Below are 54494 nucleotides of genomic sequence, written 5' to 3'. Positions count from 1 at the left end.
CTGGCCCTGCGCTGACGCCCGCCCCGGGCCCGATCCCCAACCTCCCCGCCCCGGACTTGATCCGGGGCCTCGCGCCAACATCTGCCGCGCCGGGCGAGCGCCGGCCCGTGGGGAGGCGCCGCAACGGATATGGCGCGCACTTTATGGCGCCGCCCACATCCCACCTACAAACGTCACGCCACACCCGCCAAAGCGCCTGCCCGCCCGGACGGGCCGGCGCTCGCCCGGCGCCTTCGGCGCTATTCGGGCAGGTGAGTCCCCTCCCCGCCCTGATCAAATCCCCGGCCTTTCCCCACACTCACCACCCGCCCCGGGCTCGACCCGGGGCCTCGCACCACCACCACCCCCCCTTCCCGCAACATCCGGGTCGCCACGTTCCCGCAAGATCCGGTTCGCCCGCCCGCACGACCCACGCCATCATCCTCTCACACCACCCGAAAGGATCCCCAATGATCACCCTCCTCGCACGCCGCCGCCCACACCCCCCAACCCGCCGCCTCTCGCTCCGGGCCTACCTCTCCCTATACCGCCAACGCCGCGCCCTCGCCCGGCTCGATCCGCATATCCTCCGCGACGTGGGCCTCACCGAAGACGCCGCCCGCGCCGAGGCCGCCCGCCGCTTCTGGGACGCCCCCCACCACTGGTTCCGCTGATGCACCCCCCGCCCCGGGCCCGACCCGGGGCCTCGCACCCGAAGTCTTGAAAAGACTTCGTCCCGATATCTTTTCAAGATATCGCCCCCTAACGCACCGCCCGACACATTAACGGGGCCCGCCCACCGAAAAAACACCGACAAAATACCGACGTTTTACCGACGCGATACCGACACCGGCTTTCCCTGCAAAATCAGCTCGTTAACCCTGATTCGCCACGCTCGCCCGGAACCGCTCCACGAACCGCGCCCTGGCCTCCGGCAGCGGCTTGTGCCCCAGCTCCGGCGCCACCCGGTTCTGCAGGAAATACCCCGTCACCCCCAGCGCCTCGGCCACCTCCGCGTCCGGCGCCGGCCCGTGCCCCACCATGCAGGGCGGCAGCGGCAACAGCTTGTCCGCCCAGTCCCCGGCCCCCGCCTTCGACACCGCCCGCCCTGTCCGGGGCGAGATGTAGCTGAGGTCGTTCGCCTGCCGCCCCATCACCGCGCAGGCCTGTAAATCAAGGCCGAACCCGAGGTCATCGAGCAGCACCATCTCCCACTGCATGTAGGCCAGCGGCCAGATCTCCCCCTGCCCCAGCAGGTCCAGCAGCGCCTCGGTCCGCCGGTAAAGCCGCTCATGCGCCTCCCGCTCCGGCAGGCAGAACAGCAACAGGCTCACCACCGCGTTCAGCCCCGCCAGCGCCAGCCGATCCCCCATCGAGGCCGCCGCCCGCGACCGCACCGGCTCCACCGAAAACGTCCCGATATGATCCTCGAGCCTTGCCCGCCAAGTCACGTCCAGCTGCGCCCCCGGCTGCAACACCGGCGCCATCCGCCGCGACGCACCGCCCCGCACAACCCCCGCGTGCCGGCCCCTCCCGGGCGTAAAAACCTCAATGATTGCAGAGGTTTCGCCATGCGCGCGGCTGGAAAGCAATATTCCCTGGTCTCGCCACTCCATGCCCGTCCCCTGCCTCGATCGCCCCGATTGGACACCAGATCGCCGCCAATGCCAAGCGGATGGAACCGACTCGCGTTATGTGCTTATCTCCCCGGAAATCAGATTTTTTCGAGGGGGATAGTCATGTCATCATTTTACCGGAAAGCCGTTCTTGCCACGGGTCTCGCGTTCGCCGCCACCACCGCCACGGCCCAGGAGAATGTCATGGTCGTGTTCGACGGCTCCAACTCCATGTGGGGCCAGATCGACGGCACCGCCAAGATCGAGATCGCCCGCGACGTGATGGACACCCTTCTCGGCGAGTGGACCGAAGAGCGCGAGGTCGGCCTGATGGCCTATGGCCACCGCCGCCGCGGCGATTGCGGCGACATCGAAACCCTCGTCCAGCCTGGCGCACAAACCCGCGCCACCATCCTCGAACAGGTGGGCGGCATCACCCCCACCGGCAAGACCCCCCTCACCGACGCCGTCGAACGCGCGGCGACAGAGCTTGCCTATACCGACCGCCCCGCCACCGTGGTGCTCATCTCCGACGGGCTCGAAAGCTGCGAACGCGACCCCTGCGAACTGGCCCGCGCCCTCGAACAGGGCGGCGTCGGCTTCACCGCCCATGTCGTGGGCTTCGGCCTCGGCGCCGACCAGGACGACACCTCCCTCTCCTGCATCGCCGAGGAGACCGGCGGCACCTATATCCAGGCTTCCAACGCCGAGGAGCTCAAGGCCGCCATGTCGAGCGTCAGCACCGCCGTCGCCGACACCACCCCCGATCCGGAGCCCGCCCTGCCCGAGGTCACCGTCACCGGCCCCGGCACCGCCATCGGCGGCTCGATCATCGAGGTCACCTGGGATCCCACCGCCGAAACCGGCGATTTCCTCACCATCGTCCCCGCCGGCACCGCCGCCACCGAGCATGGTGAAACCCAAAGCGTCAACGAGGACAAGACCGTCAATTTCACCGTCCCCGCAGACCAGGGCATGTACGAGATCCGCTACATCCACGCCGACGGCGAGGAGGTGCTCGGCACCGACGCGCTCGAGATCACCAGGCCCGAGGTCGTCCTGACCGGCCCCGAAATGGTCCTGACGGGCGAGGATTTCACCGCCGGCTGGTCGCCCACGATCAACCCGAACGACTATGTCACCATCGTGCCGACCGGCGCCGAAACCGGCGCCTCCGCCAGCTACGTCACCGTGCGCGACAAATCCGAAGGCGAGCTCAGCGCCCCCGCCGATCCGGGCTTTTACGAGCTGCGCTACGTGCTCAGCGTCGACAAGCGCACCGTCGCCACCCGTGCCATCGAGGTGGCTGCCCCCGAGGTCACGCTCGACATCCCCGAGACCGCGCTGGCCGGCTCGAAATTCCCGGTACGCTGGACCGGAACGGTCAACGCACAGGACTACATCACCGTCGTCCCCGCCGGCACCAAGGAAGGCGAGTTCGGCAACTATTTCGTGGTCCGCGACGCGTCCGAGAACCAGCTTCAGGCCGCCGCCGAAACCGGCCTTTACGAGGTCCGCTACGTCCTGCGCGAAGGCAACAAGACACTGGCCTCCGCCCCCATCGAGATCACCGCGCCCGAGGTCACCGTCACCGGGCCGGAAACGGCCCAGACCGGCTCGAAATTCCCGGTCTCCTGGACCGGCGCGGTCAGCGGTAACGACTATGTCACTATCGTCCCCACGGGCACCGACGAAGGCGAATTCGGCAATTACATCGTCGTCCGCGACAAGACCGAGAACCAGCTTCAGGCCCCGGCCGAAACCGGCATGTACGAAATCCGCTACGTCCTGCGCGAGGGCAACAAGACGCTGGCCACCACGCCCATCGAGATCACCGCGCCCGCGGTCACGGTCACCGCGCCCGAAACCGCCGCCACCGGCTCGAAATTCCCGGTGTCCTGGACAGGCACGGTAAGTTCCAACGACTACATCACCATCGTGCCCACCGGCACCGACGAGGGCGAATTCGGCAACTACATCCCCGTCCGCGACCGGACCGAGAACCAGCTTCAGGCCCCCGCCGAAACCGGCATGTACGAGATCCGCTACGTCCTGCGAGAGGGCAACAAGACCCTTGCCACCACGCCCATCGAGATTACCGCGCCCGAGGTCACGGTCGACGCGCCGGACACGGCCCTGACCGGTGAGAAGTTCATGGTTTCCTGGACCGGCACCGTGAACAACCAGGACTACGTCACCATCGTGCCCGCCGGCACGGCCGAAGGCGAGTTCGGCAACTACATCACCGTCCGCGACCGGACCGAGAACCAGCTTCAGGCCCCCGCCGAAACCGGCATGTACGAGGTCCGTTATGTCCTGCGCGAAGGCGGCAAGACGCTGGCCACCGACATGATCGAGATCACCGCGCCAGAGGTCACGGTCACGGCGCCCGAGACCGCCCTGGCAGGCTCGGCCGTCCGCGTCAGCTGGGCCGGCACGGTTTCGAACCAGGACTATATCGCCATCGTGCCCGCCGGCGCCGACGAGGGCGAATTCGGCAACTACATCACCGTCCGCGACCGCTCCGAGAACGATGTGCGCGCACCCTCCAGCCCCGGCCTCTACGAGATCCGCTACATCCTCCGCGAGGGCGGCAAGACCCTGGCCACCCGCCCCATCGAGATCACCGAGCCCGAGGTCACCGTCTCCGGCCCTTCCGAGGTGCGCGCCACCGACACGCTCAAGGTTTCGTGGACCGGCACGGTCGATCCCGGCGATTACGTGGCGCTCGCGCCCATGGGCAGCGGGGATGACGATTTCTCCAACTACTTCTCCGTCCGCGACCAGACCGAGCGCGACATGAAAGCGCCCGAGACCCCCGGCATGTACGAGCTGCGCTACATCCTGCGCGAGGGCGGCCGCGTGCTGGCCCGCCAGCCGGTCGAGGTGCTCGACGCCGACGCCGCGCTCAACTCCGGCGCGGAACTCACCGCCCCCGACACCGCCGCCCCCGGCAGCACGATCGACGTGGGCTGGACGGTCGAGGCGGAAAGCGCCGACCAGCGCATCACCATCGCCGCCGCCGACCAGGCCATCTTCACGTGGATCGAGGCGGTCAAGATCACCGGCGACCCGCCGGTCAGCCTGACCCTGCCCGACGATCCCGGCATCTACGAACTGCGCTTCCTCGATGTCAGCAACCAGCAGGTGCTGGCGCGCAAGGTCATTGCCGTGGAATAACACCCGCCGGTGGCGCGGTCGCCGGGGCCGGTCCGGCCCTCAGTCCGCCAGCCCCGGCTCGTCCAGCAGGTGTCGGCCGGCGCGATCCTCGACCTCGATCACCCACAGGTCGGGGTCGAACCCCCGCTGCTTGGCAATCGCCTCGTCCACCGCCCGCTCCTCGCCCTCGTCCAGCACGACCCAGGCGCGCTCCCCGCTCATCAAGTCGAAACTGCGCTGAAACGCCCGCGCCTGCCCGTCGAGCGTGTTGAGCTTCACCAGCACCGCCCCCGCGGTGTCATCGCCATGCGACGTCACGAAGGCCGGAATATCCTGCAACCGCAGCCGTGCCAAATAGGCCTGCACCCAGAATTCCGCCGTCAGCCGCGCCATTCTACCCGCCCCGGACCCGATCCGGGGCCTCCGACCGCCGCATATGCGGTAGGGTGGCTGCCACCCGGCACTCCCCGCCCCGGGCCTGACCCGGGGCCTCGCCCCAATACCGAAGGTCCCGGGTCAAGCCCGGGACGGGATACCCTGAAACCCGCGCCCCGCAGGGTGGGTGCCAACCCACCATCCCAATTGCCGGGCCCGCAACCCTCACCCGTTCCCGTCCTTGAATTCCAGCCCCATCTCCGAATACCGCTCGGCCTCGTCCAGCCACCCGGGCCGCACCTTCACCTGAAGGAACAGGTGCACCTTCCGCCCGAGGAACTCCTCCAGCTCCTCCCGCGAGGCCTGGCTCACGGCCTTGATCGTCTCACCCTTTCGGCCGAGGATGATGCCCTTGTGCCCGTCCCGCGCCACGTAAACCACCTGGTCGATCCGGGCCGAGCCGTCTTTCCGCTCCTCCCAGCTCTCGGTCTCCACCGTCAATTGATACGGCAATTCCTGGTGCAGCCGCAGCGTCAGCTTCTCGCGCGTCATCTCGGCGGCGATCATCCGCATCGGCAGGTCGGCGATCTGGTCCTCGGGGTAAAGCCACGGCCCCTCCGGCACCTCGCCCGCCAGCCACTCGCGCAGATCGTCCACCCCGTGCCCCCGCTCGGCCGAGATCATGAAGGTCCGCTCGAACGGAAACCGCGCGTTCAGCTCCTCCGTCAGCCCAAGCAGCGCCTCCGATTTCACCCGGTCGATCTTGTTGATCGCCAGCGCCACCTTGCGGCCCTTCGTGGCCTCGCCCAGCGCGTCGAGGATATGGCCCACCCCCTCGGTGATCCCGCGATGCGCCTCGACCAGCAGCACCACGACGTCGGCATCCGCCGCCCCGCCCCACGCCGCGGCCACCATCGCCCGGTCCAGCCGCCGGCGCGGCTTGAAGAGGCCCGGCGTATCGACGAACACCAGCTGCGCCTCGCCCTCCATCGCCACGCCGCGAATGCGGGCGCGGGTGGTCTGCACCTTGTGGGTCACGATGCTCACCTTCGCCCCCACCATGCGGTTCAGAAGCGTGGACTTGCCCGCATTGGGCTCTCCGATCAGGGCGATGAAACCGGCGCGCTGGGTCATTCTCTCTTCCTTGGCTCAGTTTATGCGCCTTAGCCCATCACGCGCCGCTTTGCCAGAACTCGTGCTATTCCCCCCGGCGCGAAACTTGGCTAGCGTCGGGCGCAGAGACTTGCAACCATTGGCCGGGCCGGGATGACGCGCGCGCTCATCAACACCACAGACCTGATGGCGCCCGGCTGGCGGTTCATGGCCGGCCACATGCCCGACGCCGCGCTCGACTGGTCCAGCTTCACCTCGCAGGCCTATGGCGGGCCCGCCCGCCTGCGCCGCCTGCGCGCGGTCTCCGCCGCTGCGCTGGCCGCCCGCCGCGCCGGCAAGGCCGGGCAGGAACCGATCCTCGTCTCGCACCTGCCCAACATGGCGGCGCTCACCAATTTCGCCCGGCGCAGCCTCTGCCCCTCGGTGCCCCAGATCGCCTTTTCCTTCAATTTCACCGCCCTGCCTCGCGGCGCCCGCCGAAGGGCCTACCGCAACGGCCTGCGTGGCATCGACGAATTCGTTGTCTTCTCCGCCCACGAAAAACAGCTCTACGCCCGCGAACTCGGCCTGCCGCCCGAGCGTATCCGCGTGCTCAAATGGGCGATGGACCCGCCCGAGATTGCCCCGGCCGCCGACACGCCTGACACGCCCTACCTCTGCTCCATCGGCGGCGAGGCGCGCGATTACCGCCTGCTCGCCGCCGCCATGCGCCGCCTGCCCGACCGCCGCGCCGTCATCGTCGCCCGCCCCTACAGCGTGCAGGGCATCGACTTCCCCGACAATGTCGATATCCGCCTCAACCTGCCCGGCCCGGACACCTGGCGGCTGGCCACCGGTTCGGTCGGCCTTGCCCTGCCGCTGCTCAGCCACCAGACCGCCTGCGGCCACATCACCCTCGTCGCGGCCAAGCTGCTGGGCGTGCCGGTGGTGGCGACCGAATGCCTCGGGCTGGCGGAATACCTCTCCGACGGCACGGTCTACAGCCGCGTCGCCCCCGGCGACACCGATGCCATGGCCGAGGCGATCGAGGGACTTTTCACCGACACCGACGCCGCCCAGGCCATCGCCCAGACAGCGCAGATACAGGCCCGCGCCGACCACGCGCCGTCGAACTGGGTCAGGTACCTGGAAGATGCCTTGACGCGGCTGTAGCCCATGGAAGCGCGGCGGCGTGCCCTTTGCACGCCTTGTCCCGCGCCAGACGCCTACCCCGCCTCGACCCGCGCCAGCAACGCCTGCGCGGCCGCCTGCTCGGCCTGCCGCTTCGATCCGGCCGTGGCGCTTTCCGCCTGCCCGTCGGCCAGCCGCGCCTCTATGGTGAACTGCGGCGCATGGTCCGGCCCCGAGCGCGCCGTCTCCACGTAATCCGGCGGCGTCAGCCCGCGCGCCTGCGCCCATTCCTGCAGGGCCGTCTTGGCATCGCGCGCGTCCTCCTTGACGCTCTCGATCCGCTTGCCCCACAGCCGCAGCACGACCTCGCGCGCCGCCTCGAACCCGGCATCGCGGTAGACGGCGGCGATCACCGCCTCCATCCCGTCGCCCAGCAAGGCTTGTTTACGCCGCCCGCCCGACATCATCTCCGACCGGCCGAGCTTCAGCACCTTGCCAAGGTCGATCTGCCTTGCCACGTCGGCGCAGGTTTCCTTGCGCACCAGCGCGTTGAACCTCGGCGCCAACTGGCCCTCCTGCGCCGCCAGGTCCCGCTCCAGCAGCGCCTCGGCCATCACCAGCCCCAGAACCCGGTCGCCCAGAAATTCCAGCCGCTGGTTGTCATCCCGGTTGGGCGAGGACATCGAGGAATGCGTCACCGCCCGCACCAGCAGCTCCGGCGCGGCAAAGCGATGCCCAAGCCGGCCCTCGAAGGCCTTCAACTCCGCCGAAAGCTTCATTCAAGCTTCTCGAAGAACCGGTCGCCCCGCCATGTCCAGAAGAACAGCATCGACCGCCCGGCGGAGGAGAAGATCACCCGCCCCGCGCGCCCGATCAGGTTCTCATAGGGCACGAACCCCACGCCGCCCGCCGCCAGCGGCACCCGGCTGTCGGTCGAGTTGTCGCGGTTGTCGCCCATGAAGAAGTAATGCCCCTCCGGCACGGTGAAGACGCCGGTATCGTCCAGCGACTGGCGCGCGATGTTGAGGATCGCGTGGCTCCGCCCGCCCGGCAGCGTCTCGATCTGGCGCGACTTGCGGCACTCGGCGCCCATGCCCACCGGCCCGTTCTCGCAGCGCGGCGTGACCTGAAGCGGGCCCTGCCGCTCCTTGACCTCTGTGAACGTGCCCGCATCCTCGAGCCCGACCGCCTCGTCATTGATATGCAGCACGCCATCGCGCATCTGCACCCGGTCGCCGGGCAGGCCCACCACCCGCTTGATGAAATCGGTCCCGTTCACCGGGTGGCGGAAGACTATGATGTCGCCCCGCTCCGGCTCGCCGCCGAAAAGCCGCGTGTTGTCACCGTCGAGGAAGCCGCAGATATCCTTGGCGTCGATATTGATCCCGAACCGCTGGATCCGGATCGACGGGCAGGAGGCGTAGGAATATCCATAGGCCATCTTGTTCACGAACAGGAAATCGCCGATCAGCAGCGTATCCTTCATCGACCCGGAGGGAATCCAGAACGGCTGGAAGAAGATGGTGCGGAAGATCCCCGCGATCACCAGCGCCCAGAACACCGTCTTGACGGTCTCCCACAGCGAGCTCGATTTCTTGCCCTCTTCGGCCATGCCTGTCTCCGCGCCTCGGTTTCCGGGTAGTCGCGGGTTTCATGGGCGTCACGCGAGATAGTGTCAAGTCACGCCTTCGGGGCCCCTTCGATTGGCCGCGCCTCGATCACCACAAAGGCCTGCGCCCAGGGGTGATCGTCGGTCAGCGTGACATGGATGATCGCCTCGTGCCCCTCCGGCGTCATCTCCGCCAGCCGCTCGGCGGCCCAGCCGGTCACGTGCATCACCGGCTGCCCGGTGCGCAGGTTGCTGACCGCCATGTCCTTCCACGCGATCCCCATCCGAAGCCCGGTGCCCAGCGCCTTGGAACAGGCCTCCTTCGCCGCCCAGCGCTTGGCATAGGTGCCCGGCGTATCGGCCCGGCGCTCGGCCTTGCGCTGTTCGACCTCGGTGAAGACCCGGTTGCGGAACCGGTCGCCGAACCGCTGCAGCGTGCCGGCGATCCGGTCGATATTGGCCAGGTCGGTGCCGATGCCGAGGATCATGGCAGAAGCTGTGCCCCGATGGCCCCGGTCGCCTGGTTCAGCGTGAAGCGCAGCGTGCGTGGCTGGAAATCCGCCCCGTCATAGACCTTCACCGCCATGGTGAATACCAATCCCTCCGCTGGGACATACTCCGCCTCGAGACTGCCGAAATCCGCCCCGCCGAACCCCATGCCGTTCAAGCCCACCGTCCGGCATTGCCGCAGGCCCAGTTCGTCATAGGGCGGCGACATCACGAGGATGTAAAACGGCGCCCCCGCCGGCTCGACCGTATCGAGCAGCGCCAGCCGCACGTCACCATTGGCGAAGGTGCGCGTGTTCTCCTCCCACGGCTCGACGATGTTGTCGGCCCGCGCGGGCCAGTCGCAGGGCACCGCCTCCTGCGCCGTGGCCGGCAGGCCGGCCAACAGCCCCAGCCCGATGGCCGCCGCCTTCACCGCGACCCTCATTCGATCTCCCCCCGCCCGCGCATCAGGCTCACCTGGTTGCCCGCCGCGATACCAAGGAAGAAGCGGTTGCAGATCAGGTAGCCCCCGGCATAAAGCCCCAGCAGTATCAGGAACTGCCTTGACCCCGGCGCCGTCACCGCCAGCTTGCCGAACTCCGGCAGCCACCGCCCCGCGCCATAGGCCAGCGCCACGTTCAGCACCACCGCGATCACCGTCGCGATCCAGGCAAAATTCCACGCCTCCGCCCCCTTGGGCTTGCGCTTCTCGCGCCGGGCGAATTGCTGCCCCTCGATCACCGCGGCGATCATCGCCGGCACCATCAATTGCGCCGACGAGCCCAGCGCGGAATCGACCTGCGTGTTCAGGAACCCCACCAGCAGCGCCACCCCGACGGCCACGGCCAAAAACACCAGCGCATAGCGGATCAGGCTGACGGCGCTCATCCGGCCGACCGCGCCTCTGTCCCGCGGGCCTCGTCCATCAGCCGCCGCATCTCGGCGATGGCCGGTTGCAGCCCGCGGAAAATCGCCTCCCCGATGATGAAATGCCCGATATTGAGCTCCATCACCTCCGGAAACGCCGCCACGGGCTGAACCGTGTCATAGGTCAGCCCGTGGCCCGCATGCACCTCCAGCCCCAGCGAATGGGCATAGGCCGACATCTCGCGCAACGCGGCCAGTTCCCGGTCGCGGTCCCCGGTCCGCCCCTCGGCATGGGCGTCGCAATAGGCGCCGGTGTGCAGCTCGATCACCTGCGCCCCGATCCGGTGCGCGGCCTCGATCTGGCGTTTGTCGGCGGCGATGAAGATCGACACCCGACAGCCCGCGTCGCGCAAAGGCGCGATGAAATGCGCCAGCCGGTTTTCCTCGCGCGCCACTTCCAGCCCGCCCTCGGTGGTCTTCTCCTCGCGCTTCTCGGGCACGATGCAGACGGCATGCGGGCGGTGGCGCAGCGCGATCTTCTGCATCTCCTCCGTCGCCGCCATCTCGAAATTGAGCGGCACCGACAGGGCCGCCATCAGCCCGTCGATATCGCCGTCAGAGATGTGCCGCCGGTCCTCGCGCAGATGCGCGGTGATGCCGTCGGCCCCCGCCTCCTCGGCCAGCTTCGCGGCGCGCACCGGGTCGGGGTATTCGCCGCCGCGCGCGTTCCGCACGGTCGCCACGTGGTCGATGTTCACGCCAAGGCGCAGGTTTCCCGCAGACGTCATGCCGCCCTCCTCTACATGCCCGGCCCCCATGGGGCCCGCCGCCACCCTAATCCTGATTCTGCTTGGCGTCAGCCTTGCCCGACGCTTTTTCTTTCAGCGCGAGCAACTTGTCCTTGATCCGCCCCTTGCGGCCCTTCTGATAGGCCTGGATCACCGGCAGGCTGACGTAATAGCCGATCATCCCGCAGATCAGGCCGGGGATGATGCCGCCGATCATGTAGGGAAAGAACACCTCGTCATAGAAGACGTAAAGGTTGTGCCAGTCCGCCTTGCCGTCGCCGAACAGGGTGAAGAAATTGTCCTTCAGGTCCTTCCACGCATCGACGAACTTGCCGCCCAGCGACCGGTGCGCGCCGGTCTCGTGGTCGAAGGTCCGGCCCAGAAGGAAGTTGCCCGTCTGGAACGAGATCGCCCCGATCGGCACGAAGGTCAGCGGGTTGCCCACGAAGGTCGACAGCAGCGAGGCGATGACATTGCCCCGGATGATCAGTGCCAGCCCGGCGGCGGCAAAGAAATGCATCCCGAAGAACGGGCTGAAGGTCACGAAGATCCCGGCAAAGATCCCCCGCGCGATCCGGTGCGGCGGATCGGGCAGGCGGCGCACCCGGTGCTTGATGTAATAGAACGCACGTTTCCAGCCGCCCTTAGGCCAGACCGTCTCGTAAACGATCTTCCACCATGGTCGTCTGTCTCGGCGCTTGAAGACCACCTTGCGCGGCTCCCCGGTTCACTTGTTCTCCCCGCCACCGGCCCGGCCCGGATCGCGGAAACGCTCTATCGCGGCCACGTCGCTTTCCGCATCCAGTGCCGAGATCACGCTGTGAAGATGCTCGGCATCGCGCAGCTCGATATCGATCAGCAGGCGGTAAAAGTCCGGTTTGCGGTCGACGAATGTCAGGTCCGAGATATTTGCCTTCTGCTCTCCGATCAATGTGCAAATACGTCCCAACACGCCCGCGTCGTTGCTCATCGTCACATCGAGCGTCACCTCGTACTCGGCCGGATGCTTGCCCGCGTGCCAGTGCAGGTCAAGCCAGCGGCCGGGTTGGTCGTCGAACGCCGACAGCGCCTCGCAGTCGATCGTGTGCACCACGACACCCTTGCCACGATAGGTGATACCCACGATACGCTCGCCCGGCAGGGGCTGGCAACAGCGGGCGCGGTCGAAACTTTGGTTCCGGCCCAGCCCGATCACCGCGCGGTCGCGGCCGACCACGTTGCTCTCGTCCGGGGCAATGTCGGGATAGACCGCGTGCAGCACCTGCTGCGCGGTCAGCTCGGCACTGCCCAGCCGGGCCAGAACCTCGTCGGCATTCTTCAGCCGAAGCGTCTTGGCCGCGGCGGTCAGCGCCTTCTCGGTCGCCCGCTTGCGCACGTGCTCGAAGGCCGATCGCGCCAGTTCCCGGCCCAGCTTGATGTACCGGTCGCGGTCCAGCTCCCTCAGCGCCCGGCGAATGGCCGCCCGCGCCTTGCCGGTGGTGGCGATATCCAGCCATGTCGCCTGCGGCGTCTGCCCGTCGGCGGTGATCACCTCGACCGACTGGCCATTCTTGATCCGTGTCCACAGCGGCACCCGCATCCCGTCGATCTTGGCGCCGACACAGGCATGGCCGATCCGCGTGTGGATGGCATAGGCGAAATCGATCGGCGTCGCCCCCCGCGGCAGCTTCACCACGTCCCCCTTGGGCGTGAAGCAGAACACCTTGTCCGAATACATCTCCAGCTTCACGGCCTCGAGGAAATCCTCGTGATCCTCTTCCGAATCGAACTGCTCGGTCAGGCTGGAAATCCACTTGGCGGGATCGACGGCGAACGGGTTCTCGGCCCGCACCCCGTCGCGGTAGGACCAATGCGCCGCCACGCCGGTCTCGGCCACGTCGTGCATCTGGCGGGTGCGGATCTGCACCTCGACCCGCTTGCCGTCGCGCCCCGACACCGTGGTGTGGATCGACCGATAGCCGTTCGACTTGGGCTGGCTGATGTAATCCTTGAACCGCCCCGGCACGGCTCGCCACCGCTGGTGGATGGCGCCCAGCACGCGGTAACAGTCCTCTTCGCTCCGGGTGATGATGCGGAAGCCGTAGATGTCCGACAGGCGGGAAAAGCCCATCTCCTTTTCCTGCATCTTCCGCCAGATCGAATAGGGCTTCTTGGCGCGGCCCAGCACATCCGCCTCGATCCCCGCCTTGTCCAGCTCGTGCCGCATGTCCGAGGTGATCCGCTCGATCACGTCGCCGGCTTCCTTCTGCAGGGTGATGAACCGGCGGATGATCGACGCGCGCGCATCCGGGTTGATCACCCGGAACGCCAGGTCCTCCAGCTCCTCGCGCATCCACTGCATGCCCATCCGGCCCGCCAGCGGCGCGAAGATATCCATCGTCTCCCGCGCTTTCTTGAGCTGCTTCTCCGGCCGCATCGCCTTGATCGTGCGCATGTTGTGCAGCCGGTCGGCCAGCTTCACCAGGATCACCCGCATGTCCTTCGACATCGCCATGAACAGCTTGCGGAAATTCTCGGCCTGCTGGGTCTCGGTGCTGGAAAGCTGCAGGTTGGTCAACTTGGTCACGCCATCGACAAGGTCGGCCACCTCGGGCCCGAACTTCTCGGCCACGATCTTGTACGAGGCGCGCGTGTCCTCGATCGTGTCGTGCAGCAGGGCGGTGACGATGGTCGCATCGTCCAGCCGCTGCTCGGCCAGGATGGCGGCGACGGCGGCGGGATGCGTGAAATAGGGCTCGCCCGAGTGGCGGAACTGCCCCTCGTGCATCTCGCGGCCGAAATCGAAGGCCGCGGTGATCAGCTTTTCATCGGTGCGCGGGTTATAGGTGCGGACAAGCTCGATAAGGTCTTGTGCCGCGATCATGCCGTGCGAAACCCCTCAAGGCGGGGGACAGGTCAGCCCTGCCCCTGCGCCTCCATCAGCGCCCGCAGAAGGTTCTCTTCCGACATGTCGTCCTCGGCCGGCTTGTCCGGCTCGCCGCCGCCCATCAGCAGCGCCATGGAATCGTCTTCCGGCTCGTCCACCTCGATCTGGGTCTGGTTCGACTCGATCAGCCGCTCGCGCAGCTCGTCGGCCGATTGCGTCTCCTCGGCGATCTCGCGCAGGGCCACAACCGGGTTCTTGTCGTTGTCGCGGTCCACGGTGATCTGCGACCCGGCGGAAATCTCGCGCGCCCGGTGGGCGGCAAGCATCACCAGATCGAACCGGTTCGGAACCTTGTCGACGCAATCTTCGGTTGTCACGCGGGCCATGAGACCTCCAGAGGGGTGGCACAGAAATATGGAAGTGCCTTATCTAAATCCTCTCCGCCCGAGTTACAAGGAGATATTTGGCCGACTTCCCCCGGTTCCGGCGCCGGTTTCCACAAGAAAGATTGATTTATTCCGGCCGCCGCCTAACGATACGCCGCGCGGCGCAAAACCATTTCGGAACGCCCGCCATATACCGGAGATTTCCCTTATGTTCGCCTTCCCGATTCCCCGCCGCCTCGCCGCCCTTGCGGCGCCGCTGCTGCTGGCCCTCGCCACCCCCGCCTCGGCCTTCGACACCTCGGTCTTCTACAAGCTCTCCACCGATTTCCGCGGCGCGAACATGCAGCTCGACATCGCCAATGGCGGGGCGATGAACAACTTCAGCCACCTCGCGCCTGCCGGCAACTACTCGGGCCAGTACTGGCGGCTCGAACCGGCGGGCGCCAACCGCTACCGCCTGACGACCGAGTTCCGCGGCCGCGACATGTGCCTCGACGTGGTCAATGGCGGGGCACAGGACAACATGACCCATCTCGTGCCCTGCGGAAACTTTTCCGGCCAGTTCTGGACCATCAGGCCCGACAACAACCGCTATCGGCTGACCACCGATTTCCGCGGCCCGAACATGTGCCTCGATGTCTACAATGGCGGCGGGCTCGACAATTTCACCCACCTCACGCCCTGCGCCAACTCAGCGGCCAATACTGGGCGCTGATCCCCACGGGCCGCCCGGCCTACTGACGGGCTCAGAGCGGCTCGACCTCGTCCCGCGCCGCCCGCGGCAGATCATCCACCATCTGCCGGACCGTCCGCCCCAGCACCGGGTGGCGCCACTCCGGCGCCACTTCGGCCAGCGGGACCAGCACGAAGGGCCGGTCCTGCATCCGCGGATGCGGCAGGATCAACCGGTCGGGCGCCTGCTGCTTCTGCTCTTCCAGCGGCAGATCCAGCCACGCCCGATACCCCGCCTCGTCCGGCAGCACGCGGTCCCCTGCCGCGATCAGGTCGAGGTCCAGCACCCGCTGTCCCCAGCGCTGCACCCTCTCCCGCCCGAACTCGGCCTCGATCCGGTGCAGCAGCGCCAGCAGCGCCTCCGCCCCGCCCTCGAACTCCAGCCGTGCGGCGGCGTTCACGTAATCCGGCCCGGCCCCAGCCGGAAAGCACGGCGTGGCGAAAAACCGGCTCGCCACCACCTCCCTCGCCCCCGCCTCCGACAGCCTCCGCAGGGCGGAACGCAACGTCACATCCGGCGCCCCCTCCGCCGACGGCAGGTTCGCGCCGAGCGCGATCAGATAAAATTGATCTTTTGACACAGCGTCTTGTCCGGTCTACCGCTCAAAGTTGAATTTTGGCCTCATGAAACGCCCTTGTGCATCCCCGGAACAAACCCTATTCTTCTTGGCCAGCCCACTCCGGGAATTGCACATACACCACTCACACCACTCGGAACCGGACCGGGCTTTACATTTGAAAGGACATTTCGATGTTTTACAAGGACGAACGGCTTGCGCTGTTCATCGATGGTTCCAATCTGTATGCGGCGGCCAAATCCCTGGGATTCGACATCGATTACAAGCTGCTTCGCGCGGAATTCATGCGCCGGGGCAAGCTCCTGAGGGCGTTCTACTACACCGCGCTCCTCGAGAATGACGAGTATTCGCCCATCCGCCCGCTGGTCGATTGGCTGAACTACAACGGCTTTTCCATGGTCACCAAGCCGGCCAAGGAATACACCGACAGCCAGGGCCGCCGGAAGGTCAAGGGCAACATGGATATCGAGCTTGCGGTCGATGCCATGGAACTCGCCCCGCGCGTGGACCATATCGTGCTCTTCTCCGGCGACGGCGATTTCCGCCCGCTCGTGGAAAGCCTGCAGCGCCAGGGCGTGCGCGTTTCGGTCGTGTCGACCATCCGCAGCCAGCCGCCGATGATCTCCGACGACCTGCGTCGCCAGGCCGACAATTTCATCGAGCTGGAAGACCTCAAGGACGTGATCGGCCGCCCGCCGCGCGACAACCAGAACTCCGAGCGCGAGACGGCCGACGCCCAGCAAGACTGAACCCGCGGGCCCCGGCGCCGTGACCTGTCACCCTCCGGCCCGGGCGCCCGCCGCCCGGGCCTTCGCATGTCCGCCCCCTCTGGACGCGGACCGCCACAGGCCTTACCTCTGGCCCACGATGCAGGAGGCCCGATGACCAAACCGCCCCTCACCCTCTACCTCGCCGCCCCGCGCGGCTTCTGCGCCGGCGTCGACCGGGCGATCAAGATCGTCGAGATGGCGCTGCAGAAATGGGGCGCCCCGGTCTACGTGCGCCACGAGATCGTGCACAACAAGTACGTGGTCGACGACCTGCGCGCCAAGGGCGCCGTCTTCGTCGAGGAGCTTGAGGACTGTCCCGCCGACCGGCCCGTGATCTTCTCCGCCCACGGCGTGCCGAAGGCCGTCCCGGCCGAGGCCGCGCGCCGCGAGATGGTCTATGTCGACGCCACCTGCCCGCTGGTCTCCAAGGTCCATATCGAGGCCGAACGCCACGCCGCCAACGGCCTCCAGATCATCATGATCGGCCATGCCGGCCACCCCGAGACCATCGGCACCATGGGCCAGCTGCCCGAGGGCGACGTGCTGCTCGTCGAAACCGTCGACGACGTGGCCAATGTCACCGTGCGCGACCCCGAAAAGCTGGCTTTCGTCACCCAGACCACCCTCTCGGTCGACGACACCACCGATATCGTCGCGGCGCTGAACGCCCGCTTCCCGGCCATCAAGGGCCCGCACAAGGAAGACATCTGCTACGCCACCACCAACCGTCAGGAAGCGGTCAAGGCGATGGCGGCGCAGGCCGACGCCATGCTCGTGGTGGGGGCGCCCAACTCCTCGAACTCCCGCCGGCTGGTCGAGGTCGGCGCCCGCGCCGGCTGCCACTATTCCCAGCTCGTCCAGCGCGCCGCCGATATCGACTGGCGCGCCCTCGAGGGCATCACCTCCATCGGCATCACCGCCGGCGCGTCTGCTCCGGAAGTGCTCGTGGACGAGGTGATCGAGGCCTTCCGCGCCCGCTACGACGTGACCACCCAGCAGGTGGAAACCGCGCAGGAAAACGTCGAATTCAAGGTCCCCCGCGTCCTCCGCGAACCCGCCTGATCTACGTGCGCCGCCATTTCCCGCGCGGAAAACGACCCGGAAATTGCGCATTTTCCGGGCGCGGAACCCGAACCGGCGCCTGCTGAACCTCCCCGCACCGCGCACATCCCTGCGCGCCTCGCATCACTGGCCCCCAAGAGGCCCCGGCTCAGAGGCCGGGGCGGGACGAGAAGGGGGGCTACGGAGCCTGAGCCTCGGAGATCCCACCCTCCGTGTCGGAACCCGCCCCGGGCATGACCCGGGGCCTCTCCCACCTCCACAACTACGCACACCCACCCCGCACTTGATCCCCCGCCTCCCCCGAGCCTAAGCTCTCGCCAACCCCAGCTGCGAGTCCCGCACATGACCCTCCAGTTCCTCATCACCGCCCTCGTCGTCGTCATCGCCCCCGGCACCGGCGTCATCTACACGCTGGCCATCGGCCTGGGCCAGGGCCGCCGCGCCTCGGCCTTCGCAGCCCTCGGCTGCACGCTCGGCATCGTCCCGCATATCCTTGCGGCCACGCTCGGCCTCGCCGCCGTCCTCCACGCCTCCGCGCTCCTCTTCCAGATCGTCAAGTTCGCGGGCGTTGCCTACCTGCTCTACCTCGCCTGGCAGGCGCTCAAATCCGACGGCGCCCTCTCCGTCCGCCCCGACGCGCGGGCCGAGCCGGGCCTGACCGTCGCCCGCCGCGGCGCGCTGATCAACGTCCTCAACCCCAAGCTCTCGATCTTCTTCCTCGCCCTCCTGCCGCCCTTCCTGTCGGGCAACCCGGCCACGGCATCGGTCGAGATGCTGGCGCTTGGCGGCGTCTTCATGGCCCTCACCCTCGCGGTCTTCCTGCTCTACGGGATGTTCGCGGCAGCGGCCCGCGACCGGCTCCTCGCCTCGGAACGTATCATGCGCTGGCTCGGCCGCGGCTTCGCGGCGATCTTCGCCGCCCTCGCAGGCCGCCTCGCCCTCGAACGCGCCTGACGCCGCCCCGGACTTGATCCGGGGCCTCGCGCCATCCACCCCCCGCCCCCGGCCTGACCCGGGGCCTCGCGCCGCCCAGGCCGCAAACCCGCCCCTTGAACCCGCCCCGCCCGCGCCTTACACCCTGCCCAGCACGCCACGGCCCGGATACCCCCTTGACCGACATCCCCCGCACGCCCCTCCTGCTCGGCTTCGCCGGCCTCGCCCCCTTCGTCTGGAGCGTGCTCACCGTGCTCCAGCCGGGGCTCGCGGAATGGGGCGCGCGCATGCTCGGCCCCCGCTTCGCCGGGGCCTATGTCATGCTGTTCTACGGCGCCATAATCCTCGCCTTCATGTCCGGCGTGCTCTGGGGCTTCGCCACGCGGCTCGACGGACCCCGCGCCACCACCGGCTACATCCTCTCGGTCCTGCCCGCGCTCTGGGCCTTCTTTACCACCGGCGGCGGCGTCGCCTCCGCCGGCCTCTCCCTCATCGCGGGCTTCATCGCCATCCTCGGCCTCGACTGGCATTTCTGGCGGCTGGGGGCGGCGCCCGAATGGTGGATGCAACTCCGCCTCCTGCTCACCATCGTCGTCGTCACATGCCTCGCGATCGGAGTGATCTTCTCATGACCGCCGACAAGCAAACCCTCGACGTCTACGCCGCCAAGCGCGACGACTACGTCCGCACCACGGAAGACCACGCCGACGACCCCCAGCTCACCGCCTTCATCGGCGCCCTGCCCTCGGGCGCCCACGCGCTCGACCTCGGCTGCGGGCCGGGCTGGGCGGCGGCGCAGATGGCCGGGGCGGGGCTGACCGTCACCGCCACCGACGCCTCGCCGGAGATGGTCGAGCTTGCCAGCCACATCGCCGGCGTCACCGCCCGGGTGGCCAGCTTCGACGACATCACCGAAACCGACGCCTATGACGGCATCTGGGCGCACTTCTCCCTCCTCCACGCCCCGCGCGCCGACATGCCCCGCCACCTCGCCGCCCTGCGCCGCGCGCTCAAGCCCGGCGGGCTCTTCCATATCGGCATGAAAACCGGGGAAGGCGCGCATCGCGACGCGCTCGGCCGCCACTACACCTACTACACCGCCGCGGAACTGCACACGCTGCTCACCGACGCGGGCTTCACCCCCTTCTCCTCGCACACCGGCACCGACAAGGGCCTTGCCGGCACGATGGACCCCTGGATCACGATCGCCGCCCATGGCTGAGCTCTTCGCCTATACCGACGGGGCCTGCTCCGGCAATCCCGGCCCGGGCGGCTGGGGCGTGCTGCTTCAGGCGATGGATGGCGACACCGTCGTCAGGGAACGCGAGTTGAAGGGCGGCGAGGCAGAGACCACCAACAACCGCATGGAACTCCTCGCCGCGATCCACGCGCTCGAGGCGCTCAAATCCCCCTCCCCCATCACCATCGTCACCGACTCGGCCTACGTGAAGAACGGCGTCACCGGCTGGATCTTCGGATGGAAGAAGAACGGCTGGAAAACCGCCGCGAAGAAGCCGGTGAAGAACGCCGAACTCTGGCAACGCCTCGACGCCGCCCAGGCGCGCCACAAAGTCACCTGGGAATGGGTCAAGGGCCACGCCGGCCACCCCGAGAACGAACGCGCCGACGCCCTGGCCCGCGCCGGCATGAAACCCTTCAAGCCGGCCAAAGGCTGAACCCGGGATTTCACTGTTCTCCAAATACTCAAATCGCTACGCCCAGACGCAGGCGCAGCGCATTGAGTATTTCTGGAACAATGAAACTGCAGGGGCGCGCCCGGCCTACCGCCGGCGCACCCAGTAGGTCCGGTAGAGCCAGATCAGCAGCAACGCCCCCAGCACGGCCCCGATCAGCCCGGCCAAGATGCCCAGCACCGCCAGCGCAAGCTGCAGCACCAGTCCGCCGATCAGCGCGCCCGCGATGCCGATGCCGATCGTGGGCAGAAGACCCGCCTCGACCCGCATGATCCGCGTCGCCAGGTACCCGGCGACCGCGCCGACGATGACGAGAAAGATGATGTTCATCGCCGCTTACCTCCCCTTGCGCCAATGCGTCGGCACGATAATCAGCGCGCCGATGGACGAGATGATCGCATCCACCCCCGGCGCACCGAACCGCAGCCCGAACATAATCCGGACGAAATAGAACAGGAACGCCCCGCCCATGCAGATAATGATCGACGGCAGGTATCCGTTCCGCGTGAAGCCCGACTTTTCGCTGACATAACCCACGATCCCGGCGATCACGACCGTGCCGAAAAGCTGCAGGAACATGCGCGCCCCCTCTCTACAACCGCGTGCCGCGCGGAAGCTTCGTGCCGCGCAGGAACTCTTCCGCATCCTGCGGCCCCCGGCCCGCCCGCTGCAAGCGCAAAACCTGCACCGCGCCCTCGCCACAGGCCACGGTCAGCGCATCGTCCAACACCTCGCCCGGCGCGCCGCCGCCATCGACCACGCGCGTGGCCAGCAGCTTGATCCGCTGCCCCTCCAACTCGATCCACGCGCCGGGGAAGGGCGACAGCCCCCTGATCTTGCCATCGACCTCCGCCGCGGGCGCGGCCCAATCCACCCGCGCCTCGGCCTTGTCGATCTTGTCTGCATAATTCACGCCGGCCTCGGGCTGCGCCTCCGGCTTCAGCTCCTCCAGCCGCGCCAGCGCCTCGACGATCAGCGCCGCGCCCATGGCCGACAGCCGATCATGCAAAGACCCGGTCGTGTCCTCCGCCTTGATCGGCGTCGCCTGCCGCAGAAGCACCGGCCCTGTATCGAGCCCCGCCTCCATCTGCATGATACAAACACCGGTTTCGGAATCGCCCGCCATGATCGCCCGGTGAATGGGCGCCGCCCCGCGCCAGCGCGGCAGAAGCGAGGCGTGGATGTTCAGGCACCCGTGCTTCGGCATATCCAGCACCGCCTGCGGCAGGATCAGCCCATAGGCCACCACCACCGCCACATCCGCCTGTAATGCCGCGAATTCCGCCTGCTCCGCCTCGCCCTTCAGCCTCTCCGGATGCCGCACCTCCAGCCCCAGCGCCTCGGCCCTGGCATGCACCGGCGTCGGGCGATCCTTCTTGCCCCGGCCCGCGGGGCGCGGCGGCTGGCAATAGACGGCCGCCACCTCGTGCCCGGCCTCCACCAGCGCCTCCAGCACCGGCACCGAGAAATCGGGCGTTCCCATGAAAACCACGCGCATCGGTGTCCCCTTTCCTTCGCCGTCAAACGGTTACGGCCCGTCGGGTGGGTGCCAACCCACCTCTCACCACCACCCGCCTTACCCGGCCTTCTTCGCCTTCCGCAACAGCATGTCCCGCTTCACCTTGCCCAGCCGGTCGAAATAGAGCCGCCCGTTCAGATGATCGATCTGGTGCTGCACCGAGGTCGCCCAGAGCCCGACGAAATCACGCTCCTCCACCTCTCCGGCCGCGTTCAGGAACCTGACCGTCACCGCCCGGGGCCGCTTCACCTTGGCCGACACGCCCGGCAGGTTCGGGCTCGCCTCCTCGTGCTCGCGCAGTTCGATACTGGCATGCAGCACTTCCGGATTCGCCATCCGCACGGCCTTCCCCCGCTCGGCGCTGGCATCCACCACCGCCAGCCGCAGCATCACGCCGATCTGCGTGGCCGCCAGCCCAACGCCCGGCATCGCCTCCATCGTGTCGATCATGTCGTCCCAGGTGGCGCGGATGTCGTCGGTAATCTCGTCGACCGGCTCGGCCTTGCGCCGCAACCGCCCGTCAGGCCATGGCAGGCAGCGCCGAACGCTCACGCCCGCGCCTTTTCCCGCTTCAGCTTCTGCATCCGGCGGGTGATCATCTGCCGCTTCATCGGCCCGAGGTAATCGATGAACAGCTTGCCGTTCAGATGGTCGATCTCGTGCTGCACACAGGTCGCCCACAGCCCGTCGAACGTCTCCTGCTGTTCCTTCCCGTCAAGGTCGATCCAGCGCACGTCCACCAGCTTGGGCCGCGTCACCTCGGCGAACTGCTCGGGGATCGACAGACAGCCCTCCTCGTAGACATTGGTCTCGTCCGAACTGGCCACGATCTCGGGATTGATCAGCACCATCGGCCGCGGCGTCTCGTTCTCGTCCTTGATGCAATCCATCACCAGCAGGCGGCTCATCACGCCCACCTGCGGCGCGGCCAGCCCGATGCCCGGCGCGTCATACATGGTTTCCAGCATGTCCTCGGCCAGCGCGCGCAGCTCGTCCGAGACGTCGCTCACCGGGTCGCACACCTTCTTCAGGCGCGGGTCGGGATGGATGAGAATGGGCCGTTTCATGCAGCTTCATGTAGGCGATGCCCGCACGAGGCGCAACGCCTCTTGCACTCGGGCTTCAGTGCGCTAGCTTGCCGCGACGGACCGGAAACCGGAGGCCCCATGAATTTCGACGACCCCATCGACCGCCGCGGCACCAACGCCACCAAGTGGGACAGGATGGAGGCCTATGCCGGCGTCTCCCCCGCGGACGGGATCGCGATGTGGGTGGCCGACATGGACTTCGCCGCCGCCCCCGTGCTGCAGGAGGCGGTGCAGGGCCTGCTGGACAAGGCCAATTACGGCTATTTCGCCTCCGACGCCAAGGCGATCGAGGCCGCCGCCTGGTGGATGAAAGAGCGCCACGGATGGTCCGTCGACCCCGACTGGATGTCCAGCACGCTGGGCCTCGGCCATGCCATTGCCCTGCTGCTGGAAACCTTCACCGATCCGGGCGACGAGGTGATCATCTTCACCCCGGTCTACCACGAATTCACCAACAAGATCAGCAATTCCGGCCGCGTGGTGCACGAGTCGCCGCTGGTCATCCGCGACGGGATCTACCACATGGATCTCGACGCGCTCGAAGCCGGCCTGACGGGCAAGGAAAAGGCCATCCTCATATCCTCCCCCCACAACCCGGCGGGCCGCATCTGGACCACGGAAGAGCTGCAACAGTTGGCCCAACTCTGCGAGCGTCACGACCTGCTGATGATCTCCGACGAGATCCACCACGATCTCACCTTCCCCGGCCACGGCTACACCCCTTTCATGGTCGCCGCGCCCGAGGCGGCCCATCGCACCATCGTGCTCACCGCCGCGTCGAAAACCTTCAACATCGCCGGCGCCCGACAGGCCGCGGTGACCATCCCCGACGCGGAAAAACGCAAGACTTTCCGCCGCGCGCTGCTCGTCCACCAGACCCAGCCCAACCTGCTGGGCGTCGAACTCACCGCCGCCGCCTACACGCCGCGCGGCGCCGAATGGGTCGATGAACTGGTCCCCTACATCGCCGGCAACGCCACGCTCTTCAACGACGGCGTGGCGCAGATCCCCGGCGCCGTGCCGATGCCGATGCAATCCACCTACCTCGCATGGGTCGACTTCGCCAATACCGGCCTCGCGATGGAGGACGTGCTCGCCCGGGTCCATGACGATGCCCGCCTCGCGCCTTCGGTCGGCGGCTTCGGCACCGGCGGCGAGACCTTCCTGCGCTTCAACCTCGGCACACAACGCGCCCGCGTGGAGGAGGCCGTCTCGCGCCTGCAAGACGCGTTCTCCGACCTGCAATGATCCGGCTCGCGCTGCGGGCGGCGGCGCTGGCCGCGCTCATCGCCGGCGGCGTCATCCTGTGGCAGCGCCTTGCCCCGCCACCGCCCGCGCCACCCCTGCCGCCGCTCACCGAACAGATCGACCGGATCGAGATCGACAAGGGCCAGCGCCTGCTGACGGTCTTCAAGGGCGGCGAGGCGCTCCGAACCTACCCCATCGGCCTCGGCCGCTCTCCCGAAGGCCCCAAGACCCAGCAGGGCGACGGCCGCACGCCCGAGGGCACTTTCCGCATCGACCGCCGCAACCCCAACAGCAAGTTCAACCTCTCCCTCGGCATCGACTATCCCCAGCCACAGCACGTGGCCCAGGCCCGCGCCAACGGCGTCTCCCCCGGCGGCGACATCTTCATCCACGGCCAGCCCAACGCCGTCAAAGGCCTGCGCACCCTGCCGGGCGACTGGACAGCCGGCTGCATCGCCGTCGCCGATAATGTCATAGAGGAACTCTGGCGCATCACGCCCATCGGAACCGAGGTGGTGATCCGCCCCTGACCTTTGCGGTCAGTCCTTCGCGATCAGCGCCACCGGCGCATTTTCCGGCTTCTCGAAATCCACCGGCTGTTCGCCCGTCGCCTCGGTCATGCGCTTGTACTCGAACCGCATCCGGTCGCCCTCCTCCTCGGACGCCACGATCAGGCATTGCGACAACAGCCGCTCGCCATCGTAAAGGTCGACCATCCCCCGCAGGTGATCGGCCACCGACAGTTCCAGCGCGAAGCCCTCGTCCCAGGCCTCCAGCACGCGGAAGGTCTCCTCCCCCGCCTGCACCCGCAGCCGCTGGCTCTTCTTCAGCGCCCGTTTGCGGGCCTCGTCGAGCCCCTGCTGAACCTCCGGCGGCAGATAGGTTGTCATGATGCACCCCAACGCGAAATTACCGAGTCATCATGTAAATCGTAACCGCCGATTCTCAAAAGATATTTCAGCGGTATCCGGGATTCTTCATCAAACTGTCGCTTTCGGCCTCAGCACATGCGGGATCGCCGGGTCGTACAGCGCGCTGTCCTTGAAATCCGAAATCTCGCCCAGAACCGGCCCCACGAGGATCAGCGCCGTGCGCGTGATCTTCTCGTCCCGCACCTTCTTGCGAATGTCCGACAGCGTCCCGCGAATGAACATCTGGTCGGGCCAGCCCACGCGATAGGCCACAACCACCGGGCAATCCGCCCCGTAATAGGGCACCAGCACCCGCTCGATCTCCCGCAGCGCCCGCACGCCCAGATGAATCGCCAGCGTCGTCCGTGTGCGCGCGAAATTCTCCAGCGTCTCGCCCTCGGGCATCGACGTCGATTTCATGCTCACCCGCGTCAGCACGATCGACTGCCCCACTTCCGGCACCGTCAGCTCCTGCCCCAGCGCGGCCGCCGCCGCCGCATAGGCCGGCACACCCGGAATGATCTGGTAATCGATCCCGTCCTTGCGCAGCCTCCGCACCTGCTCGGCAATCGCTCCGTAAAGCGACGGATCGCCCGAATGCACCCTTGCCACATCCTCGCCCCGCCGATGCGCCGCCACGATCTCGGCGTGCGTCTCGTCCAGCGTCATCGACGCGGTGTCCATCACCCGCGCCCCCTCCGGCGCACAGGCCACCACCTCTGCCGGCACGAGGCTCCCGGCATAAAGGCACACCGGGCATTCCCCGATCACCCGCTCCGCCTTCTTGGTCAGCAACTCCGGGTCGCCCGGCCCGGCCCCGATGAAATAAACCGTCATTGTCCCAGAAGCCCCTTCAACTGATCGTTCAGATAGTAACAGATGCACACCCTGCCGCCGCCGCCATGCGCGCCCATGAAGACGCCATCGGCGTCCGAGACATAGGCGCAGATCGCCATGTAATCCTTCAGCCGCTCGTCTTCCGTCGGCCCGCCCCGCGTCAGCAACTCCTCGATCTGCTGCCGCTCGCCCAGCTGCTGTACCGCCCAGGCCGCCTGCTGCATCGGCTCCACCACATCCGGATGCCCCCAGCCCCACATGAAGCTGCCATCGTCCGAATAGGTCCCGATCACCTGCGCATCCGCCGCCACCTCCGGCGCCCCGTCGAAGCTCCAGACAATCCGCCCCTTCTTCTGGTTCACCCGGAAATCGCTGGCCTCCTCCAGCCGCCTGGCAAACTCCGATCCGGCCATCCGCGTCTCCAGAAAGAACCGCGCATTCACCGCCATCTGCCTGAAACTCTCCGGCAATTGCGTCGCCCCGGCATCCGACATGCGCCCGGCAAATTCCAGCAGGATCCCGTTCATCCCGTGCCCTCCTTCTTCGCCAGATCCCCGTCGATCTTCCGCGCATAGCCCCGCGGCGTGAACATCCTCGGCCCCTCGCCCAGCATGGCCAGCCGCGAATTGCTCGACCCCACCAGCACCACGGTCAGCATATCCACCTCGTCCACCTCCAGCTCATCCAGCCGCCGATAGCGCACATGCTCCTCCGCCCGCCCCAGCGAGGTGGCCAGCATCACCGGCGTCTCCCCCGGCCGATGCTTAAGCAGGATCTCCCGCGCCTCCGCCAGCAACGTCCGCCGCGTCTTGCTCACCGGGTTGTAGAAGGCGATCACGAAATCCCCCTCCGCCGCCGCGTGCAATCGCCGGATGATATCGTCCCGCGGCGTCAAAAGATCACTGAGCGAGATCGTACAGAAATCATGCCCCAGCGGCGCCCCGGCACGTGCCGCCGCGCCCTGCAACGCACTCACCCCGGGCGAGCACACCACCTCGACCCGCCGCGCCGCATCGCTCACCCCCTGCGCCGCTTCGTCCCGATCCAGCAACTCGAACACCAGCGCCCCCATGGCATAAATCCCGGCATCGCCCGAGCACACCAGCGCGACATTCTTCCCATGCCCCGCCTGCTCCAGCGCATAACGGCACCGCGCCTCTTCGCCCCCCAGCGGGAAATCCGACCGCTCCTTGCCCGCCGCCAGCGGCCCCAGCAGGTCGATATACAAACCATAGCCCACCAGCTCATCCGCCTCGGCAATCAACTTGGAAACCTCCGGCGTCCGCCACGTCGCCTGCCCCGGCCCGATCCCCACGACCGACAGGCGCCCGCGCGCCCGCCCCGGCATCTCGGTCAGCGGCACGTCACACCGCCCCACCGCACAGGTCGCATTCGCCGTCTTCCGCTTCTCGACAACCAGCGCCCCGCCACAGGCCAGCGCCGCCCCTTCGGAAACGCCGTGACACCCCACCTCGGCAAACACCACCTCCGAAGGATTCGCCAGCTTCGGCCTCTCCGCCTCCAGCTCCGCCGCCGTGAACAACCGCAACGGCACCCCCAGCCGACGCGCCACCTCGTTCATCGCCGGCTCGTCCGCCTTCAAATCAATCGTCGCAACGCAGGCCACCGCCCCCGGCGCGATCCCGGCCTCCGTCAAGGCCGCCCCGACCAGATCCCAAAGCTCTTCCGGATCGGCATTCCGCGCACAGCCCACGCCGACAACATGCCGCTGCGGATGATAGACCAGCCGCCGCGCGTCCCCCTCGACAGGCGCCTCGCTGACAACAAGCTCCACAGCCCCGCCATCATCCTCGACACCAAAGATATTCTCGCCGACAACCGACACGCCCTCGCCCGACAGCATCGCCGCCATCGCGTCCTTCGCATCGCCCGGATTGGCCAGCCGATACCTGGCAGGCGGCGCATCCAGCGCCACGCCCATCGCCACGTCGCCGGCCGTCGTCACCGCCGCGATACCGCCCAGCCCCTCGGCAATCTCCGCCGCCAGCCGGTTCGCCCCCCGGTGCCCACCCAACAGCGGCACCACGACACCCCCGTCATCCGACACCGACACCACCGGCGGCTCCACCCGCTTGTCCGACAACATCGGCGCCACCGCCCGGATCAGGATGCCACTGGCACAGACCCCCACCACGGGTACCCCCGCCGCGAACAGGTCCCGCGCATGATCCAGCGCATTGCCGAAAAACGCATCCGCCTTGCCAACACGCCCCTCGCGCCCATGCACCTGCGCGCCCAGCAACTCCGCCACGCGATGCGCCACACCCTCTCCCGACCGGCTCAGCGCCAGAACTACCGGAGTCACAGCCATGGATCGGCCCCTTTCGTCAGCAAAATCATCGAAAAATACGGCGCCTTCTCCGGCGCCTCCGCCAAGGGGCAAACCACCTCGCCCGGCAGGCTCGCACGCTCCACGTAAACCGCCTGCCCGCCATACCCGAGGGCCTCGATCACCCCCCGGATCTTCGGCAGGTGCCGCCCCACCTTCATGATCACCACGCTCTCCGCCCCTTCAATGCGCGCCCGCAACTCCTCCTCGGGCAAGGGCCCCGGCAACACCGTCACCCGCTCGTTCCGTGCCGCCAGCGGCATCCCCGCCCTCGCCGCACAGGCGGTCACAGACGTCACCCCCGGCACCACCTCCACCTCGAACCGTTTGGAAAGCCGGGCAAACAGATACATGAACGAGCCATAGAAAAATGGGTCCCCCTCGCAGAGGCAAACCACGTCCTCCCCCGCCTCCAGCACCGCCGCAATCTCCTCGGCCCCGACATCATACGCCGCCTGCGCCGGCCCCCGCTCGGTGGTCATCGGCACGTCCATCACGATCTCCCGCACGCCCGGCGACATCGCCCCCGCCGCGATCGACCTCGCAAAACTCTCCGCCCCTGCCAGGGCCGGATAGGCCACGACTCTGGCCCCCGAAATCAACCGATGCGCCCGCATCGTCATCAACTCCGGATCCCCCGGCCCCAGCCCGACCCCGTACAAAACGCCGCTCACGAAGTGCCCCCCGCAGCTTCTTCTGGCCCCAAATATCCCCGCCGGAGGCATCCCGCACTCTCGCCAATCGCCTCCAGCTGAAGAAGATGCTCCATCATCACCGCTTCACCAGGCTCCACTGCGTCACCGGCATCAACGGCCGCCACCCCGTCAACCTGCCCACAGGCTCCGCCCTTGCCACGCCGATCTTCACCAGCTCCCCGCCAAACTCCTTGTGCAATTCCAGCAACAACGCCTCGCTCTCCAGCGTCACCGCGTTGCACACCAGCCGCCCCAATGGCCGCAACGCATCCCACGCCGCCTCGAACACCTCGCGGCTCAACCCCCCGCCGATGAACACCGCATCCGGCGCCTCCAGCCCCTCCAGGGCCTCCGGCACCCGCCCGTCGATCAGCTCCAGCTTCGGCACGCCCAGCGCCAGCGCGTTCGCCGCCGCCATCGCCCGCCGGTCCGCCCTTGGCTCGATGCCGATGGCCCGCGCATAGCGAGCCCCGCGCATCCATTCCACCGCGACAGACCCGCACCCGGTCCCGATATCCCACAAGAGCGCCCCCCGCATCGGCATGAGCTTCGACAGCGTCACCGACCGCACCTCCTGCTTGGTCATCGTCCCGTCATGCTCGAAGAGCGCACCCGCCAGCCCCGGCACCCGCGGCAACAGCGCCGCATCCGGCGCCGCCACGCAGTCCACCGCCAGCGTGTTGAAGGCCGGCACCTCATGCGCCCAGCTCTCCGCCACCCCGTCGAACCGCCGCTCATCCTTGCCGCCCATCGCCGCCAGCACGGTCATCCGCGACTTGCCGAACCCCCGCTCGGTCAGGAAGGCGGCGATCTTCGCCGGCGTCTCCGCCCCGGTGGTCAGGATCAGCAGTCGCGCCTGCGGCTGGATAAAGGCGATCATCTGCTCCACGGGCCGCCCATGCACCGTCAGCGTCTCCACATCCGCCAGGCTCCACCCCATCCGGGCCGAGGCCAGCTGAAACGCCGAGACCTGCGGATGATAGGTGATCTCGGAGGGATCAATCGCCCGCCCGATCCGTGCGCCGACCGAGAACCACAACGGATCCCCCGTCGCCAGCACCACCACCCGCCGCCCCTTGAAGGACAGCAGCAGATCAATCAGCGCATCGAACGGGCTCGGCCACGCCACCCGCTCCGCCGTCACCGCCTCCGACAGCCTGTGATGCCGGTCGCCGCCGACGATCACCTCCGCCGCCTCGACAACGGCCCGCGTCGCCGGAAGCAACCCGTCCATCCCGTCCTCGCCGATCCCGACGATATGCAGCCACGGCTCCGCCATGCTCATTCTCCCATTTCCACCGCGAGGCGCGCCTGCAAGGGCGCGACGAGCCGCGCCATCACGCGCGCCCCTCCGGTATCCCCGCCGCCAGTGCATTCACCGCCGCCGAGGCCATCGCCGACCCGCCCCGCCGCCCGCGCAGCGCCACGAATTCACACCCCCGCGGATTGCCCGCCAGCTCCGCCTTCGACTCCGCCGCCCCGACGAACCCCACCGGAAAGCCAAGGATCACCGCCGGCTTCGGCGCCCCCTCGTCGATCAGCTCCAGCAGATGAAACAACGCCGTCGGCGCGTTCCCCACCGCCACCACGGCCCCCTCCAGCCGCTCGGCCCACAGCTCCACCGCCGCCGCCGAGCGCGTGTTCCCGATCCCCGCCGCAATCCCCGGCACCTTCGGATCGTTCAGCGTCACGATCACCTCGTTGTCGCGCGGCAAATACCGCCGGATGATCCCCGCCCCCACCATCTCGCAATCGCAAAGCACCGGCTTGCCCGCCTGCAAAGCCGCCTGCCCTGCCTCGTAGGCCCCGTCCGAAAACGCCAGCCGATCCGCCACCTCGACCATGCCGCAGGCATGGATCAGCCGGATCGCCAAGGCCTCCATCCCCGGCCCGAACCGCTCCAGCCGCGCCTCCTTGCGGACGGTCGCGAAACTCTCGGCGTAAATCGCCTGCGGGTTCTTCTCGTATGGGCGCACTGGTCTGGCCTCGGCTCTCTCGAACACCGGACACCGCTCCGGCAACGCATCTCTCAAACGAACGAACCGCCCGCCTCAGGCCTTGGCCTTCCGCGCACTCTCCAGCCCCAGCGGGTGGTCGGCATGCGGATAGGGGGCGTGGTGGTGGTGGTGATGATCGTGCCCGTGATCGTGGGGATGGTTATGATCGTGGTGGTGATGGTGATCATGCCCATGGTCATGGTGGTGATCATGGTGGTGGTGATGGTGATGATGCCCCGCCATGTCCAGCCGGCACAGCCCGGTGCAGAACGTGCTGCACAGCTGGCAATCCTCCACGTTCGACCCCGGCGCCGACGCCCCCTGCCCCTCGACATGGTGGTGATGGCTCTCCTGCACCGCCCCCACCTCGGCCTCGAAACCCAGCACGGCGGTGCGATACTTGCACATCACGCAGGTCGGCGGCGGCGTGTCGCTGAACGCCGGATGCCCCCGCCGCTCCTCGGCCGAGATCTCCACGACCTCCTCGCCTTCCAGCGCCAGAACCTGTGTCCTGTAGGGGCATGTCCCGCAATTGGGCGGCGGCACCGCGCCCACCTGCTCCCGCACCCGCTCGGCGAATGTCTCCAGCACCTGCGGATGATCGCCCAGGTACCCCGCCTTCACGAACTGCGTGCCGGGATACTCCCCCGCCACCTGGTCGGTGAAGCCATAGATCCGGTCGATCAGGATCCCCGAGAACAGGAAATACGGAAACACCACGACCCGCTTGTAGCCAAGCTTCACCACGTGCTGCAGGCACGGCTCCACCAGCGGGAAGGTGACGCCCGAATAGCCCACCTCGCACCAGCCGAAGCCCATGCCTTCCTGCAACAGCCGCGCAATCTTCGACACGTTGGCATTGGCATCCGGGTCCGACGCGCCACGCCCGATCACCACGAGACAGGTGTCATGCCGGCTCACCGCGCCATGCTCGGCATCGGCGCGCTCCAGCGCCTCGCGCACCCGCGCCCCGGCGGCCGCCACCATCTTCGGGTCGACCCCAAGCTCGCGGCCATAGCTCACCTCGATCCCGTGCTTGGCGGCATAGGTATTCAGCACCGTCGGAATGTCGTTCTTCGAATGCATCGCCGCGAACAGCATCCCCGGCACCGCCAGGATGCGCTCGCACCCCTTTTCCCGCAACCGGTCCAGCCCGTCGCGGATCACCGGGTTGGCGAACTCGAGATAGCCGTATTCCATCTCCCACTCCGCCGGCAGAAGCGGCGGCAGCTTCTCGGCCAGCGTCGCGAACTCGTCCACCGCCGACTGGCTGCGCGAGCCGTGGCCGCAGATCATCACCCCGGTCTTGACCATCCGGTTCACGCCTCCCGCGGCTCGGCGTCGGCGGCGTCCTCGTCGTCGGCATCCTCGGCGGCCTCGGCCGCCTCTTCCGGCTTCCGCCGCTTCAGCGCGGCCCACAGCCCGATGGCAATGGCGGCCCCGACCGCGGCGGCGCCCAGCCAGTGATGGTGCCCGGCCGCCTCGGCCAGGTGCCCCGGATGCGCCTCGGCGGCGGCCCCGGCCATCAGGGCGGCCACGCTGGTGGCCATGAAACTGGAAATTCTCATGCGGCGTCTCCCTTGTTCAAACGTCACTTGCCGGCCCGGTCGAAAAGGAGAGCACTGACGACATGAAGCCTTGGCCCCCGGTTTGGGTCGGCCGCCCTTCACACACCTTTCCGGCCCGATCTCCGGGCATCGTCTTCCCGCCTCTATAGGCGCCGGGCGCGGCCCTTGCAAACCAAGAATCGGCACGCCCCGCGCCGGATACGACATGTGCAGCCGCGCACGGCCGCTGCGCGCCTCGCGCCCTGTGCAGGGAACCCGCACCGGCCTACCTCGTTGCCTAACCAAAGGAGGATCCCATGGGTTTGCTCGTCGACGGCGAATGGAAAGACAAGGGCTACGACACCGACAAGACGGGCGGTAAGTTCGTCCGCTCGGAAACCAAGTTCCGCAACTGGATCACGGCCGACGGCTCCGCCGGCCCCTCGGGCGAGGGCGGCTTCCCCGCCGCCTCGGGCCGCTACCACCTCTACGTCTCCTACGCCTGCCCGTGGGCCCACCGCACGCTTGTGTTCCACAAGCTGAAGGGGCTCGAGGACCATATCGGCGTCTCCGTCGTCCACCCCGACATGCTCTCGGAAGGCTGGGAACTGAGAGACGACTACCCCGGCGCCACCGGCGACAGGCTCTACGGCCTGCCCTACCTGCGCGAGCTCTACCTCAAGGCCGACCCGCAGATCTCCGGCCGCGTCACCGTGCCCGTGCTCTGGGACACCGAGCGCGAGACCATCGTCTCCAACGAAAGCGCCGAGATCATCCGGATGTTCAATTCCGCCTTCGACGAGATCACCGGCAATACCGACGATTACTGGCCCGAAGCGCTCCGCGACGATATCGAACCGGTGAACGACCGCATCTACGACACCGTCAACAACGGCGTCTACAAGGCCGGCTTCGCCACCTCGCAGGAGGCCTATGACGAGGCCGTCCATCCGCTTTTCGACAGCCTCGACTGGCTCGAGAACCGCCTGTCAGAGAACCGCTACCTGATGGGAGAAACCATCACCGAGGCCGACTGGCGCCTCTTCACCACGCTCGTCCGCTTCGACCTCGTCTACCACACGCACTTCAAGTGCAACCGCAACCGGATCATGGATTTCCCCAACCTCTGGGGCTACCTGCGCGAGCTCTACCAATGGCCCGGCGTGAAGGACACGGTGAACTTCGACCACATTACCCGCCACTACCACATGAGCCACCGCACGATTAACCCCTACGGCATCGTCCCGATCAATCCGAACCCCGACTTCGACGCGCCCCACGGCCGCGGCTGATCAGGCGGCACCCGCCGGATTGAGTATTTGGACCCAAGAAGAAGCAGGACGCCCCGGCTTCTTCTGGCCGGAAATATCCCGGGGAGCGTTGAAACCCCGCAAGGGTTTCAACGTGGGGCAGCGCCCCTTGAACCGGCCCCCAACTTACTCCGGCGCCCGCGCATAATCCGCGTCGCTCACCTGCTCCAGCCAGTCGGCCACCCGTCCCTCCTCTGCCTCCTGCATGGCAAGGTGGCACATCATCGAGTCGGGCGCCGCGCCGTGCCAATGCTCCTCGCCCGGCGCGAACCACACCGTGTCGCCCGGCCGGATCACCCGCGGCGCCTGCCCGCGCAGGCCCACCAGCCCCACGCCCGACAGCACGTGAATCGTCTGGCCCAGCGGATGGGTGTGCCACGCGGTCCGCGCGCCCGGCTCGAAGGTCACCTTCAGCGCCCTGACGCGCGCGGGCTCCGGCGCCTCGATCACCGGGTCCTGCCAGACCCGGCCGGTGAAATACTCGGCACTCGCCAGCCGGCTTTCCCGGTCCTCGGCTCTCATGATATCCATCTGCGTCTCCCTTCCGATGCGCTCCGCCCTCACCCTAGGCGCCCGGCCGACACATTCAACTCCCCGCCGCGCGCCGGCGAAATTCCCCGCCCGAATCCCTTGACGCCCCCCGTCTTTGGCCGTAAAGACCCCGAACGGATTTCGGGGCGCCGCCATTGGTGGTGCCCGTTTGTATTGAACGGGGCCACACCGCGCCCTGACCCAAGACGAGGATGACCCCATGTCGCGCGTGTGCGAACTGACCGGAAAGAAGCCGATGGTTGGCATGAACTCCAGCCACGCCAACAACAAGACCAAGCGCCGGTACCTGCCGAACCTGAACGATGTGACCCTGCATTCCGAAACGCTGGGCCGCGGCATCAAGCTGCGGATTACGGCCTCGGCCCTGCGCAGCGTTGACCATCGCGGCGGCCTGGACGCGTTTCTTGCCAAGGCCAAGGACGACACGCTGTCGGCCTCCGCGCTGAAGGTGAAGAAAGAGATCGCGAAGGCCCAGGCGGCCAACGCCTGAGGGGTTTGCCCCCTTCACGACGGCTCAAGCACGGCCCCGCCCAACCCGGCGGGGCTTTTCTTTTGTCCATATGTCCGGTCTCGAAGCCGTGCGGGCGCCTGCCCGTGGGGTGGCGCTGCCTACGTTGGTGACTGGCACTTTATGGTGGCCAAGCACATCCGACATTCCAGTGTGGCGTGAGGTCCGCAAAAGCGCCAGCCCGTGGGGACGGGCAGGCGCTCGCGCGGCGGGCTTCGCCCGCGATTCCGCGCGCGTCAGATCCTCACCCCGCAGCACCTCCTCCACCCAGGCCGGCACCACCTGGCTCGCCGGCCCGTGCCGCAGCTCGCTGAAATCCTCCGACGCCGCCGACCGCTCCAGGTTCAGCTCCACCGTCCGCGCCCCGTAGGCCCCCGCCAGCTGCCCGAAGGCCGCCGCCGGATAGACCTGCCCCGACGTGCCGATCGCGGCAAAGATATCCGCCTCCGCCAGCTCCCGGTCGATCCGGTCCATGTGATAGGGCATCTCCCCGAACCACACCACGTCCGGCCGCACGGCCCTTGCCCCGCACGCCTGGCACGCATCCTCCACCGCCATCACCAGCGGCGCCTCCCACCGGTGCCCGCACCCCCCGCACAGCGCCCGGTCCAACTGCCCATGCATGTGCAGCACATTGCGGCACCCGGCCTTCTCGTGCAGCCCGTCCACGTTCTGCGTCACGATCAGCACCTCGCCCTTGTGCTCCGCCTCCAACAGCGCCAGCGCCTTGTGCGCCGGGTTCGGCTCCGCCTCCGCCGCCTGTGCCCGCCGCGCATTGTAGAAATCATGCACCAGCACCGAATCGCGGGCGAACCCCTCGGGCGTCGCCACGTCCTCCAGCGCGTATTGCGTCCATATCCCGCCCTCGTCGCGGAACGTGCCCAGCCCGCTTTCCGCGGAAATGCCGGCCCCCGTCAGGATCACGATCTTTTCCATGCCCCCTGCTTGCCCTATCACTGACCCCATGACCACCCGGATTCTCTTCGTCTGCCTCGGCAACATCTGCCGCTCGCCCACCGCCGAAGGCGTGTTCCGCGCCCTCGCCCCCGAGGTCGAGACCGACAGCTGCGGCACCGGCGACTGGCACGTGGGCGAGCCGCCCTACGGCGAGATGCAGCGCGCCGCCCTCGCCCGCGGCTACGACCTCTCCGACCTCCGCGCCCGGCAACTCGCGCCCGAGGATTTCACCCGCTTCGACCTGCTCGTCGCCATGGACGCCTCCAACATCGAAAACATCGAGGCCCGCCGCCCCGCCGGCAACACCACGCCCCTCCGCCTCTTCACCGATTACGCCCCCGAGGCCGGGATGGACCACGTCCCCGACCCCTACTACACTCGCGATTTCGACGGCGCGCTCGACCTGATCGAAAAAGCGGCACGCGGGCTCAAGGCCAGCCTCTGAGCGCGCCATCCCGCCGCTCTTTTCAGGAAACCCGAAACCCCGTTTCAGCCGCCGGAAAAACACCGCCTCCGATCGGCCAAGCCCCTTGCCCCAACGCCATCCACCACGCAACTGATGGCGGGAAGGAGACGCGCATGGCCGAAATCCCCCTCAAATCCGCCCCCGGCGAACAGCCGCAGGCGACGCAAGCCATCTCCGACACCGTGCGCGAGATGCTGGCCACCCTCCGCACCGGCGGCGCCCGGGCGGCACAGGACTACGCACGCCGCCTCGACGGCTGGGAGGGAGAGATCATCACCTCCCCCGAGCGCATCGAACAGGCCATCGCCGAGACCCCGCAACCCCTCAAGGACAGCATCGGCTGGGCGCATGACAACATCTCCCGCTTCGCCGCCGCCCAGCGCGCAACCGCGCAGGATATGCAGGTCGAACTCCGCCCCGGCCTGATCGCCGGCCAGAAACAGATCCCCGTCCGCTCGGCCGGCTGCTACGTGCCCGGCGGGCGCTACAGCCACATCGCCTCGGCGCTGATGACCATCGCCACCGCACGCGAAGCTGGCGTCCCCGACATCACCGCCTGCACGCCGCCCAACGCGGCGGCCGGCGGCATCCCCTCGCCCATGCTCTACGCCATGCAGCTCGCCGGCGCCTCCCGCATCCTCACCCTCGGCGGGGTACAGGGCGTGGCGGCGCTGGCCTTCGGCCTCTTCGGCGGGCGCCCGGCCGATATCCTCGTGGGCCCCGGCAACGCCTACGTGGCCGAGGCCAAGCGCCAGCTCTTCGGCCCGGTGGGCATCGACATGTTCGCCGGCCCCACCGATATCCTCGTCCTCGCCGACGCCACCGCCGACCCCGAGACCGTCGCCAACGACCTCGTGGGCCAGGCCGAGCACGGGCCGACTTCCCCCGCCTGGCTCGCCACCACCGACCGGGCGCTGGCCGACACCGTCCTGTCGCGCGTGCCCCAACTCATCGCCACCCTGCCCCCGGCCAACCGCGAGGCCGCCACCGCCGCCTGGCGCGACTTCGGCGAGGTCGTCCTCTGCGCCGATGCCGAGGAGATGGCAGCCTACGCCGACCGAAAGGCGCCCGAACACCTCCACGTCCAGGCGGCCGACTTGCCCTGGTGGCGCGACCGCCTCCGCGCCTACGGCTCGCTCTTCCTCGGGGCGGCCACCACCGTGGCCTTCGGCGACAAGGCCGCCGGGCCCAACCACGTTCTGCCCACCTCGGGCGCCGCGCGCTATACCGGCGGGCTCTCGGTCCACAAGTTCCTGAAAACCGTCACCTGGCAGGAAGTCAGCCCCGATGCCCTCCCCGCACTCGCCACCGCCACCGCCGCCATCAGCCGCGCCGAAGGGATGGAGGCCCACGCCCGCACCGCCGACATCAGGCTCGCCGGGGCGAGCCGGGTGCAGGAACGCACGGCAAGCGAAACGGGCTAAGGCACAAGACGATGAACCGTCGGCTCAGCGCCGCCAGAGGGCCGTGACCTTCGCGGGGGCGCCGGTTTCCAGATAGCTCTTCAGGCTCGACAGGATCGCCACCCAGCCTTGACGCGCCATATCGTCTTCGGGAAGCGGCTCGTGCGTGACGGTCAGCTTCGTTGATCCGCCCATTTCCGACAACTCGAATGTGACGGTGGAGACCGCTCCGGTCGGGTCGCCCGCGTGGGTCCAAGTATAGGACAGGGCCTCCGGCGGTTCATGGCGAAGCACCTCGCCGGTCAACTCGGGCGCGTCACCCTCGCCGGCCACCACCTTCACGGCGTCGCCGACCTTCCAGTCGCTGATGATGCGCCGCCCCGCCCAGTAGCATTCCGTGAACTCCGGCGAAGTCAGCGCCTTGAACACCGTCTCGGGCGTGGCCTCGATAAACAGCGCGTATATGAACGTCTTGTCGGTCATGGGAGTCTCCAATCCTTTCTTCAGGGCCCACAGGGCGTCGATCCGAGGCCGTTCGAATTTCGCGATCCAGCGCTCGCTGATTTCTCCAAGCGGAACGGTGTTCAGGAAATGCAGTTTCTCGCGGCCCCGCCATTGCGCCACCACAAGCCCCGCCTCTTCCAGCAACGCCAGATGACGGCTGACAGCCTGCCGGGACATGGTTTGCCCCTCGCAAAGCTGCCCGAGGGTTTGCCCCCCTTGCCGGTAAAGCCGGTCGAGCAGGTCGCGACGCTTCGAGTCAGCCAGCGCCTTGAACACCTTTTCCATGATTCGAAATCATGCAACAATAATGTTGCATGTTCAAGCGGGGCTTTGAAACCAGCCCGTTGTACCCCCTTCGTAAGCAGGGTCTTGCAAACAAGGCTTGCCCCGCGGCCAGTCCCGCCTATTCTCCCCTGTCATCACGACGGTTGAAATCGACGTATATACATAGTATCGCAAAAAGCTATACCAACCAAGGTAAGGCAATCATCATGACAGACTCCAAAGACGTAAAGGGCGTAGGTCCCTCCATGGCCCGCGAACTCGCTTCGCGCGGCATCACCACGGCCAAGGATCTCGCCGAAACCCCGGCGGCCAAGCTCACCGACGTGCCCGGCATCGGCCCGGCCACGGCGCCCCGGCTGATCGAGAACGCCCGCCTCGCCATGGCATCGGATCGCGTCTCGCCCGCCAAATCCGCCACGGCCAAGGCCCCCGCCAAATCCACCACCACCCGGTCGCGCACCAAACCCGCACCGGGCAAGGCCGCCACCAAGACCGCCGGTGCAAGGTCGAAAGCCCCCACCGCACCGCGCAGCCCGGCCAAGACCCGGACCAAGCCCGCCGCAACCCCGGTCGAAACCGCCCACCACGCCGAGACCGCCGAGGCCGCGAAACCCGCGTCCAAGCCGGCCGCGAAGAAACCGAACAAGGCGAAAAAACCCGCCGCCAAACCCAAGGCGGCGAAAACGACCAAGCCGGCCAAAGCGGCCAAGCCCGCCGACAAGACCCAGGTCAAGGCCAAGGACGCCAAGAAGGCCGAGAAGAAAGCCGAGCAGAAGGCGAAAGACGCCCGCAAGGCCGAGAAGAAGGCCAAGGACGCCCGCAAGAAGGCCGAAACCAAGGTCGCCAAGGCTGCCGAAAAGGCCAAGAAGGCCGCCGACAAGGCAAAGAAAGCCGCCAAGAAGGCAGCCGAGAAAACCAAGCTGTCTAAGAATAAGAAGTAGCGCGCCCTACCCGGCCCGCCGCTCCAACTCGTTGCGCAGGCTTTCGGCCTCGTGCCGGGCCTCGCGCAACCCGTCCATCGTCGCCGACAGCTCCGCCTCGGTCTGGCTGAGCTGGTTGGTCAGTTCCGCCTCGCGCTGCTGCAGGTAGGTGATCGCCTGGTCGCGGGTCTCCTCGGCCTCGTGCAGCTCCTGCGCCAGCCGCTCCAGCTCGCCCACGTCCGATTGCGACACCCGGATGAACTTGTGCACCAGCCAGTTGGCGAACCAGCCCAGCGCGAAGGCGACGAACAGAATGATGGCCGTCGCGATTATGAATTCAATCCTGTTCATCCGCCGTGTCTTCCTGCGTCTCGCCGTCGCCACTTCCGGCAGCGTCCGCAGCCCCCTCTTCCGCCTCGCCGGCGCCGTCAGCCTCGCTGCCGGCACCGTCACTGTCCGACTGTTCTTCTGACGTTCCTTCCAGAGATTCAAGCGTTGTTTGCTCTTCGACGATCTCGACGGGCAGGATCACCCGGAATTCGATCCGCCGGTTGGCCTCGCGGCCCTCTTCGGTGTCGTTGTCGGCGATGGGCTGGGTCTCGCCATACCCCACGGCGGAAATCGACGCGGTGAGCACCCGGCGCATCCGCAATTCGTTCAGAACCGTCTGCGCCCGCTCCTGGCTGAGCTGCTGGTTCATCACCTCGCGGCCCTGGCTGTCGGTATGGCCGCCGATCTCCATGGTGATCTCGCCACAGGTCTTCAGGATCTCGGCGATATCGTCCATGATCTCCGACCCGGCCGCGTCGATATTGGCCGACCCCGGCTCGAAACTGATCTTCCGCGTCTCCTGGATCGTGGCGATGCGCGCCTCGCATTCCTCGGGCGTCGGCAGGCTGGCCACCGGGTCGAGCTCCTCGCGGTAATCCACGTCGATCGTGTATTGCGCCCCCTCGCCCAGCTTCTCCGAGAACATGCCCGATATCGCCGAACCGGCCCCGGATTGCCCGGTCAGCCCGCTGATATGCATCTCGTCGGGCGACACCCGCACCACCCCGTTGGTCAGGTAGGATAGCGCGTCGAGCGCGGTCAGCACCCGGTACGTCCACCCCTCGGGCAGCCCCTCGGCCACCCGCGCGCTCATGTGCACCCCGTCCGAGGTGAAACGCGCCCGCGCGAAACTGTCGACCAGCTTGCGCTCGGCGGCGGTGGCGATCCGGCCGCGAAGCTGCACCATCCCCTCGGGCGACAGCGTGGCGGTGAATTCCGGCGTCTCGGGCGTCGTCTCCTCCGGCGGGGCCGGCAGCACGGCATGCAGCGCGAACACCTCCGGCAGCGCGCTTTCAAGCGCCCCCACCACGTTGTCGAACTGCCCCTGCGGCGTGCCTTCCAGCGCCACCAGCGAGATATCGGCATCCGAGAACGTCACCACCCCGCCGCCAAGCTCGCCAACAGCGCCGATCGCCTGCTCGGCCGCCACGGCCCAGTTGGGCGTGGGCACGCCCATCCCCACAAGGCAATTGACCTTGCCGGTCAGCCCGGCCTCGCGCGCCGCCGCGACGATCCGGTCGCGCGCGGCCTCGGTATCGGCGGAACAGGCGTCGAACCGCGCCTCGCCGTCCTCGCTGACAAAGCGCAGGGTGAAGGGCGTGATCACCGGCCGCGGCGCCGAGATGTTCAGCGCCAGCTTCAGCCCCTCGGGCACCCGCCGGGCCAGCTTGTTCTCCATGTCCGCCTTGACCGCCGCGCTCTCGGTCATCGCCGTGACCGAGACCTGCCCGGCATCCAGCGATATCTTCGTCCGCTTCAGGTCCTTCAGCGAGCGCAGCGCGTAATCCGTCGCCGCCTCCCACGTCTCGGGGGCGGGATAATCTGCGGATTCAAGGAAATTCGCCACCGGCTCGCCCGACACCGCCGCCTCGACGGCGCCCACGAACGCCTCCCGGTCCATCGCCGCGGGCACCAGCCCGATCAGCGACACGCCGCTATCATTGCGCAGGATTTCCATGGAGAAACGCGGCGCCGCGATCTGGCCGGTATCCTGCACCAGCATCTGGTCGATCACCCGCGCGGCATCCACCACCGACCCGGCAATCGACAGCGCCTTGAACCGCCGCGCCTCCGTCGGCGCCGTACCGGCCAGGAACACATGCAGCCCGTTGGCGTCCACCTCGGTCCATGTCATGCCGTTCTCGTCAAGCGTGTTGCGCACCGAGTTGCGCGAGGTCTCCTCGACGACCGAGACCGCGAATCGCGCGCAGACAAGGCACAGGATGGCCGCTGTCAGGAACACGCCGCCGATAGCGAATACCGATGAAAGACGCATGGGCCTATACTGTTAATCCAACTGGTCGTGCGGTTTTAAGGCCAGCGGTTCGCAAGATCAATCAAAGGAACAGCGCTACGGCGAAAAACGGCAAGGGCAACAGCCCCGCATCCCGGTTCGACCGGAACAGTGTCAACTGCCTTTCCCCGTCATCCAGGTCGAACCGGCTGAGCTGCCAGTGCATGTGCCAGCCGAACGCCCACGTCCCCAACAGCGCCACCAACAGCGCGAAAGGCGCCGCCCCGACCGCCGCGCCGATCACCGCAAGCCCCTGCAAAATCACGGCCAGCACAAGGAACCGCCGCAGCCACCGGGGGCTCTCGTGGCCGAACAGCCGCGCCGTCGATTTCACCCCGATCAGCGCGTCATCTTCGGCATCCTGGTGCGCATAGATCGTGTCGTAGAACAGCGTCCAGCAGATCCCCGCGACATATAGTACCACCGCCGGCCACTCCAGCCGCCCGGTATGCGCCACCCATGCCAGCAGCGCCCCCCAGTTGAACGCCAGACCCAGGAAGATCTGCGGCCACCACGTGAACCGCTTGGCAAACGGGTAGATGCACACCGGCACCAGCGAGATCACCCCCATCAGGATCGCCGCCCAGTTGAAGGTCAGCAGGATGCACAGCGCCACCAGCGCTTGCGCCACCAGCCACGCCAGCGCCTGTGTCACGCTGACCGCCCCCGACGGGATCGGCCGCGACGCCGTCCGGGCGACCGAGCCGTCGATATGCCGGTCGGTGAAGTCGTTCCACGTACACCCCGCCCCCCGCATCAGGAACGCGCCAATGCCGCAGCCCGCGAAGATCCACAGGTCGTGCCAACTCGCCCGCCCGTCATGCAGCATCGCCAGCAGCAACCCCCACCAGCACGGCAACAGCAACAGCCACGTCCCGATCGGCCGGTCCGCCCGGGAAAGCCGCAGGTAGGGCCGCGCCCCCTCCGGCGCCAGCCGGTCCACCCAGTTGCCCTTCACCGCGTCGGCCACCGTGCCCAGTGACTCGCGGTCCGGCTCTGGCGTCTCGTTCGTCGGGGTCATATATCTGCCCTCATGGCGATTGCGAAGATCAGGCTTTTTGTAGAGCACCCTTTGGGGGAAGGGCAAACCATTCCCCTCACCCGCGACCAGGCGCATTACCTCTTCGGCGTCATGCGGCTCAACCCGGGCGACCCGGTCCTCCTCTTCAACGGCCATGACGGCGAATGGCGCGCCACCGTGGCCGAGGCGGGCAAGCGCGGCGGCCTGCTCGCGGCCGACGAGCAGACCGCCCCGCAACGCAACCCGCCCGACCTCTGGCTCCTCTTCGCCCCGATCAAGAAGGCCCGCACCGACTTCATCGTCGAGAAGGCCGCCGAGATGGGCGCCGCCCGCATCCTGCCCGTCCAGACCGATTTCACCAATGCCGAGCGCATCCGCCAGGACCGCCTCCAGGCCCACGCCCTTGAGGCGGCCGAGCAATGCGGCGGCACCTACGTGCCGGAGGTGACAGCCCTCCACAAGCTCTCCGACCTCCTCGCTGACTGGCCCTCCGACCGCCACCTGATGTTCTGCGACGAGGCGCTCGCCGGCGGCGCCGCCGCCCTGCCGTCCGATCTCTCCGGCCACCCCTGGGCCATCCTCCTCGGCCCCGAGGGCGGCTTCTCCGACGCCGAACGCACCCGCCTTGCCGCGCACGCCTCGGCCCACCCTATCGCCCTCGGCCCCCGCATCCTGCGCGCCGACACCGCCGCCGTCGCGGCTCTCACCGTCTGGCAACAGGCGCTCGGAGACTGGTCATGAGCTTCATCCGGCCCGAGGCCCGCGCCACCCTCCACCGCTTCCGCGAGGCCATCGCCGGCGCCGCCATCCTCCTCCTCGGCCTCTGGTGGCTCCTCGGCACCACCGGCCTGCTGCCCTACGTCGGCGGGGCGCTGGCCATCGCCGGCGCCGCCCTCACCCTCGCCGGCCTGCAACGCGCCCGCTTCCGCAGCGGCGCGGGCGGCCCCGGCGTGGTCCGCGTCGACGAGGGCCAGATCGCCTATTTCGGCCCCCTCACCGGCGGCGCCGTGGCGCTCTCCGAAATCACCGCCCTCTCCCTCGACCCCACCGCCAGGCCGCCCCACTGGGTGCTCTCCCAGCCTGGCCAGCCCGACCTCTTCATCCCGCTCACCGCCGAGGGCGCCGACACGCTCTTCGACGTCTTCGCCAGCCTTCCCGGCATCCGCACAGAGCGCATGCTGGCCCAGATGCGCGCCCCCGCCACGGCCCCCGTCACCGTCTGGCAGCGCCCCGACATGGCGCGCGCAAAGCTGGCCCGCCTGCATTGACACTCCCCGCGTTTGAAGCCACTTCTTCACTCTAACGACCGCACGCCGAAGCAGGAGCCAGCCCACCATGTCCATTCCCCAGTCCGGCGGCGGGCCGATCACATCCGAAAACCAGCTTGCCGAATACCTCGAATCCGGGTGCAAACCGCGCGAAGACTGGCGCATCGGCACCGAGCACGAGAAGTTCGGCTACTGCAAGGACAGCCTCAAACCCCTCCCCTATGCCGGCGAACGCTCGATCCTCGCCGTGCTCGAAGGGCTGCGCGACCTGCACGGCTGGGCCCCCGTCGAAGAAAACGGCAAGCTCATCGGGCTGGAAAAGGACGGCGCCAATGTCAGCCTCGAACCGGGCGGGCAACTGGAGCTCTCGGGCGCCCCGCTCGAGTCGATCCATGAAACCTGCGACGAGGTGAACGCCCACCTCGCCGACGTGAAATCCATCGCCGACAAGGTCGGCGTCGGCTTCATCGGCCTCGGCGCCGCGCCCGAATGGTCACACGACCAGATGCCGATGATGCCCAAGGGCCGTTACAAGCTGATGACCGAGTACATGGATCGCGTCGGCTCCATGGGCAAGTCGATGATGTACCGCACCTGCACCGTGCAGGTGAATCTCGACTTCTCGTCCGAGGCCGACATGGTCCAGAAGCTCCGCGTGGCCCTGGCGCTCCAGCCCGTCGCCACCGCCCTCTTCGCCAACTCCCCCTTCTTCGAGGGCAAGCCCAACGGCCACAAATCCTGGCGCTCCCGCGTCTGGCGCGACCTCGACCCCGACCGCACCGGCATGCTCCCCTTCGTCTTCGACGAGGGTTTCGGGTTCGAGGCCTGGGCGCAATACGCGCTCGACGTGCCCATGTACTTCGTCTACCGCGACGGCAAGTATATCGACGCGTTGGGCCAGTCCTTCCGCGATTTCCTCAAGGGCGAACTGCCCGCCCTGCCCGGCGAAACCCCCACGCTGTCCGACTGGGCCGACCACCTCACCACCATCTTCCCCGAGGCGCGGATCAAGAAATTCATGGAAATGCGCGGCGCCGATGGCGGCCCGTGGCGCCGGCTCTGCGCGCTGCCGGCCTTCTGGGTCGGGCTGATGTACGATCAAAGCTCGCTCGACGCGGCGTGGGACATGGTGAAAGACTGGGATGCCGACACCCGCGACGCCCTCCGCATCGCCGCCAGCGAACAGGCCCTGCAAGCGGAAGTGAACGGCCTCAGGATGCACGACCTCGCCCGCGAGGCGCTCGCCATCTCCGAGGCCGGCCTCAAGGCCCGCGCCCGCCCCGGCGCCGGCGGCATGATCGCCGACGAAACCCATTTCCTCAACGCGCTGAAGGAAAGCGTCGAAACCGGCCAGGTGCCGGCCGACGAGCTGCTGGCGAAATACAACGGCGAATGGAACGAAAGCCTCCGGCCCATCTACGCCGAATACAGCTACTGAACCGCTAACGCGCCCGCCTACTCCCGGAACGCCTTGGTGAAGTAATCCGTCAAAGGCTTCACAAGGTAGGCGATCGGCGTCCGATCCGCCGTCCGGATATAGGCCTCCACCGGCATCCCCGGGATAAGCGCCACCCCCTCCGGAAGCTTCGCCTGCTCCCCCTCGCTCAGCGCGATCTCCGCCCGGTAGAAGCTCCGACGCGTCTCCTGCTCCTGGAACGCATCGGCCGAGATCTGCGTCACCGTCCCGGTCAGCTCCGGCGTCGTCCGCTGGTCCAGCGCCGGAAACCGCAGCACCACCTCCTGCTCGAGATACAGCTTGTCGATATGGATGGGATCGACCTCTGCGTTGATGATCAGCGGCCGGTCCTGCGGCACGACATACAGCAGCGGGTCGGCCGGCCGCACCACGGCCCGCAGCGCGAACACCGTCAGCCCGTAGACCACCCCGCCGGCGGGCGCCCGGATATCCAGCCGGTCCAGCCGTTCCAGCAACGCGCGCCGCTCCTCCAGCAGTTCAAGCTCGCGATACTGGATGTCGCGCAGGTTGGTGATCGCCTCCTCCCGCCGGCGCGAGCCAAGGCGCAGGATTTCCACCTCGATCTCGGTGATCCGGCCCGCCGCCTGCGCCTTCGACGCGGCCAGCTCCCCCACCTGCCCGCTCAGCCGCGCCTCTTCGCGCTGCAGCCCCAGCACCCGCGCCGCCTGCGCCAGCCCCCGGTCCAGCAGCGATTGCTGATCCGCCAACTCGCTCTCGATCAGTTCCAGCTGCCGCTCCAGCGCCTTTTCCTGCGCGGTGATGCCCTCGATCTGGTTGGCGATCTGCCCCCGCCGCTTCTCGAGCTGGTCGGTCTCCTGCGAAACCGACTCCGCCCGCGCCTCCATCAGCCGCGTCTGGCCCTGCATCAGCCCCAGAACATCCGGCCGCTCCGCCGCCACCTCGACCAGCTGCGGGTCGAAAGCGATCTCCCCCGCCTCGTCGCGCTCGGCCTCCAGCCGGCCGCGCCGCGCCATGATCTCGAACAGCTCGTTCTCGATGATCGCCAGCTGCGAGGCCAGCGCCGTCTCGTCCAGCCGGATCAGCACGTCGCCGGCCTCCACCCGGTCGCCCTCGTCCACCTCGATCGCGGCCACGACCCCGCCATCGGGGTGCTGCACCACCTGCCGGTTCTGGTCCACCTCGATCCGCCCGGGCGCGATGATCGCGCCGGAAATCGTCGTGACGCCCGCCCATGTCCCGAACCCGCCCACCAGCAGGAACAGCCCCACCAGCCCCACGGTCATCGGCCCCCTGACCGACCAACTGCGGCTTTCGGCGGCGCTCATTGCACACCCCCCGCCCCGCGCGAGCGGGCAATCTCGGCGTGATTGTGCACCACCTGCTTGAGCACCTCCTCCTTCGGCCCGAAGGCGCGCACCAGCCCACCCTCCAGCATCAGGATGCGGTCGCATTCCTGGATCGCCGCCGGCCGGTGCGCCATCACCAGCACCGAGCGTTCCTGCGCCTTGAACCGCCTGATCGCGGCGTTCACCGCGGCGTTCCCCTCGTTGTCGAGGTTCGAATTCGGCTCGTCCAGCACAAGGATCACCGGATCGCCATACATCGCGCGGGCCAGCCCGATCCGCTGCATCTGCCCGCCCGACAGCCGCGCACTCGAGGCCGTGACCCGCGTGTCATACCCCTGCGGCAGCTTCAGGATCATGTCATGCGCATCGGCCATCTTCGCCGCCACCACCACTTGCGCCGCGTCCGGCTCCCCGGCCAGCCGCGCGATGTTCTCGGCGATCGTCCCGTCGAACAGCTGCACCCGCTGCGGCAGGTAGCCGACATGCTGGCCCAGCACCGCCGGCTCGTACTGGTCCAGCGCCGCGCCATCCAGCCGGATCGACCCGGCCGCCGGCCGCCAGACACCGGTGATCGCCCGCGCCAGCGACGACTTGCCCGCCCCCGACGGCCCGATCACCCCCACCGCCTGCCCCGGCTCGACGGTAAAGCTGACACCCCGCAGCGAGGCCTGGCTCTCGCCCGGCGGGGCCACGGTCATCCGCTGCACGTCCAGCCGCGCCATCGGCCGCGGCAGCGGCGTCTTCGGCGCCTCCGGCGGCACCGCCGACAGAAGCTCTTCCAGGCTCTGCCACCCCCGCACCGCCCGCTGCACCAGCGGCCACTGGGTGATCGCCTGCTCCACCGGCGCCAGAGCCCGGCCCAGAAGGATCGACCCCGCGATCATCGCCCCCGGCGTCAACTCGCCCAACAACACGAGGTAGGCGCCCAGCCCCAGCATCGCCGATTGCAGGAACAGCCGGAACGCCCGGGTCGAGGTGGTGAAGGTGCCGCCAAGGTCCGACGCCTCGATCTGCCCGCTCAGCGCCCGCGACCGCGCTTCCTGCCACCGGCCGAAGGCCGCGTCGCGCATGCCCATCGCCTGCACCATCTCCGATTCGGTGCGGATCTGCTCCGCCACCTGCTCCGCCCGCACGACCGAGGCATTGGCCTCCTGCAACGGATCGCGCGTCATCCGCTGGTTGAGCACGGTGATCAGCACAAGCACCGCCCCGCCGACGATGGCCAGCGTGCCCAGCCACGGGTGGAAGATGAAGATCCCGGCCAGGAAGAACGGCGTCCACGGAATGTCGAACACCGACATCAGCACCGACGACGACATCAGCCGCTGCACCGCCTCCAGGTCGCGCAGCCCGGTCGCGCTGTTGGCGTCCGGCGCCACCGCCGACTTGCGGATCACCGCGTCGAACACCCGCCGGTCCAGCCTTGCCTGGAACCGCGCCGCCACCCGCCCCATGATCCGCCCGCGCGCATAATCCAGCAGCGCCATCATGCAGTACAGGAACAGCACCAGCACCGACAGCGCGATCAGCGTCTCGACCGACCGGCTGCCCAGAACCCGATCATAGACCTGCAGCATGTAAAGCGGCCCGGTCAGCATCAGCAGGTTCACGAAGAAGCTGAACAGCCCGACGAACCAGTAAAGCCCCCGGCTCTCGTTCCGCGCGGCACGCAGTTCCGCCCGGCCGCGCCGCACATCCTGGGAATGACGGGTCATGAAATCATGGCTCTCCACTCGTCGGCCGATCTTGCAAATTACCTGCATCCTGCCATAGACCTGATGTCGCCCAAGTGCCACATCTGACTCGATCCGGGGGGCGACGTCTGGGCGGAATGATCCTATAGTTTATGTACCGTTCTATTAACACGGTGGCTGCCAGTTCTTGACCTATCAACTTTCCCTCTCGCCCTCCCGCATCCTGCGCGCCGCGCTGGCATGTCTGCTCGTCGCCGGCCTCGCGGCCTGTACGGCCCGCGACCCCGGCCATCCGCAGGGCGCGCCCTGGGACCCGTATGAAGAGCGTAACCGCAAGGTTCACCAGTTCAACAAGGGGCTCGACCGCTCGGTGCTCCGCCCGGTCAGCCGCGGCTACAGCGCCTTCATGCCCGACGACATCGAGACCGCCGTGTCGCGGTTCTCCTTCAACCTGTCGATCCCCCAGGCGGTGGTGAACAACATCCTCCAGGGCAACATGCGCGGCGCCACCGAGGACACCTACCGATTCGTCGTCAACACCACGATCGGGCTGGGCGGCTTCTTCGATCCGGCCACCGAACTGGGCATGCCCGAGGCGACCGACACCGATTTCGGCGAAACCCTGCACGTCTGGGGCGTGCCCGAGGGCGCCTATGTCGAAACCCCCGTCTTCGGCCCCTCGACCGAACGCGACTACGCCGGAAGCTGGGTCGACCTGTTCACCAACCCGTTCAGATACGTACTGGAATCGCCCGAATCCTACATCCCCCCCTCGGCGCGGGTCTCCTCCACCCTGTCCCAGCGCGGCCGCTACGGCGATTCGATCGACGCCATCCTCTACGACAGCGCCGACAGCTACGCGCAGGCCCGCTCACTTTATCTCCAGAATCGCCGGTTCAAGCTGGGCGGAACCTCGGGCGAGGCCTATGTTGACCCCTACGAAGACCCGTATGGCGCGACCTATGAGGATCCCTATGACGACCCGTATGCCGAGTGACTTCACCCGCCGCCGCCTGCTCGGCGCCGGCCTCGCCGCCACCGCGGCGCTCGCCCTGCCCGGGCCGGCCCTGGCGCTGAACGACGCCACCGCCCGCGCCCTCATCGACAAGGTCGTGGCCGAGATCAACAACGTCATCGCCTCGGGCAAGTCGCTCGGCGCCATGATCCAAGATTTCGAGCGCATCTTCGCCCGCTACGCCGACGTGAACATCATCGCCCAATCCACCTTGGGCGCCGACTCCCGCCGCGCCAGCGCCGCCCAGATGCGCGCCTTCACCGACGCCTTCCGCGGCTACATCGCCCGCAAGTACGGCAAGCAGTTCCGCCAGTTCGTCGCCGGCCGGATCGAGGTGACGGGCGTCCGCCAGGTGAAATCCTGGCACGAGGTCATTTCCACCGTCTACCTGCGCGGCGAGGCCCCGTTCGAGGTGCGCTTCCTCGTCTCCGACCGCTCCGGGCGCGACCTGTTCTTCGACATGCTGATCGAGGGCGTCAGCCTCCGCCTCAGCGATCGCACCGAGATCGGCGCCATGCTCGACGCCCGCCGCGGCAATATCGACGCCCTGATCCAGGACCTCCAGCGCGCCGGCTAGGCGGCCGGCGCCTCCGCGGAATCCAGGGCGAAGCCCGCCGCGCATCACCGAATCGCAAACGGCGGCCTGCATGCAGTGCATCGCCGCCACGCCCCTACCGGTTCCCCCCGCCCAGCAGGTCCCGCAGGATCCGCTCCACCGCGGTCTCGCCCCGGCCCCGCTGCGGCTGCTGCTGGGGTTGCTGCTGCGGGCGCGGGTCGATGTCGCGGTCCGTCGCCACCTGCTGCCCGCGCAGCATCGGCAAGGGCTTCGGCTCCAGCCCGTCATGCACCCGGATCATCACCTCGCGCCAGATCTCGGCCGGAAGCCCGCCGCCCGTCACCCCCTGCAGGGGCGAGTTGTCGTCATACCCCATCCAGACACCGGCCACGTAATCCGCCGAAAAGCCAAGGAACCACGCATCCCGCGCCGCCTGCGTCGTGCCGGTCTTGCCCGCCACCTCGCGGTCGGGAAGCTTCGCCCGCCCGCCGGTGCCGGTCATCACCACCTGGTTCATCATGAACATCAGCTCTTTCGCGGCCTCCTCGCGGATCACCCGCTCGCCGATGCCGCCGCCGGCGCCCATCATCGGCTCCTCCTCGCCCAGCAGGCTGAGTTCCACCAACCCGTAAGGCGTCACCGACGAGCCGCCGTTCAGGATGCCCGCATAGGCCCCCGTCATCTCCAGAAGCGTGCTCTCCGACGCCCCCAGCGCCAGCGCCGGGCCATCGGCCAGGCTGCTTTCGATCCCGAAATCCGAGGCGACCTTGCGCACCTGCTCGCGCCCCACCGCCTCCGACACCTTCACCGCCGGCACGTTGAGCGACCGTCGCAGCGCATCGGCCAGCGTCACCCGCCCGTAATGCTTGCGGGTATAGTTCTCCGGGCACCACCGGCCCGAGCCGGGGATATCAAGGCAATAGGGCTCGTCCACCACCGTCGAATTGAAGCTGTAGCCCAGCTCCAGCGCCGTGGCATAGACGAAGGGCTTGAAGGCCGAGCCGGTCTGCCGGTTGGCCATGGTCGCCCGGTTGAACGCGCCCGTCACCTTGGTCTTGCGCCCGCCCACCATGGCGCGCACCGCGCCATCGGCCGACATCACCACGATCGCCGCCTGCGCTTTCGAGCCGTCCTTCACCTTCTCGTCGAACACCGCCTGAAGCGCCTCCTCGGCGGCGCGCTGGATACGCTGGTCGAGCGTGGTGCTGATCAGCACGTCCTCGGTCGTGTCGCGGGTAAAGAAGTCGGGCCCCGATTCCATCACCCAGTCGGCGAAATACCCGCCGGTCTGGGCCTCCGCCGCCTCCGACAGCATGGCGGGGTTGTTCTGCGCCGCCTCCATCTCCTCTTCGCTCAGGTAGCCCTGCTGATACATCAGCCGCAGCACCGTCGCCGCCCGGTCATGCGACCGCTGCAGGTTCGTCGTCGGCGCCAGCCGCGTCGGCGCGGTCAGCAGCCCGGCCAGGATTGCCGATTGCTGCGGGTTGAGCTCGGCCGCGTGTCGCCCGAAATACCGCTGCGCCGCGGCCTCGGCCCCAAACGCGCCGCTGCCCATGTAGGCCCGGTTCAGGTAGATCGAGAGGATCTCGTTCTTGGTGTACTTGGCCTCCATCGCCAGCGCATAGATCGCCTCCTTGGCCTTCCGCCAAAGCGATCCGCGCCGGCAATCCTGCACGTAATCCTGCTCGCTCTCCCAGACGCTCTTGTCGTATTTCACCCCAAGGCACAGAAGCTTCGCGGTCTGCTGCGTGATGGTCGAGCCGCCATGCCCCGACAGCGGCCCCCGCCCCTCGCTCAGGTTGATCCTCACCGCGCCGGCCACGCCGCGCGGGCTGATCCCGAAATGGCGATAGAACCGCTTGTCCTCGGTCGCGACCACGGCGTTCTTCAGGTGCGGGCTCACCGTCTCGGCGGTCACCACGCCGCCGAACTGGTCGCCCCGCCACGCGAACACCTCGCCGTCGCGGTCCCGCAGCGTGACCGAGCCGCGCGCGCGCCCGTCCAGCACCTCGCGCACGTCCGGCAGGGTCGAGTAGGTGTACAGCACGGCCATCCCGACGATCAGCGCCACCACCGCCGTGATCCGCCATGTCGCGGCCCAGATCAGCCGGAAGATCCAGCCGAACAGCCCCCCGAACAGCCGAACCACCAGCGGCGCCTTCCGCCCGCTCTTCCGCTTCGGCGCGGTTTTGCGCCGGGTTGACTTGGTGGCCTGTGTCGCCTGCGGCTTCGCCGTCTTTTTCCTGCGCCGATCGTCCGCGACAAGACGCGGATTCTTCCGACCATTGTTACTCATGCTCGCCCCATTCGGATCTTGCCCGATGTCCGGATACTAAACCGCCTTCCGGACAAAGTTGACCCCTGCTTTGTCTTTTTGAACAGCCCATTTTCTAGGCATACAGATTTTTCCGCTCATTTTTTGAGCACGCCGCCCGTTTCTATCGCGCCTCACCGCCCGAGTCATCTTCCGCACCCCCGGCCAGACGGCTTTTCTGCAGGTGCAAAACTAACCCTTGCACTGAGAATCCGAAAGGGGTGTCCTGTGAAACTCATTGTAGCAACCATCAAGCCGTTCAAGCTTGAGGATGTTCGCGAAGCGCTGACCGAGATCGGCGTCCGCGGCATGATGGTGACCGAGATTAAGGGCTTCGGCGCCCAGTCCGGCCACACCGAAATCTACCGCGGCGCCGAATACGCCGTGAACTTTGTCCCGAAAATCAAGCTCGAGGTCGCCGTCTCCGCATCGATGGCCGACCAGGTGATCGAAACCATCGCCAAGACCGCCCGCACCGGCAAGATCGGCGACGGCAAGATTTTCGTGCTCGACATCGGACAGGCCATGCGCGTGCGCACCGGCGAAACCAACGAAGACGCGCTGTAAACACCGCGTGCAGGGAAAGGAGCTCTATCAAATGAAACGTCTTACCAAACTCGGGCTTGGGGCCGCGGCACTGACCGCGCTGCCGTCACTCGCCCTCGCCCAGGACGCCGCGGCGCCGGGCTTCGACGAATTCGGCCCGTACATCATGACCACCCTGCTGTTCTGCATGGCAGGCTTCCTGGTGTTCTTCATGGCCTGCGGCTTCGCCATGCTCGAGGGCGGGCTCGTCCGTTCCAAGAACGTCACCATGCAGATGACCAAGAACATCGCCCTCTACTCCTTCGCGGCGATCATGTACTGGCTCATCGGCTTCAACCTCATGTACCCGGGCGACGGCTGGATCATGGCCGGCTGGGTCGGTCCGTTCTTCTCGACCACCGTGCTCGACCCGGTGGGCGTGGCCGCCGCCGACGCGGCGCTCGACTATGCCTCGATCGGCTCGGACTTCTTCTTCCAGCTGGTCTTCGTCGCCGCCACCGCCTCGATCGTCTCGGGCGCGCTCGCCGAACGCATCAAGCTGTGGCCCTTCCTCGTCTTCGTCATCGTGCTGACCGGCGTGCTCTACCCGATCTCCGGCTCGTGGCAGTGGGGCGGCGGCTGGCTGTCCGAGATGGGCTTCTCCGACTTCGCAGGCTCCACCGTGGTCCACTCCGTGGGCGGCTGGGCCGCGCTGGCCGGCGCCATCGTGCTGGGCCCCCGCATCGGCAAGTACGCCAAGGACGGCAAGGTCATCCCGATCCCGGGCTCGAACCTCGCCCTCGCCACGCTGGGCACGTTCATCCTGTGGCTGGGCTGGTTCGGCTTCAACGGCGGCTCGCAGCTCGCCATGGGCACCGTGGGTGACGTGTCCGACGTCTCGCGCATCTTCGCCAACACCAACATGGCCGCAGCGGCCGGCGCCGTCACTGCGCTGATCCTGACGCAGGCCATGTACAAGAAGCCCGACCTCACCATGGTGCTCAACGGCGCCCTGGCGGGCCTCGTGTCGATCACGGCCGAACCCCTCGCACCGACGCTCTTCGGCGCGCTCTGGATCGGGGCCATCGGCGGTGTCATCGTGGTGCTGACCGTGCCGATGCTCGACAAGATGAAGATCGACGACGTCGTCGGCGCCATCCCGGTCCACCTCTTCGCAGGCATCTGGGGCACCATCGCCGTCGTCTTCTACAACGGTGAGGCCAGCATCGTGACACAGATCACGGGCATCATCGCCTACGGCGTGTTCACCTTCGTCGCCAGCCTCGTGCTCTGGGTCATCCTCAAGGCCGTCATGGGCCTCCGGGTGAGCGAAGAGGCCGAGATCGCCGGCCTAGACATGAGCGAGCTGGGCATGGAAGCCTACCCCGAGTTCTCCAACGCTTGATAAAGCGTCTTTCCTGGAGCAACTTCCCCCGGGCTTCGGCCCGGGGTTTTTTTATGTCTGGAAGAATGCTCCCCCGTCTCGAAGCCGCGCATCGACGGGCCGTGGTGCGGCGAGCCAACATTGGTGATGGGCACTTTATGCCTGCCAAGTACATCCATCCTGCGCGTGCCACTCCAACTGCCAAATCGCCGTGCCGTCCGGACGGCCCGTCGATGCGCGGCGGGCTAAATCCCGTGTTCCGCGCGGGGGGACGCGTTGGGGAGGTCCTGCGCACGAATATTCAGTTTTACAAAGGACTACAGACAACCGGCCCTTTTCTGGTCTTCAAGACTTGGGGGCCAATGT

At 67.6% G+C, this 54494-nt stretch carries 60 protein-coding genes and 1 pseudogene (1 of these 61 running past the window's edge); 25 read left to right on the top strand and 36 right to left on the bottom strand.

Going from position 1 to position 54494, the window contains the following annotated elements; translation table 11 throughout:
- A protein-coding gene (locus RLN94_RS17565) for a TetR/AcrR family transcriptional regulator (RefSeq protein ID WP_350130718.1) crosses the window boundary here: on the top strand, positions 1-15 show its 3' end. The gene continues 534 nt to the left of window position 1, outside the view; only the last 15 of its 549 coding nucleotides appear in the window; the start codon falls outside the window, past its left edge; the stop codon is at positions 13-15.
- A gap of 434 nt (positions 16-449) precedes the next feature.
- Positions 450-653: a YjiS-like domain-containing protein gene (locus tag RLN94_RS17560; protein ID WP_350130717.1), complete on the top strand. Its 204-nt coding sequence runs from the start codon at positions 450-452 to the stop codon at positions 651-653.
- Between the two features lie 201 nt (positions 654-854).
- On the opposite strand, the gene recO is transcribed toward RLN94_RS17560, so the two are convergent.
- On the bottom strand, positions 855-1595 hold the full coding sequence (gene recO / locus RLN94_RS17555) for a DNA repair protein RecO (RefSeq protein ID WP_350130716.1): 741 nt from the start codon (positions 1593-1595) through the stop codon (positions 855-857).
- Positions 1596-1718: 123 nt separating this feature from the next.
- On the opposite strand from recO, the gene RLN94_RS17550 reads away from it, so the two are divergent.
- On the top strand, positions 1719-4775 hold the full coding sequence (locus RLN94_RS17550) for a vWA domain-containing protein (protein WP_350169343.1): 3057 nt from the start codon (positions 1719-1721) through the stop codon (positions 4773-4775).
- Between the two features lie 39 nt (positions 4776-4814).
- Here RLN94_RS17550 and RLN94_RS17545 read toward each other — a convergent pair whose 3' ends face one another.
- Positions 4815-5147 carry a DUF1491 family protein gene (locus tag RLN94_RS17545; protein WP_350130714.1) on the bottom strand — a complete coding sequence of 111 codons (333 nt, stop codon included), beginning with the start codon at positions 5145-5147 and terminating at the stop codon, positions 4815-4817.
- A gap of 207 nt (positions 5148-5354) precedes the next feature.
- The gene (gene era / locus RLN94_RS17540; protein ID WP_350130713.1) at positions 5355-6263 is read right to left on the bottom strand and encodes a GTPase Era; all 909 of its coding nucleotides are present in this window, start codon (positions 6261-6263) and stop codon (positions 5355-5357) included.
- 132 nt (positions 6264-6395) lie between these two features.
- Here era and RLN94_RS17535 point away from each other — a divergent pair, with 132 nt between their 5' ends.
- Positions 6396-7394, top strand: coding sequence for a glycosyltransferase (locus tag RLN94_RS17535; protein WP_350130712.1), 999 nt, complete (start codon positions 6396-6398; stop codon positions 7392-7394).
- 53 nt (positions 7395-7447) lie between these two features.
- Here the strand turns inward: RLN94_RS17535 and rnc are convergent, their stop codons facing one another.
- The 9 genes from rnc to rpoZ all read right to left on the bottom strand — a co-directional run bounded on the left by rnc (position 7448) and on the right by rpoZ (position 14357).
- Entirely contained in the window at positions 7448-8131 is a 684-nt protein-coding gene (rnc, locus tag RLN94_RS17530; RefSeq protein WP_350130711.1) for a ribonuclease III, read from the bottom strand.
- Complete coding sequence (gene lepB, locus RLN94_RS17525) at positions 8128-8964, bottom strand: signal peptidase I (RefSeq protein ID WP_350130710.1); 837 nt, start codon at positions 8962-8964, stop codon at positions 8128-8130. The genes rnc and lepB overlap by 4 nt, the downstream gene beginning before the upstream one ends.
- A gap of 68 nt (positions 8965-9032) precedes the next feature.
- Positions 9033-9449, bottom strand: coding sequence for a holo-ACP synthase (acpS, locus tag RLN94_RS17520; RefSeq protein WP_350130709.1), 417 nt, complete (start codon positions 9447-9449; stop codon positions 9033-9035).
- Entirely contained in the window at positions 9446-9895 is a 450-nt protein-coding gene (locus RLN94_RS17515; protein WP_350130708.1) for a hypothetical protein, read from the bottom strand. Before RLN94_RS17515 ends, acpS begins: the two co-directional genes overlap by 4 nt.
- Positions 9892-10338, bottom strand: a complete 447-nt coding sequence (locus RLN94_RS17510) for an ABZJ_00895 family protein (protein WP_350130707.1) — start codon at positions 10336-10338, stop codon at positions 9892-9894. Before RLN94_RS17510 ends, RLN94_RS17515 begins: the two co-directional genes overlap by 4 nt.
- Positions 10335-11105, bottom strand: coding sequence for a pyridoxine 5'-phosphate synthase (locus RLN94_RS17505; RefSeq protein ID WP_350130706.1), 771 nt, complete (start codon positions 11103-11105; stop codon positions 10335-10337). Before RLN94_RS17505 ends, RLN94_RS17510 begins: the two co-directional genes overlap by 4 nt.
- 46 nt (positions 11106-11151) lie before the next feature.
- Positions 11152-11814: a DUF2062 domain-containing protein gene (locus RLN94_RS17500; protein ID WP_350130705.1), complete on the bottom strand. Its 663-nt coding sequence runs from the start codon at positions 11812-11814 to the stop codon at positions 11152-11154.
- 18 nt (positions 11815-11832) lie between these two features.
- A complete protein-coding gene (locus tag RLN94_RS17495) occupies positions 11833-13968 on the bottom strand; it encodes a RelA/SpoT family protein (protein ID WP_350130704.1) in 2136 nt (711 codons plus the stop codon).
- A 32-nt stretch (positions 13969-14000) separates the two neighbouring features.
- A complete protein-coding gene (gene rpoZ / locus RLN94_RS17490) occupies positions 14001-14357 on the bottom strand; it encodes a DNA-directed RNA polymerase subunit omega (protein ID WP_300896117.1) in 357 nt (118 codons plus the stop codon).
- A gap of 208 nt (positions 14358-14565) precedes the next feature.
- Here rpoZ and RLN94_RS17485 point away from each other — a divergent pair, with 208 nt between their 5' ends.
- On the top strand, positions 14566-15072 hold the full coding sequence (locus tag RLN94_RS17485; RefSeq protein ID WP_350130703.1) for an RICIN domain-containing protein: 507 nt from the start codon (positions 14566-14568) through the stop codon (positions 15070-15072).
- Between the two features lie 31 nt (positions 15073-15103).
- On the opposite strand, the gene folK is transcribed toward RLN94_RS17485, so the two are convergent.
- Complete coding sequence (gene folK / locus RLN94_RS17480) at positions 15104-15670, bottom strand: 2-amino-4-hydroxy-6-hydroxymethyldihydropteridine diphosphokinase (RefSeq protein ID WP_350130702.1); 567 nt, start codon at positions 15668-15670, stop codon at positions 15104-15106.
- Between the two features lie 170 nt (positions 15671-15840).
- Here folK and RLN94_RS17475 point away from each other — a divergent pair, with 170 nt between their 5' ends.
- The 6 genes from RLN94_RS17475 (at position 15841) to rnhA (ending at position 20108) form a co-directional block, all read left to right on the top strand.
- Positions 15841-16416 carry a LabA-like NYN domain-containing protein gene (locus RLN94_RS17475; RefSeq protein ID WP_350130701.1) on the top strand — a complete coding sequence of 192 codons (576 nt, stop codon included), beginning with the start codon at positions 15841-15843 and terminating at the stop codon, positions 16414-16416.
- A gap of 132 nt (positions 16417-16548) precedes the next feature.
- The gene (ispH, locus tag RLN94_RS17470; protein ID WP_350130700.1) at positions 16549-17499 is read left to right on the top strand and encodes a 4-hydroxy-3-methylbut-2-enyl diphosphate reductase; all 951 of its coding nucleotides are present in this window, start codon (positions 16549-16551) and stop codon (positions 17497-17499) included.
- 342 nt (positions 17500-17841) lie between these two features.
- Positions 17842-18453, top strand: a complete 612-nt coding sequence (locus tag RLN94_RS17465; protein ID WP_350130699.1) for a LysE family translocator — start codon at positions 17842-17844, stop codon at positions 18451-18453.
- 155 nt (positions 18454-18608) lie between these two features.
- On the top strand, positions 18609-19064 hold the full coding sequence (locus RLN94_RS17460) for a DUF3429 domain-containing protein (RefSeq protein WP_350130698.1): 456 nt from the start codon (positions 18609-18611) through the stop codon (positions 19062-19064).
- Entirely contained in the window at positions 19061-19654 is a 594-nt protein-coding gene (locus RLN94_RS17455; protein ID WP_350130697.1) for a class I SAM-dependent methyltransferase, read from the top strand. The genes RLN94_RS17460 and RLN94_RS17455 overlap by 4 nt, the downstream gene beginning before the upstream one ends.
- Positions 19647-20108: a ribonuclease HI gene (gene rnhA / locus RLN94_RS17450; protein ID WP_350130696.1), complete on the top strand. Its 462-nt coding sequence runs from the start codon at positions 19647-19649 to the stop codon at positions 20106-20108. Before RLN94_RS17455 ends, rnhA begins: the two co-directional genes overlap by 8 nt.
- Before the next feature lie 105 nt (positions 20109-20213).
- Here rnhA and RLN94_RS17445 read toward each other — a convergent pair whose 3' ends face one another.
- The 5 genes from RLN94_RS17445 to def (RLN94_RS17425) form a co-directional block, all read right to left on the bottom strand.
- Positions 20214-20456: a GlsB/YeaQ/YmgE family stress response membrane protein gene (locus tag RLN94_RS17445; RefSeq protein WP_350130695.1), complete on the bottom strand. Its 243-nt coding sequence runs from the start codon at positions 20454-20456 to the stop codon at positions 20214-20216.
- Positions 20457-20462: 6 nt separating this feature from the next.
- Positions 20463-20705, bottom strand: coding sequence for a hypothetical protein (locus RLN94_RS17440; RefSeq protein ID WP_350130694.1), 243 nt, complete (start codon positions 20703-20705; stop codon positions 20463-20465).
- Positions 20706-20718: 13 nt separating this feature from the next.
- Positions 20719-21624: a methionyl-tRNA formyltransferase gene (gene fmt, locus RLN94_RS17435; protein ID WP_350130693.1), complete on the bottom strand. Its 906-nt coding sequence runs from the start codon at positions 21622-21624 to the stop codon at positions 20719-20721.
- A 78-nt stretch (positions 21625-21702) separates the two neighbouring features.
- The gene (def, locus tag RLN94_RS17430; RefSeq protein WP_350130692.1) at positions 21703-22197 is read right to left on the bottom strand and encodes a peptide deformylase; all 495 of its coding nucleotides are present in this window, start codon (positions 22195-22197) and stop codon (positions 21703-21705) included.
- Positions 22194-22712: a peptide deformylase gene (def, locus tag RLN94_RS17425; protein WP_350130691.1), complete on the bottom strand. Its 519-nt coding sequence runs from the start codon at positions 22710-22712 to the stop codon at positions 22194-22196. Before def (RLN94_RS17425) ends, def (RLN94_RS17430) begins: the two co-directional genes overlap by 4 nt.
- Positions 22713-22811: 99 nt before the next feature.
- On the opposite strand from def (RLN94_RS17425), the gene RLN94_RS17420 reads away from it, so the two are divergent.
- Positions 22812-23981 (top strand): MalY/PatB family protein, encoded by a 1170-nt coding sequence (locus RLN94_RS17420; protein ID WP_350130690.1) that lies wholly within the window; start codon positions 22812-22814, stop codon positions 23979-23981.
- Positions 23978-24511 (top strand): L,D-transpeptidase family protein, encoded by a 534-nt coding sequence (locus RLN94_RS17415; RefSeq protein ID WP_350130689.1) that lies wholly within the window; start codon positions 23978-23980, stop codon positions 24509-24511. Before RLN94_RS17420 ends, RLN94_RS17415 begins: the two co-directional genes overlap by 4 nt.
- Positions 24512-24520: 9 nt before the next feature.
- On the opposite strand, the gene RLN94_RS17410 is transcribed toward RLN94_RS17415, so the two are convergent.
- From RLN94_RS17410 to RLN94_RS17370, 9 genes are all read right to left on the bottom strand, one after another.
- A complete protein-coding gene (locus RLN94_RS17410) occupies positions 24521-24871 on the bottom strand; it encodes a hypothetical protein (protein ID WP_350130688.1) in 351 nt (116 codons plus the stop codon).
- 90 nt (positions 24872-24961) lie between these two features.
- Positions 24962-25729, bottom strand: a complete 768-nt coding sequence (gene cobM / locus RLN94_RS17405) for a precorrin-4 C(11)-methyltransferase (protein WP_350130687.1) — start codon at positions 25727-25729, stop codon at positions 24962-24964.
- Positions 25726-26256: a DUF6882 domain-containing protein gene (locus tag RLN94_RS17400; RefSeq protein ID WP_350130686.1), complete on the bottom strand. Its 531-nt coding sequence runs from the start codon at positions 26254-26256 to the stop codon at positions 25726-25728. The genes cobM and RLN94_RS17400 overlap by 4 nt, the downstream gene beginning before the upstream one ends.
- On the bottom strand, positions 26253-28061 hold the full coding sequence (cobJ, locus tag RLN94_RS17395; protein ID WP_350130685.1) for a precorrin-3B C(17)-methyltransferase: 1809 nt from the start codon (positions 28059-28061) through the stop codon (positions 26253-26255). Before cobJ ends, RLN94_RS17400 begins: the two co-directional genes overlap by 4 nt.
- The gene (cobI, locus tag RLN94_RS17390; RefSeq protein WP_350130684.1) at positions 28052-28753 is read right to left on the bottom strand and encodes a precorrin-2 C(20)-methyltransferase; all 702 of its coding nucleotides are present in this window, start codon (positions 28751-28753) and stop codon (positions 28052-28054) included. The genes cobJ and cobI overlap by 10 nt, the downstream gene beginning before the upstream one ends.
- A 97-nt stretch (positions 28754-28850) precedes the next feature.
- Positions 28851-30053 carry a precorrin-6y C5,15-methyltransferase (decarboxylating) subunit CbiE gene (cbiE, locus tag RLN94_RS17385; RefSeq protein WP_350130761.1) on the bottom strand — a complete coding sequence of 401 codons (1203 nt, stop codon included), beginning with the start codon at positions 30051-30053 and terminating at the stop codon, positions 28851-28853.
- Positions 30054-30111: 58 nt separating this feature from the next.
- A complete protein-coding gene (locus tag RLN94_RS17380) occupies positions 30112-30750 on the bottom strand; it encodes a precorrin-8X methylmutase (protein WP_350130760.1) in 639 nt (212 codons plus the stop codon).
- A 75-nt stretch (positions 30751-30825) separates the two neighbouring features.
- Entirely contained in the window at positions 30826-32085 is a 1260-nt protein-coding gene (locus RLN94_RS17375; protein ID WP_350130683.1) for a sirohydrochlorin chelatase, read from the bottom strand.
- Positions 32086-32090: 5 nt separating this feature from the next.
- Positions 32091-32339 (bottom strand): DUF6732 family protein, encoded by a 249-nt coding sequence (locus tag RLN94_RS17370; RefSeq protein ID WP_350130682.1) that lies wholly within the window; start codon positions 32337-32339, stop codon positions 32091-32093.
- Positions 32340-32635: 296 nt separating this feature from the next.
- Here RLN94_RS17370 and RLN94_RS17365 point away from each other — a divergent pair, with 296 nt between their 5' ends.
- Positions 32636-33610, top strand: a complete 975-nt coding sequence (locus RLN94_RS17365; protein WP_350130681.1) for a glutathione S-transferase family protein — start codon at positions 32636-32638, stop codon at positions 33608-33610.
- A gap of 144 nt (positions 33611-33754) precedes the next feature.
- Here the strand turns inward: RLN94_RS17365 and RLN94_RS17360 are convergent, their stop codons facing one another.
- Complete coding sequence (locus RLN94_RS17360) at positions 33755-34159, bottom strand: (R)-mandelonitrile lyase (RefSeq protein ID WP_350130680.1); 405 nt, start codon at positions 34157-34159, stop codon at positions 33755-33757.
- 220 nt (positions 34160-34379) lie between these two features.
- On the opposite strand from RLN94_RS17360, the gene rpmB reads away from it, so the two are divergent.
- The gene (gene rpmB, locus RLN94_RS17355; protein WP_350130679.1) at positions 34380-34670 is read left to right on the top strand and encodes a 50S ribosomal protein L28; all 291 of its coding nucleotides are present in this window, start codon (positions 34380-34382) and stop codon (positions 34668-34670) included.
- A gap of 267 nt (positions 34671-34937) precedes the next feature.
- Here rpmB and RLN94_RS17350 read toward each other — a convergent pair.
- Positions 34938-35624, bottom strand: a pseudogene (locus RLN94_RS17350) (NAD-dependent deacylase); the annotation flags it as partial.
- 28 nt (positions 35625-35652) lie between these two features.
- Between RLN94_RS17350 and RLN94_RS17345 the strand changes: the two are divergent.
- Positions 35653-36090: a low molecular weight protein-tyrosine-phosphatase gene (locus RLN94_RS17345; RefSeq protein WP_350130678.1), complete on the top strand. Its 438-nt coding sequence runs from the start codon at positions 35653-35655 to the stop codon at positions 36088-36090.
- 134 nt (positions 36091-36224) lie between these two features.
- Positions 36225-37535, top strand: coding sequence for a histidinol dehydrogenase (hisD, locus tag RLN94_RS17340; protein ID WP_350130677.1), 1311 nt, complete (start codon positions 36225-36227; stop codon positions 37533-37535).
- 24 nt (positions 37536-37559) lie between these two features.
- On the opposite strand, the gene RLN94_RS17335 is transcribed toward hisD, so the two are convergent.
- Positions 37560-38303: an ArsR/SmtB family transcription factor gene (locus RLN94_RS17335; RefSeq protein ID WP_350130676.1), complete on the bottom strand. Its 744-nt coding sequence runs from the start codon at positions 38301-38303 to the stop codon at positions 37560-37562.
- 29 nt (positions 38304-38332) lie between these two features.
- On the opposite strand from RLN94_RS17335, the gene RLN94_RS17330 reads away from it, so the two are divergent.
- On the top strand, positions 38333-39244 hold the full coding sequence (locus RLN94_RS17330) for a helix-hairpin-helix domain-containing protein (RefSeq protein ID WP_350130675.1): 912 nt from the start codon (positions 38333-38335) through the stop codon (positions 39242-39244).
- A 6-nt stretch (positions 39245-39250) separates the two neighbouring features.
- Here RLN94_RS17330 and RLN94_RS17325 read toward each other — a convergent pair whose 3' ends face one another.
- The 3 genes from RLN94_RS17325 to ubiA form a co-directional block, all read right to left on the bottom strand.
- A complete protein-coding gene (locus tag RLN94_RS17325) occupies positions 39251-39574 on the bottom strand; it encodes a hypothetical protein (RefSeq protein ID WP_300891270.1) in 324 nt (107 codons plus the stop codon).
- A complete protein-coding gene (locus RLN94_RS17320) occupies positions 39561-41549 on the bottom strand; it encodes an OmpA family protein (RefSeq protein WP_350159024.1) in 1989 nt (662 codons plus the stop codon). The genes RLN94_RS17325 and RLN94_RS17320 overlap by 14 nt, the downstream gene beginning before the upstream one ends.
- Positions 41550-41610: 61 nt before the next feature.
- On the bottom strand, positions 41611-42588 hold the full coding sequence (gene ubiA, locus RLN94_RS17315; RefSeq protein ID WP_350130673.1) for a 4-hydroxybenzoate octaprenyltransferase: 978 nt from the start codon (positions 42586-42588) through the stop codon (positions 41611-41613).
- Positions 42589-42600: 12 nt separating this feature from the next.
- Between ubiA and RLN94_RS17310 the strand changes: the two genes are divergently transcribed.
- The 3 genes from RLN94_RS17310 (at position 42601) to RLN94_RS17300 (ending at position 45294) form a co-directional block, all read left to right on the top strand.
- Positions 42601-43329: a 16S rRNA (uracil(1498)-N(3))-methyltransferase gene (locus RLN94_RS17310; RefSeq protein WP_350169331.1), complete on the top strand. Its 729-nt coding sequence runs from the start codon at positions 42601-42603 to the stop codon at positions 43327-43329.
- Positions 43326-43856 (top strand): hypothetical protein, encoded by a 531-nt coding sequence (locus tag RLN94_RS17305; protein WP_350130671.1) that lies wholly within the window; start codon positions 43326-43328, stop codon positions 43854-43856. The genes RLN94_RS17310 and RLN94_RS17305 overlap by 4 nt, the downstream gene beginning before the upstream one ends.
- A gap of 67 nt (positions 43857-43923) precedes the next feature.
- Positions 43924-45294: a glutamate--cysteine ligase gene (locus RLN94_RS17300; RefSeq protein ID WP_350130670.1), complete on the top strand. Its 1371-nt coding sequence runs from the start codon at positions 43924-43926 to the stop codon at positions 45292-45294.
- Positions 45295-45311: 17 nt separating this feature from the next.
- Here RLN94_RS17300 and RLN94_RS17295 read toward each other — a convergent pair whose 3' ends face one another.
- Complete coding sequence (locus tag RLN94_RS17295; protein WP_350130669.1) at positions 45312-46619, bottom strand: HlyD family type I secretion periplasmic adaptor subunit; 1308 nt, start codon at positions 46617-46619, stop codon at positions 45312-45314.
- Positions 46616-48355, bottom strand: a complete 1740-nt coding sequence (locus RLN94_RS17290) for a type I secretion system permease/ATPase (RefSeq protein ID WP_350130668.1) — start codon at positions 48353-48355, stop codon at positions 46616-46618. The genes RLN94_RS17295 and RLN94_RS17290 overlap by 4 nt, the downstream gene beginning before the upstream one ends.
- A 166-nt stretch (positions 48356-48521) precedes the next feature.
- On the opposite strand from RLN94_RS17290, the gene RLN94_RS17285 reads away from it, so the two are divergent.
- On the top strand, positions 48522-49331 hold the full coding sequence (locus tag RLN94_RS17285) for an MlaA family lipoprotein (protein ID WP_350130667.1): 810 nt from the start codon (positions 48522-48524) through the stop codon (positions 49329-49331).
- A complete protein-coding gene (locus tag RLN94_RS17280) occupies positions 49321-49926 on the top strand; it encodes an MlaC/ttg2D family ABC transporter substrate-binding protein (RefSeq protein ID WP_350169359.1) in 606 nt (201 codons plus the stop codon). The genes RLN94_RS17285 and RLN94_RS17280 overlap by 11 nt, the downstream gene beginning before the upstream one ends.
- 94 nt (positions 49927-50020) lie before the next feature.
- On the opposite strand, the gene RLN94_RS17275 is transcribed toward RLN94_RS17280, so the two are convergent.
- On the bottom strand, positions 50021-52201 hold the full coding sequence (locus RLN94_RS17275) for a transglycosylase domain-containing protein (protein WP_350130666.1): 2181 nt from the start codon (positions 52199-52201) through the stop codon (positions 50021-50023).
- 246 nt (positions 52202-52447) lie between these two features.
- On the opposite strand from RLN94_RS17275, the gene RLN94_RS17270 reads away from it, so the two are divergent.
- Entirely contained in the window at positions 52448-52786 is a 339-nt protein-coding gene (locus tag RLN94_RS17270) for a P-II family nitrogen regulator (RefSeq protein WP_057812913.1), read from the top strand.
- A 31-nt stretch (positions 52787-52817) separates the two neighbouring features.
- Entirely contained in the window at positions 52818-54149 is a 1332-nt protein-coding gene (locus tag RLN94_RS17265; protein ID WP_350130665.1) for an ammonium transporter AmtB, read from the top strand.
- Positions 54150-54494 lie beyond the last annotated feature (345 nt).

The sequence above is a fragment of the Roseovarius sp. genome (assembly GCF_040223625.1).
Taxonomy (GTDB): domain Bacteria; phylum Pseudomonadota; class Alphaproteobacteria; order Rhodobacterales; family Rhodobacteraceae; genus Roseovarius.
This window is presented reverse-complemented; position numbering and strand designations above follow the sequence as displayed.

Excerpts from the sequence above, each read along its gene's own strand:
- RLN94_RS17535 (WP_350130712.1), top strand. The coding sequence starts at position 6,396 with ATGACGCGCGCGCTCATCAACACCACAGACCTGATGGCGCCCGGCTGG.
- RLN94_RS17300 (WP_350130670.1), top strand. The coding sequence starts at position 43,924 with ATGTCCATTCCCCAGTCCGGCGGCGGGCCGATCACATCCGAAAACCAG.
- RLN94_RS17465 (WP_350130699.1), top strand. The coding sequence starts at position 17,842 with ATGACCCTCCAGTTCCTCATCACCGCCCTCGTCGTCGTCATCGCCCCC.
- fmt (WP_350130693.1), bottom strand. The coding sequence starts at position 21,624 with ATGCGCGTGGTTTTCATGGGAACGCCCGATTTCTCGGTGCCGGTGCTG.
- RLN94_RS17325 (WP_300891270.1), bottom strand. The coding sequence starts at position 39,574 with ATGAACAGGATTGAATTCATAATCGCGACGGCCATCATTCTGTTCGTC.
- RLN94_RS17560 (WP_350130717.1), top strand. The coding sequence starts at position 450 with ATGATCACCCTCCTCGCACGCCGCCGCCCACACCCCCCAACCCGCCGC.
- rnhA (WP_350130696.1), top strand. The coding sequence starts at position 19,647 with ATGGCTGAGCTCTTCGCCTATACCGACGGGGCCTGCTCCGGCAATCCC.
- cbiE (WP_350130761.1), bottom strand. The coding sequence starts at position 30,053 with ATGGCGGAGCCGTGGCTGCATATCGTCGGGATCGGCGAGGACGGGATG.
- RLN94_RS17290 (WP_350130668.1), bottom strand. The coding sequence starts at position 48,355 with ATGACCCGTCATTCCCAGGATGTGCGGCGCGGCCGGGCGGAACTGCGT.
- recO (WP_350130716.1), bottom strand. The coding sequence starts at position 1,595 with ATGGAGTGGCGAGACCAGGGAATATTGCTTTCCAGCCGCGCGCATGGC.
- RLN94_RS17310 (WP_350169331.1), top strand. The coding sequence starts at position 42,601 with ATGGCGATTGCGAAGATCAGGCTTTTTGTAGAGCACCCTTTGGGGGAA.
- rpmB (WP_350130679.1), top strand. The coding sequence starts at position 34,380 with ATGTCGCGCGTGTGCGAACTGACCGGAAAGAAGCCGATGGTTGGCATG.
- RLN94_RS17370 (WP_350130682.1), bottom strand. The coding sequence starts at position 32,339 with ATGAGAATTTCCAGTTTCATGGCCACCAGCGTGGCCGCCCTGATGGCC.
- rpoZ (WP_300896117.1), bottom strand. The coding sequence starts at position 14,357 with ATGGCCCGCGTGACAACCGAAGATTGCGTCGACAAGGTTCCGAACCGG.
- RLN94_RS17485 (WP_350130703.1), top strand. The coding sequence starts at position 14,566 with ATGTTCGCCTTCCCGATTCCCCGCCGCCTCGCCGCCCTTGCGGCGCCG.
- RLN94_RS17330 (WP_350130675.1), top strand. The coding sequence starts at position 38,333 with ATGTTCAAGCGGGGCTTTGAAACCAGCCCGTTGTACCCCCTTCGTAAG.
- lepB (WP_350130710.1), bottom strand. The coding sequence starts at position 8,964 with ATGGCCGAAGAGGGCAAGAAATCGAGCTCGCTGTGGGAGACCGTCAAG.
- RLN94_RS17410 (WP_350130688.1), bottom strand. The coding sequence starts at position 24,871 with ATGACAACCTATCTGCCGCCGGAGGTTCAGCAGGGGCTCGACGAGGCC.
- ubiA (WP_350130673.1), bottom strand. The coding sequence starts at position 42,588 with ATGACCCCGACGAACGAGACGCCAGAGCCGGACCGCGAGTCACTGGGC.
- RLN94_RS17365 (WP_350130681.1), top strand. The coding sequence starts at position 32,636 with ATGGGTTTGCTCGTCGACGGCGAATGGAAAGACAAGGGCTACGACACC.
- hisD (WP_350130677.1), top strand. The coding sequence starts at position 36,225 with ATGGCCGAAATCCCCCTCAAATCCGCCCCCGGCGAACAGCCGCAGGCG.
- RLN94_RS17280 (WP_350169359.1), top strand. The coding sequence starts at position 49,321 with ATGCCGAGTGACTTCACCCGCCGCCGCCTGCTCGGCGCCGGCCTCGCC.
- RLN94_RS17275 (WP_350130666.1), bottom strand. The coding sequence starts at position 52,201 with ATGAGTAACAATGGTCGGAAGAATCCGCGTCTTGTCGCGGACGATCGG.
- RLN94_RS17440 (WP_350130694.1), bottom strand. The coding sequence starts at position 20,705 with ATGTTCCTGCAGCTTTTCGGCACGGTCGTGATCGCCGGGATCGTGGGT.
- RLN94_RS17505 (WP_350130706.1), bottom strand. The coding sequence starts at position 11,105 with ATGACGTCTGCGGGAAACCTGCGCCTTGGCGTGAACATCGACCACGTG.
- RLN94_RS17345 (WP_350130678.1), top strand. The coding sequence starts at position 35,653 with ATGACCACCCGGATTCTCTTCGTCTGCCTCGGCAACATCTGCCGCTCG.
- def (WP_350130691.1), bottom strand. The coding sequence starts at position 22,712 with ATGAAACGGCCCATTCTCATCCATCCCGACCCGCGCCTGAAGAAGGTG.
- RLN94_RS17375 (WP_350130683.1), bottom strand. The coding sequence starts at position 32,085 with ATGGTCAAGACCGGGGTGATGATCTGCGGCCACGGCTCGCGCAGCCAG.
- RLN94_RS17295 (WP_350130669.1), bottom strand. The coding sequence starts at position 46,619 with ATGAGCGCCGCCGAAAGCCGCAGTTGGTCGGTCAGGGGGCCGATGACC.
- rnc (WP_350130711.1), bottom strand. The coding sequence starts at position 8,131 with ATGAAGCTTTCGGCGGAGTTGAAGGCCTTCGAGGGCCGGCTTGGGCAT.
- RLN94_RS17545 (WP_350130714.1), bottom strand. The coding sequence starts at position 5,147 with ATGGCGCGGCTGACGGCGGAATTCTGGGTGCAGGCCTATTTGGCACGG.
- RLN94_RS17495 (WP_350130704.1), bottom strand. The coding sequence starts at position 13,968 with ATGATCGCGGCACAAGACCTTATCGAGCTTGTCCGCACCTATAACCCG.
- RLN94_RS17515 (WP_350130708.1), bottom strand. The coding sequence starts at position 9,895 with ATGAGGGTCGCGGTGAAGGCGGCGGCCATCGGGCTGGGGCTGTTGGCC.
- RLN94_RS17360 (WP_350130680.1), bottom strand. The coding sequence starts at position 34,159 with ATGGATATCATGAGAGCCGAGGACCGGGAAAGCCGGCTGGCGAGTGCC.
- ispH (WP_350130700.1), top strand. The coding sequence starts at position 16,549 with ATGACCAAACCGCCCCTCACCCTCTACCTCGCCGCCCCGCGCGGCTTC.
- RLN94_RS17400 (WP_350130686.1), bottom strand. The coding sequence starts at position 26,256 with ATGAACGGGATCCTGCTGGAATTTGCCGGGCGCATGTCGGATGCCGGG.
- era (WP_350130713.1), bottom strand. The coding sequence starts at position 6,263 with ATGACCCAGCGCGCCGGTTTCATCGCCCTGATCGGAGAGCCCAATGCG.
- RLN94_RS17305 (WP_350130671.1), top strand. The coding sequence starts at position 43,326 with ATGAGCTTCATCCGGCCCGAGGCCCGCGCCACCCTCCACCGCTTCCGC.
- RLN94_RS17415 (WP_350130689.1), top strand. The coding sequence starts at position 23,978 with ATGATCCGGCTCGCGCTGCGGGCGGCGGCGCTGGCCGCGCTCATCGCC.
- RLN94_RS17510 (WP_350130707.1), bottom strand. The coding sequence starts at position 10,338 with ATGAGCGCCGTCAGCCTGATCCGCTATGCGCTGGTGTTTTTGGCCGTG.
- RLN94_RS17550 (WP_350169343.1), top strand. The coding sequence starts at position 1,719 with ATGTCATCATTTTACCGGAAAGCCGTTCTTGCCACGGGTCTCGCGTTC.
- RLN94_RS17475 (WP_350130701.1), top strand. The coding sequence starts at position 15,841 with ATGTTTTACAAGGACGAACGGCTTGCGCTGTTCATCGATGGTTCCAAT.
- acpS (WP_350130709.1), bottom strand. The coding sequence starts at position 9,449 with ATGATCCTCGGCATCGGCACCGACCTGGCCAATATCGACCGGATCGCC.
- cobM (WP_350130687.1), bottom strand. The coding sequence starts at position 25,729 with ATGACGGTTTATTTCATCGGGGCCGGGCCGGGCGACCCGGAGTTGCTG.
- RLN94_RS17455 (WP_350130697.1), top strand. The coding sequence starts at position 19,061 with ATGACCGCCGACAAGCAAACCCTCGACGTCTACGCCGCCAAGCGCGAC.
- RLN94_RS17320 (WP_350159024.1), bottom strand. The coding sequence starts at position 41,549 with ATGCGTCTTTCATCGGTATTCGCTATCGGCGGCGTGTTCCTGACAGCG.
- RLN94_RS17420 (WP_350130690.1), top strand. The coding sequence starts at position 22,812 with ATGAATTTCGACGACCCCATCGACCGCCGCGGCACCAACGCCACCAAG.
- cobJ (WP_350130685.1), bottom strand. The coding sequence starts at position 28,061 with ATGGCTGTGACTCCGGTAGTTCTGGCGCTGAGCCGGTCGGGAGAGGGT.
- RLN94_RS17335 (WP_350130676.1), bottom strand. The coding sequence starts at position 38,303 with ATGGAAAAGGTGTTCAAGGCGCTGGCTGACTCGAAGCGTCGCGACCTG.
- RLN94_RS17445 (WP_350130695.1), bottom strand. The coding sequence starts at position 20,456 with ATGAACATCATCTTTCTCGTCATCGTCGGCGCGGTCGCCGGGTACCTG.
- RLN94_RS17265 (WP_350130665.1), top strand. The coding sequence starts at position 52,818 with ATGAAACGTCTTACCAAACTCGGGCTTGGGGCCGCGGCACTGACCGCG.